At 35.5% G+C, this 53,996-nt stretch carries 48 protein-coding genes and 1 pseudogene; 23 read left to right on the forward strand and 26 right to left on the reverse strand.

Annotated features, from left to right (window positions below; all coding sequences use genetic code 11):
• The first annotated feature begins 251 nt into the window (after positions 1–251).
• Positions 252–494: a hypothetical protein gene (locus tag F6K15_RS14650; protein WP_293061851.1), complete on the forward strand. Its 243-nt coding sequence runs from the start codon at positions 252–254 to the stop codon at positions 492–494.
• A 436-nt stretch (positions 495–930) separates the two neighbouring features.
• Here F6K15_RS14650 and F6K15_RS14655 read toward each other — a convergent pair whose 3' ends face one another.
• The gene (locus F6K15_RS14655; RefSeq protein WP_293061853.1) at positions 931–1,953 is read right to left on the reverse strand and encodes a tetratricopeptide repeat protein; all 1,023 of its coding nucleotides are present in this window, start codon (positions 1,951–1,953) and stop codon (positions 931–933) included.
• Positions 1,954–2,349: 396 nt separating this feature from the next.
• On the opposite strand from F6K15_RS14655, the gene F6K15_RS14660 reads away from it, so the two are divergent.
• Together F6K15_RS14660 and F6K15_RS14665 are read left to right on the forward strand one after the other, a co-directional pair.
• Positions 2,350–2,790 (forward strand): helix-turn-helix domain-containing protein, encoded by a 441-nt coding sequence (locus F6K15_RS14660; protein ID WP_293061855.1) that lies wholly within the window; start codon positions 2,350–2,352, stop codon positions 2,788–2,790.
• A gap of 2 nt (positions 2,791–2,792) precedes the next feature.
• Positions 2,793–2,930 carry a hypothetical protein gene (locus tag F6K15_RS14665; RefSeq protein ID WP_293061857.1) on the forward strand — a complete coding sequence of 46 codons (138 nt, stop codon included), beginning with the start codon at positions 2,793–2,795 and terminating at the stop codon, positions 2,928–2,930.
• A gap of 234 nt (positions 2,931–3,164) precedes the next feature.
• Here the strand turns inward: F6K15_RS14665 and F6K15_RS14670 are convergent, their stop codons facing one another.
• Complete coding sequence (locus F6K15_RS14670) at positions 3,165–4,892, reverse strand: alpha/beta hydrolase (protein WP_293061859.1); 1,728 nt, start codon at positions 4,890–4,892, stop codon at positions 3,165–3,167.
• An 805-nt stretch (positions 4,893–5,697) separates the two neighbouring features.
• On the opposite strand from F6K15_RS14670, the gene F6K15_RS14675 reads away from it, so the two are divergent.
• Complete coding sequence (locus F6K15_RS14675) at positions 5,698–5,853, forward strand: hypothetical protein (RefSeq protein ID WP_293061860.1); 156 nt, start codon at positions 5,698–5,700, stop codon at positions 5,851–5,853.
• Between the two features lie 1,259 nt (positions 5,854–7,112).
• Here the strand turns inward: F6K15_RS14675 and F6K15_RS14680 are convergent.
• A complete protein-coding gene (locus F6K15_RS14680) occupies positions 7,113–7,883 on the reverse strand; it encodes a class I SAM-dependent methyltransferase (RefSeq protein ID WP_293061862.1) in 771 nt (256 codons plus the stop codon).
• Positions 7,884–8,468: 585 nt separating this feature from the next.
• Between F6K15_RS14680 and F6K15_RS14685 the strand changes: the two genes are divergently transcribed.
• Positions 8,469–9,944 carry an alpha-amylase gene (locus F6K15_RS14685; RefSeq protein WP_293061864.1) on the forward strand — a complete coding sequence of 492 codons (1,476 nt, stop codon included), beginning with the start codon at positions 8,469–8,471 and terminating at the stop codon, positions 9,942–9,944.
• A gap of 987 nt (positions 9,945–10,931) precedes the next feature.
• Here F6K15_RS14685 and F6K15_RS14690 read toward each other — a convergent pair.
• Positions 10,932–12,293, reverse strand: a complete 1,362-nt coding sequence (locus F6K15_RS14690; protein WP_293061866.1) for an ArsB/NhaD family transporter — start codon at positions 12,291–12,293, stop codon at positions 10,932–10,934.
• A 1,551-nt stretch (positions 12,294–13,844) separates the two neighbouring features.
• Positions 13,845–14,750 (reverse strand): phosphodiester glycosidase family protein, encoded by a 906-nt coding sequence (locus F6K15_RS14695; protein ID WP_293061868.1) that lies wholly within the window; start codon positions 14,748–14,750, stop codon positions 13,845–13,847.
• A gap of 1,613 nt (positions 14,751–16,363) precedes the next feature.
• Between F6K15_RS14695 and F6K15_RS14700 the strand changes: the two genes are divergently transcribed.
• From F6K15_RS14700 to F6K15_RS14715, 4 genes are all read left to right on the forward strand, one after another.
• On the forward strand, positions 16,364–17,266 hold the full coding sequence (locus F6K15_RS14700; RefSeq protein WP_293061870.1) for an MBL fold metallo-hydrolase: 903 nt from the start codon (positions 16,364–16,366) through the stop codon (positions 17,264–17,266).
• A 102-nt stretch (positions 17,267–17,368) separates the two neighbouring features.
• Positions 17,369–18,454 (forward strand): bifunctional riboflavin kinase/FAD synthetase, encoded by a 1,086-nt coding sequence (locus F6K15_RS14705; protein WP_293061872.1) that lies wholly within the window; start codon positions 17,369–17,371, stop codon positions 18,452–18,454.
• A gap of 421 nt (positions 18,455–18,875) precedes the next feature.
• The gene (locus F6K15_RS14710; RefSeq protein WP_293061874.1) at positions 18,876–19,175 is read left to right on the forward strand and encodes an RNA-binding protein; all 300 of its coding nucleotides are present in this window, start codon (positions 18,876–18,878) and stop codon (positions 19,173–19,175) included.
• A 702-nt stretch (positions 19,176–19,877) separates the two neighbouring features.
• Complete coding sequence (locus F6K15_RS14715) at positions 19,878–20,786, forward strand: MoxR family ATPase (RefSeq protein WP_293061876.1); 909 nt, start codon at positions 19,878–19,880, stop codon at positions 20,784–20,786.
• A 556-nt stretch (positions 20,787–21,342) separates the two neighbouring features.
• On the opposite strand, the pseudogene F6K15_RS14720 reads toward F6K15_RS14715, so the two are convergent.
• From F6K15_RS14720 to F6K15_RS14730, 3 genes and pseudogenes are all read right to left on the reverse strand, one after another.
• Positions 21,343–22,435 (reverse strand): annotated as a pseudogene (locus tag F6K15_RS14720) (RNA-guided endonuclease InsQ/TnpB family protein).
• Positions 22,436–22,539: 104 nt separating this feature from the next.
• Complete coding sequence (locus tag F6K15_RS14725) at positions 22,540–22,890, reverse strand: hypothetical protein (RefSeq protein ID WP_293061878.1); 351 nt, start codon at positions 22,888–22,890, stop codon at positions 22,540–22,542.
• Positions 22,891–23,194: 304 nt separating this feature from the next.
• Entirely contained in the window at positions 23,195–23,626 is a 432-nt protein-coding gene (locus F6K15_RS14730; RefSeq protein ID WP_293061880.1) for an AbrB family transcriptional regulator, read from the reverse strand.
• 312 nt (positions 23,627–23,938) lie between these two features.
• On the opposite strand from F6K15_RS14730, the gene F6K15_RS14735 reads away from it, so the two are divergent.
• The 4 genes from F6K15_RS14735 to F6K15_RS14750 all read left to right on the forward strand — a co-directional run bounded on the left by F6K15_RS14735 (position 23,939) and on the right by F6K15_RS14750 (position 26,723).
• Positions 23,939–24,382, forward strand: a complete 444-nt coding sequence (locus F6K15_RS14735) for an RrF2 family transcriptional regulator (protein ID WP_293061882.1) — start codon at positions 23,939–23,941, stop codon at positions 24,380–24,382.
• A gap of 97 nt (positions 24,383–24,479) precedes the next feature.
• Complete coding sequence (gene cbiB / locus F6K15_RS14740; protein ID WP_293061884.1) at positions 24,480–25,493, forward strand: adenosylcobinamide-phosphate synthase CbiB; 1,014 nt, start codon at positions 24,480–24,482, stop codon at positions 25,491–25,493.
• Between the two features lie 506 nt (positions 25,494–25,999).
• Positions 26,000–26,530, forward strand: a complete 531-nt coding sequence (pyrR, locus tag F6K15_RS14745) for a bifunctional pyr operon transcriptional regulator/uracil phosphoribosyltransferase PyrR (RefSeq protein ID WP_287527194.1) — start codon at positions 26,000–26,002, stop codon at positions 26,528–26,530.
• The gene (locus F6K15_RS14750) at positions 26,508–26,723 is read left to right on the forward strand and encodes a hypothetical protein (RefSeq protein ID WP_293061890.1); all 216 of its coding nucleotides are present in this window, start codon (positions 26,508–26,510) and stop codon (positions 26,721–26,723) included. The genes pyrR and F6K15_RS14750 overlap by 23 nt, the downstream gene beginning before the upstream one ends.
• Positions 26,724–26,896: 173 nt before the next feature.
• Here F6K15_RS14750 and opcA read toward each other — a convergent pair whose 3' ends face one another.
• The 7 genes from opcA to F6K15_RS14785 all read right to left on the reverse strand — a co-directional run bounded on the left by opcA (position 26,897) and on the right by F6K15_RS14785 (position 34,285).
• Entirely contained in the window at positions 26,897–28,219 is a 1,323-nt protein-coding gene (gene opcA / locus F6K15_RS14755) for a glucose-6-phosphate dehydrogenase assembly protein OpcA (RefSeq protein ID WP_293061892.1), read from the reverse strand.
• Positions 28,220–28,672: 453 nt separating this feature from the next.
• On the reverse strand, positions 28,673–30,202 hold the full coding sequence (gene zwf, locus F6K15_RS14760) for a glucose-6-phosphate dehydrogenase (protein WP_293061894.1): 1,530 nt from the start codon (positions 30,200–30,202) through the stop codon (positions 28,673–28,675).
• Between the two features lie 136 nt (positions 30,203–30,338).
• Positions 30,339–30,482, reverse strand: a complete 144-nt coding sequence (locus tag F6K15_RS14765; protein WP_293061896.1) for a hypothetical protein — start codon at positions 30,480–30,482, stop codon at positions 30,339–30,341.
• A gap of 55 nt (positions 30,483–30,537) precedes the next feature.
• On the reverse strand, positions 30,538–31,680 hold the full coding sequence (tal, locus tag F6K15_RS14770) for a transaldolase (protein WP_293061898.1): 1,143 nt from the start codon (positions 31,678–31,680) through the stop codon (positions 30,538–30,540).
• A 357-nt stretch (positions 31,681–32,037) separates the two neighbouring features.
• On the reverse strand, positions 32,038–33,096 hold the full coding sequence (fbp, locus tag F6K15_RS14775; RefSeq protein ID WP_293061900.1) for a class 1 fructose-bisphosphatase: 1,059 nt from the start codon (positions 33,094–33,096) through the stop codon (positions 32,038–32,040).
• A 464-nt stretch (positions 33,097–33,560) separates the two neighbouring features.
• Positions 33,561–33,962, reverse strand: a complete 402-nt coding sequence (locus tag F6K15_RS14780) for a hypothetical protein (protein WP_293061902.1) — start codon at positions 33,960–33,962, stop codon at positions 33,561–33,563.
• Between the two features lie 83 nt (positions 33,963–34,045).
• Positions 34,046–34,285, reverse strand: a complete 240-nt coding sequence (locus F6K15_RS14785; RefSeq protein ID WP_293061904.1) for a CopG family transcriptional regulator — start codon at positions 34,283–34,285, stop codon at positions 34,046–34,048.
• Between the two features lie 750 nt (positions 34,286–35,035).
• On the opposite strand from F6K15_RS14785, the gene F6K15_RS14790 reads away from it, so the two are divergent.
• Positions 35,036–35,740, forward strand: coding sequence for a slipin family protein (locus tag F6K15_RS14790; protein WP_293061906.1), 705 nt, complete (start codon positions 35,036–35,038; stop codon positions 35,738–35,740).
• Between the two features lie 666 nt (positions 35,741–36,406).
• Here F6K15_RS14790 and F6K15_RS14795 read toward each other — a convergent pair.
• The 3 genes from F6K15_RS14795 to F6K15_RS14805 all read right to left on the reverse strand — a co-directional run bounded on the left by F6K15_RS14795 (position 36,407) and on the right by F6K15_RS14805 (position 38,047).
• Positions 36,407–36,625 carry a hypothetical protein gene (locus tag F6K15_RS14795; protein WP_124142780.1) on the reverse strand — a complete coding sequence of 73 codons (219 nt, stop codon included), beginning with the start codon at positions 36,623–36,625 and terminating at the stop codon, positions 36,407–36,409.
• A gap of 201 nt (positions 36,626–36,826) precedes the next feature.
• Complete coding sequence (nblB, locus tag F6K15_RS14800) at positions 36,827–37,489, reverse strand: phycobilisome degradation protein NblB (RefSeq protein WP_293061911.1); 663 nt, start codon at positions 37,487–37,489, stop codon at positions 36,827–36,829.
• A 99-nt stretch (positions 37,490–37,588) separates the two neighbouring features.
• A complete protein-coding gene (locus F6K15_RS14805) occupies positions 37,589–38,047 on the reverse strand; it encodes a CBS domain-containing protein (RefSeq protein WP_293061913.1) in 459 nt (152 codons plus the stop codon).
• 179 nt (positions 38,048–38,226) lie between these two features.
• On the opposite strand from F6K15_RS14805, the gene F6K15_RS14810 reads away from it, so the two are divergent.
• Positions 38,227–38,556, forward strand: coding sequence for a ferredoxin (locus F6K15_RS14810; RefSeq protein ID WP_293061915.1), 330 nt, complete (start codon positions 38,227–38,229; stop codon positions 38,554–38,556).
• Positions 38,557–38,719: 163 nt separating this feature from the next.
• Here the strand turns inward: F6K15_RS14810 and F6K15_RS14815 are convergent, their stop codons facing one another.
• Entirely contained in the window at positions 38,720–39,607 is an 888-nt protein-coding gene (locus F6K15_RS14815; protein ID WP_293061917.1) for an alpha/beta fold hydrolase, read from the reverse strand.
• 320 nt (positions 39,608–39,927) lie between these two features.
• On the opposite strand from F6K15_RS14815, the gene F6K15_RS14820 reads away from it, so the two are divergent.
• A complete protein-coding gene (locus F6K15_RS14820) occupies positions 39,928–40,404 on the forward strand; it encodes an anti-sigma regulatory factor (RefSeq protein ID WP_293061919.1) in 477 nt (158 codons plus the stop codon).
• A gap of 24 nt (positions 40,405–40,428) precedes the next feature.
• On the opposite strand, the gene F6K15_RS14825 is transcribed toward F6K15_RS14820, so the two are convergent.
• The gene (locus F6K15_RS14825) at positions 40,429–40,725 is read right to left on the reverse strand and encodes a DUF6439 family protein (RefSeq protein ID WP_293061921.1); all 297 of its coding nucleotides are present in this window, start codon (positions 40,723–40,725) and stop codon (positions 40,429–40,431) included.
• 475 nt (positions 40,726–41,200) lie between these two features.
• Between F6K15_RS14825 and F6K15_RS14830 the strand changes: the two genes are divergently transcribed.
• Together F6K15_RS14830 and asnS are read left to right on the forward strand one after the other, a co-directional pair.
• Positions 41,201–41,614, forward strand: coding sequence for a DUF2203 domain-containing protein (locus tag F6K15_RS14830; protein WP_293061923.1), 414 nt, complete (start codon positions 41,201–41,203; stop codon positions 41,612–41,614).
• Between the two features lie 411 nt (positions 41,615–42,025).
• Positions 42,026–43,417: an asparagine--tRNA ligase gene (gene asnS / locus F6K15_RS14835; protein ID WP_293061924.1), complete on the forward strand. Its 1,392-nt coding sequence runs from the start codon at positions 42,026–42,028 to the stop codon at positions 43,415–43,417.
• A gap of 566 nt (positions 43,418–43,983) precedes the next feature.
• Here the strand turns inward: asnS and F6K15_RS14840 are convergent.
• Positions 43,984–44,895 (reverse strand): tetratricopeptide repeat protein, encoded by a 912-nt coding sequence (locus tag F6K15_RS14840; RefSeq protein WP_293061925.1) that lies wholly within the window; start codon positions 44,893–44,895, stop codon positions 43,984–43,986.
• A gap of 563 nt (positions 44,896–45,458) precedes the next feature.
• Between F6K15_RS14840 and F6K15_RS14845 the strand changes: the two genes are divergently transcribed.
• Positions 45,459–45,593, forward strand: coding sequence for a hypothetical protein (locus tag F6K15_RS14845; RefSeq protein WP_293061926.1), 135 nt, complete (start codon positions 45,459–45,461; stop codon positions 45,591–45,593).
• A gap of 152 nt (positions 45,594–45,745) precedes the next feature.
• Here F6K15_RS14845 and F6K15_RS14850 read toward each other — a convergent pair whose 3' ends face one another.
• Positions 45,746–46,657: a tetratricopeptide repeat protein gene (locus tag F6K15_RS14850; protein WP_293061927.1), complete on the reverse strand. Its 912-nt coding sequence runs from the start codon at positions 46,655–46,657 to the stop codon at positions 45,746–45,748.
• An 805-nt stretch (positions 46,658–47,462) separates the two neighbouring features.
• The gene (locus F6K15_RS14855) at positions 47,463–48,776 is read right to left on the reverse strand and encodes a GUN4 domain-containing protein (protein WP_293061928.1); all 1,314 of its coding nucleotides are present in this window, start codon (positions 48,774–48,776) and stop codon (positions 47,463–47,465) included.
• Positions 48,777–49,140: 364 nt separating this feature from the next.
• On the opposite strand from F6K15_RS14855, the gene F6K15_RS14860 reads away from it, so the two are divergent.
• The 4 genes from F6K15_RS14860 to F6K15_RS14875 all read left to right on the forward strand — a co-directional run bounded on the left by F6K15_RS14860 (position 49,141) and on the right by F6K15_RS14875 (position 52,324).
• The gene (locus F6K15_RS14860) at positions 49,141–50,151 is read left to right on the forward strand and encodes a dimethylarginine dimethylaminohydrolase family protein (protein ID WP_293061929.1); all 1,011 of its coding nucleotides are present in this window, start codon (positions 49,141–49,143) and stop codon (positions 50,149–50,151) included.
• 143 nt (positions 50,152–50,294) lie between these two features.
• Positions 50,295–51,629, forward strand: coding sequence for a DNA methylase (locus F6K15_RS14865; RefSeq protein WP_293061930.1), 1,335 nt, complete (start codon positions 50,295–50,297; stop codon positions 51,627–51,629).
• A gap of 137 nt (positions 51,630–51,766) precedes the next feature.
• On the forward strand, positions 51,767–51,970 hold the full coding sequence (locus F6K15_RS14870; protein ID WP_293061931.1) for a hypothetical protein: 204 nt from the start codon (positions 51,767–51,769) through the stop codon (positions 51,968–51,970).
• A 78-nt stretch (positions 51,971–52,048) separates the two neighbouring features.
• Positions 52,049–52,324 (forward strand): hypothetical protein, encoded by a 276-nt coding sequence (locus F6K15_RS14875; RefSeq protein ID WP_293061932.1) that lies wholly within the window; start codon positions 52,049–52,051, stop codon positions 52,322–52,324.
• Positions 52,325–52,343: 19 nt separating this feature from the next.
• Here F6K15_RS14875 and F6K15_RS14880 read toward each other — a convergent pair whose 3' ends face one another.
• The 3 genes from F6K15_RS14880 to F6K15_RS14890 all read right to left on the reverse strand — a co-directional run.
• Positions 52,344–52,907: a Uma2 family endonuclease gene (locus F6K15_RS14880; protein ID WP_293061933.1), complete on the reverse strand. Its 564-nt coding sequence runs from the start codon at positions 52,905–52,907 to the stop codon at positions 52,344–52,346.
• A 126-nt stretch (positions 52,908–53,033) separates the two neighbouring features.
• Positions 53,034–53,597: a Uma2 family endonuclease gene (locus tag F6K15_RS14885; protein WP_293061935.1), complete on the reverse strand. Its 564-nt coding sequence runs from the start codon at positions 53,595–53,597 to the stop codon at positions 53,034–53,036.
• A 126-nt stretch (positions 53,598–53,723) separates the two neighbouring features.
• Positions 53,724–53,996, reverse strand: a 273-nt coding sequence (locus tag F6K15_RS14890) for a Uma2 family endonuclease (RefSeq protein WP_293061937.1), incomplete at its 5' end; no start/stop codon positions are given.

The raw sequence follows: 53,996 nt of genomic DNA on the forward strand, positions 1-53,996 counted from the left end.
CGTGTCTCCGCGTCCCCGTGTCTATCGAGAATGAAACAGCCCTACCTCCTGGGAGGGGTTAGGGGTGAGTCCCCTACTCCTTAAAAAAGACTTTTTCAGCAAGCCCTAATTACGCGGTGCGACCCCTCGTCGGCGTAAGACACAAGCGGTCAGACCCCGCGACGACGACAGCTCGCTTGCGGAATGCTGACCAAGAGAGGGAACGCGCACCAACAGAGACGTTTTATATCGGTTTTATGAAGCATTTAGATATGAACTATCCTATACCCACAAGCGATCTAGAAGTAATTGCTTTGCGACAACAACCAGTTAACGATGAACTTGTAGCTCTAGCTATAGCTGGCGTAGTTAATGTTGCTCGTTCCCAAGGAAAGTCTATAGAGGAACTTAAGGAGGAGGTTCTAGCAGACGATCATTTATTAAATATGGCCCAAAGACAACTGCTAAGTCAGATTCTTAATGAAGCTTGGGAGTATTTAAGCGCTATGCGCTAGGGAACAGGGAATAGAGCGTTGCTGAATACTGGGATGATTTCGGCTGACACGAGGACACGAGGACACGGAGACACGGGGATTATTTTCTGCTCTCTGACAAAATCATCCCGCAATTATGCAATGCTGAATAGGAATATATTGAGAAAAGGGAAGTGTGGGGAGTGTGGGGGGCGTTGCATATTTGCACATTGGTATTATAGTTTTAGAGAAACAGAAAGATGAGATTTACCTTTTCTGCAAAGATTCATCTTTTGGTTCAGCAACGCCGAAGGAAAAATATTACTTTGTCTGAGTTTTAAGCTTTTGATCTGTCCTAACCTTTCCTTAGACTGCTATACCGCGCATTGGTTGTGACAATTTTTATAATAGTTAATTTGAACTGAAAACCTTTAAAATTCTGACTCCTGACTCCTGACTCCTTTTCCTGCAATTAAATCTAATTTTGTTGAAATTTATCTAACATATCTACTGCAATTCTTTGATTATCAGAATCACCATCTAACCCAAAGAAAAAAGCCGCCTGCTGAAAATTTTCCATCGCCTCACTTCGATTTCCAATTAAGTAATAAATTATGCCTCTATTAAAGTATGACTTAGGATTATTAGCATCAATCTTGATAGATTTATTTAAGTCTTGAAGAGCCTTTTTCTGCTCTCCTATTTGTAGATATTCATCCCCTCGATAATAATAAGCTTCGGCATTTTCAGAATTAATTTCTATTGCCTGATTAAAATTAGCGATCGCTGCTGTTCTTCTTCCCAGTTGAGAATAAGCAACTCCCCTACTTAAGTAAGATTCACTTTGACCAGGATTAAGACTTATAGCTTTATTTAAATCCTTAATAGCACCTTGATAATTTCCTGCTTCCATCTTTTGTTTAGCCTGATTATTTAGATTAATTGCCTGTTTGGCAAAATTAAATCTTTTAGTTATTACTTGATAATTTTCTCGATAAAGCTTGAGTTTTTTTCTAGCTTCTGGATATGAAAAACTTTCTTCAGGAATTTCTTCTAATAAATTAATTGCGTATTGCCATTTTTGTTGTGCTTGATACCAAGTATCAACAGGATGAGGAGGATTTTGTACTAATAAAGCTGCTGACATTGCAGATTGTTTTGCTAACCTTAAATAGATTAATCCGTGTTCTGCTAAATATAGTTTTCGCTTGACTGCAATGAGTTGATAATTTAGTTTAGTTATTTCTCTAGATACAGGTTGTAAGGGTACACCAGGCAGTTGAATAACTTGTTCTAAAATATTTATTGCTTCTGGCAATTGAGTTAGAGCAGCTCTAAGTTTATTAACATCAGAATCTTGATTAATATCTCCTAAATTAGCTATCTTTGCTTGAGCTAGAGCTATGGATTTTTTTTGTACATTATTTAGCCAAAAAATTGAAATGCCGTAACCTAAAGCTAGGATAAGTATAATAACTTTGACTGGGTTTCTCTGACCCATAGTTGCTCCTTTCAATTTCATCATTAAAGCAATTAGCACATCATATATTAGCCGTTAGCTTTTTTTTATTTACCATATCTTATACCAATTTTATCGCAATAGTAAAATGAAGAGAGAAGAAGATATAAAGAGAAAAAATGATGTAAGCATTTCCTGCGGAATGCTTACAAAATGATAGAAATAGGTCGGAAAAAGAATTGGGTCTGATTCTTCTAAATATAGATTTTCTATTTCATTTTTGTAGCATTATTTTTGATAAATTGTATTACCTTATATTTTTTGCTCTTAAGTCTTAGTTAAAAAAATATCAGAATAATTTACTTTTTTGTATGCTACAGATATGATAGAAAAGATTTTTATATCAGAACAGCAGTATGGACTTGAGAGGAAACAAATATGGCCGGGGTATGTAAAATAGAAATTACAGAAACAGTCCCAGAACTCAAAACATTGCTAAATGGCCAAAAAACTGCTAGTGGCTTTCAGAAAATTCAGGCACTATATCTATTTAAAATTGGTCAAGTGGCAACTGTCAAAGAATTGGCAGTTACTTTAGGAGTAAATCGAATTACAGTACAAAGGTGGTTGAGACAATATCGCAAGGAAGGATTATCGGGGTTATTACAGGTCAAACAAAGTGGGGGGCGCAAACCAGCAATCCCACCAGAAGCACGAGATGGGTTACAAAAACGACTTAACGACCCTGATAATGGTTTTCAGAGTTATGGAGAAATTCAAAAATGGTTGAAAGAAGAATATAATATCAATGCTTCCTACAAAGCAGTTTATTCCACAGTCAGATATCAGTTAAAAGGTAAACTCACAAAAAATAAGTAGTTATGGTGTCTTTATATCATGCCCGATGGAATACTTATAAATTAACGATGAAGGAGTCAGGAGTCATAGGGGGCGAATGGCCATTCGCCTGTACAGAAGTAAGTAGTGAAAAAGAAGCAAGAGGAGAAGAAAATTTTTGATCGTGTTTGCGTAGCATTCTGTAGGAAAGCGGAACAGAATTCTATTGCACTATTAAACGAACATGATATTACTCAGGCAACAGGTAATCAAAAAACTGATTGCAAATTCATGTACAGCAGGACAAAATTTTTTGACCATCTGTCTGAATGATAATTTGGGGAATGATTTAGGTTTGCTAATATTATTTCCCATAGCTCACACCCCACTCTTTAGATACCCAACCGGAGATAATCTCAATTAGTTTTTCTTGCCTGTTTCAATGTTTTACTTAACTGAATTTCTGATAAAGACCGTACAAAACTCAGATTAAAAGGTTGTTCACCAATGGTCTGAGCATAAGATGCTTGCAAATATGAACTATATTCAGGGCGATCGGCGACATGAGTTTGGAAGAATGCTAAACCAAAAGCATTAGCATAACCATTGACTACGTCTGGATCTGGTTGAATCAACTCTGCTAGAGAAGTGAAACTATTTTCTCTAATTGCCCCAAAATCAATATTGATATGATCTGCTCCCTCTGTTAAGACCAAATATTTATCAGGAGTTGTCAACCAAGTAAAAGAGTTTGCTTGTTCTAAAACAATAGGAGTAATTTTATCTTCACTTGCGCTTCCCCACAACACAGGTAATTTAATCTGACTCAAACCAGCTTTTCCAAATAAACTACTATTGACTGGATCGAGTACAAATATTCCTCCAATTCTATCATCTTTCAAGTTATATTTTTGAGGCTTTAATTCCAAAGCACGACACTGTAGTAGCAGGGACATATTTAAAACTTCCATTTGTGGGCCACAGTCTTGTTTTAGTTGCTGAAAGTTAATTTCTGCACCTGCTAAAGCAAAAGCAGTATAAGCACCAAAGGAATGACCAAATATACCTACTTTTTTCAGGTTTAATTGATTGTGGAATTGATATTGATTTAACTGTTCTAATTCATTTAATAAGAAAGAAATATCTAAGGGGCGGTCAATAAATTCATTGCCGTGGAACATATCCTTAGTTTTACCTGCTAAAAATTTCTGGATATATTCATAATCACTACCTGGATGTTGGGGTAGAGCAACAGCAAATCCATAAGAAGCTAAATGTTTAGCTAAACTTTTAAAGTTAACTCCATTGGAACCTAAACCATGAGAAATTACAACTACAGGAATTGATATTTCTTTTGAAGAGATATTAGGTAAATAAAGTTCTACTGAAAAATGGCGATCGCGTCCTTCATCTTGTAGGATAATTTTTTGCTTTTCAAAGCTATATTGTCCTTTTTTCCTAATGTCTGGTAACTGAGAAAAATCTACTTTTTCTTCTTTGTAAGCTTCTGTTCGTGTGATATTTGCTACAGTTTCTATAAAAGTTTTTGTGTCTTTTTGTACAGCAGTGATTTTTTCAGTTACAGCCAAAATTTCTTTTGTATCGAACCATATAGTATCACTGGGAAAATGACGGATAAAATTTATGATAGTTAAGCCTTCAGCATCATTTGCCGCCTTTAATAAAGCAGTTCTAATTTCCTCAGCACCATTTTCATTTTCAACAGTAGTTAAATTCTCATTCTCAGAATTTGATGAAGTTTTGATTACTTGTCCTAAATTTCTGAGGAATAATTCTCCCATGGGCGAGTTAATAAATTGAGAGACTATCTGAGGAGGAAAATTATAGCGATTTTGTAATAGTTCCCGATATTTATCTTCTTTTTCAGCTTCTAACATTAGCATATAGCTAGCTAGTTCATAGCTGATTTCTCCACTTTTGGCATAATTTTCTAATGCTGATACAGGAATAAAAATATTCAGACCTTTGTGACCAACAGAAACCTGCTTGGCTGCATTCACTGGTAAAGCGGTTAAAAGAGCAGGAATTATACTTAGGGTTAGAGATTTAAACCAACGACTTAAAGTAGAAGAATTGCTTTTGCTCTTGTTTATTTGTTGTGCTGGAAATGCTTTATTTTTCACTCTTATGTTACTCCTAATTACTCCTAAGATTAATTAATAACTTTTCAGTCGCCTCTTCTGCTTTTCGAGAAAGCATACTAACCCTACAATTATTAATGCTAGACAAATAAGTACACTATCCCCTAATAAATTATTGCTTTATCAGAGGGATAATTCGTATATAAATAATTGAGATTAATTCAGGTTTGCAGAAAAAAAATGTTTATCGTTTCTTCTAAGTTTTATTTGTGAATTACCGAAAAATTGTGGTTTAAAACCTCCCTTTTTAAGGGGATAAAAGCGGTCGATATTCGGAGCTTCCCGTAGGGTGGGATGGCGTTTTGCTCCGCAACATATAAAGCGGAGCGGGTCTGCAAGAACGGGTTTCCTCACCATATCCAATCAACCAAGAGAAGACAAATTTTCATAATTAGTCAATCCTATCCGTTTTAAAGGAGAGGTAATTATTAATTATTCATTATTCATTATTCATTATTAATTATTAATTGTTGAAAGTGCCTTTGGAGATACTATAATTCAGTATGTCAGAGTGTTAAATTAGTTTTTGCATCGTTTTATACTGATTTTTTTCGTCAATTTATAATATTATTTGCCGACAAATCAATCAAAATATTAAATCAGTAATTGAACATTTAATTTGCATATATTGCTAAAGGCGCATCAGAAAAATAGAAGGATTGATAACACTTTTGAGGAGGCGAGAGGTACAGTTTAATACTAATCTCTATTCCCTATTTCCTAAACTCGTAAAACTTTGTAAATCATCAACTCCAAAACTTTTGTAGTAAATTTTCTACTCTTAACAGTGACTAAAAATAATATGAAATACGTTAATGTTTGCGACCAAAGATTGATAGGGAGATGGGGAGATGGGGAGATGGGGAGATGGGGAGATGGGGAGATGGGGAGATGGGGAGATGGGGAGATGGGGAGATGGGGAGATAGGGAGATGGGGAGATAGGGAGATGGGGAGATTCCTATATTTGCACAATTTTTTGTATCAGGACTTACGCAAAGGCACTATTTATAGAGTTCAATAACTATTGTCCAATAGTTGTGAGCGCTATATATAGCGTATATGCGTAAGTCCTATGTATTTCATATAAGAAGCAAACTAAATGTATAGTTTATTTGCAACTTTTGTATTGATAGTCAAAACACATCATATTAATATTTCTGAACTGAGATAACCCATTAGTGTTTCTACTAGCTCTTGAAAAGGTAGCTAGAGGAATAATGATTATTATCTCAGAACTTATACCAATTTGATAAATGTTTGTTATAAATAGTAGAAGTAAGAAAGAAGGAAGAAACAAGAAGGAAGAATGAGTAAATTTTGAAAAAAATGGAAAAAAAATAGAGATAACTATCTAAAATAAATTGGAAAGCTATTCTTAAGCATATCCGACCGAGATGCACTTTTTATAGCATTCTTTTTTTGAACTGGTATTACGCATGAGGTACTTCAACAATTAATAATGAATAATGAATAATTAATAATTAATAATTACCTCTCCTTGAAAAGAAAAGGATTGACTAATCATAAAAATTTTTATTTATTATCCCTTTAAAAGGGCAGGCTTTAAACCACAATTTTTCGGTAAGTCCTAATTTCATATTAAATCTATTTAATTAGACGGACATAAATAATTAGTAAAATGGAAATTCCAGAAGTAATTGAGATTGCTTCCTTCAACTCAGTTCCAGTCACGATGACATTTTACATTTAATTATACCTACCTACTTAATTAATTAGAGTCTGCTGAAAAAGTCTTATGGGTGAGGGTAGGAGACAACCCACCCGCGGTTCCCGACCGTGGAGGGGAAAGACCGAGACAGGAGAAATGGGAATGAACGAGGAGGTAGGAGCGGGCGTTTTGTAAGAATGATTTATCTGCCCAACTCAGGCCTAAAATACGCTCCTTTTTGAACGTGAAGAGCTGACTCCCAGGCACTTTTTAAATGCCCCAAAAAGGCACTTACCTTGATCTGTAAATACTTTTAGATTTAACCAGCAAGCCCTAATTACAACAGAACTTCTTAAGATTCTTTTGTTAGAGCTGATTTTTCAACAATTAATAATGAATAATGAATAATGAATAATTACCTCTCCTTGAAAAGAAGAGGATTGACTAATAATGAAAATTTTTTTATTATCCCCTTAAAAGGGGAGGCTTTAAACCACAATTTTTCGGTAAAGTAAATCAACTCTAAATTATGTCAAAACTGATTTGGAGTAATTATTAACTTGGGTTCAGCAATATATATTTCTGTACGATATATTAAATAAACTAAACCTTTTTTATCTACCCATCGCTCATATAATGCTTTCAAACTTGCCGTAATTTGTTCTCGTTCATAACCTTGATTTGGCACTGATGAAGAACTCATAATACGACCTATTAATCCTGGTAAATCTAACTCTTGTCTGTGAGCAAATGTTGAATGTTGAAAATTGACAAAATAGGAACTTTTTTCTATAGAAGCAATTGAAACATGTCGCTTTTTTTTAGTGTTGGGATGATGTTTAGATATCTGCTTCATTAAGTTACTATTTTCTTTAGTAAATCCATCTTCTCTATTCCAGTTATTCCATAAAAGTGCTAATTTGCCAGATGGTTTTAAAATCCTGTGAAATTCCTGTAGAGTAGGTTCGAGATTAAACCAATGAAAAGCGTGAAAACAAGTTACTAAATCAACTGATTCATTAGGAAGATTAGTTGCTTCTGCCGTTGCTTCTTTAAACTCTATTAAAGGGTGAGATTTAGCAGCATTTTTCATTTGAATATTTGGTTCAATAGCTATTACATTAATACCTTGTTCAGCTAACATTCTAGAACCAATTCCTGTACCAGCTCCAATATCTGCTGCTACTAATTCTGAAGGATTTTCAAATCCAGAAATTATTAAAGCGACCGCTTCTTTTGGATAATTGGGTCTATACTGAGCATAATCTTTGGATCGATCGGAAAACCGACTTAGTGGGTTCATTGGATCTCAGCATACCTTAACTAATATTACTTTGGATAACTTTAACTCATTTATCAAGTCATGGCATATAGAACCCCCGATCATATCTTCATAAATATGCGCGTTTTTTTAGCTAGGAGTCAGGAGACAGGAGACAGGAGACAGGAGACAGGAGACAGGAGATAGGAGACAGGAGATAGGAGATAGGAGATAGGAGACAGGAGACAGGAGACAAGAGACAGGAGTCAGGAGATAGGAGTCAGGAGACAGGAGACAACCCACCCCTCGCCCCTCCCCCTCCCAGGAGGGGAGAAATAAGAATGAGCGAAGAGGTAGGGGCTAAGTTTTGTAAGAATGATTTATCTGCCCAACTATGAGCCTAAAATACGCTCCTTTTTGAGCGTGAAGAGCTGAAAACCAGCTACTGCAATTCGACCCATAAAAGGCTAAAGTCTTTATATGTCAATGCTTTTAGATTTAATCCGCAAGCCCTAATTACCTCGGGTTTTAACCGTTACGCAATTGTACTATCTCCAACAATGCCACTATTGCTTCACCCCCACTAAACAGCCATAATCAAATTAGTAACTATGAGGATGTCCTAAGATGGCAGAAATTAACGGCGTAATGATGCAATATTTCCACTGGTATATTGACCCAAATCTAATCCTGTGGAATCAAGTGGCAAGTAATGCCCAAGAATTAGCAGATGCAGGCTTTACTGCAATGTGGTTACCACCAGCTTATAAAGGTATAGGCGGCACTTATGATGTAGGATATGGGGTTTACGATATGTATGACCTGGGAGAATTTGACCAACAAGGTACTGTTAGGACAAAATATGGCGATCGCCAACAATATCTAGATGCTATTCAAGCTTTACATAATGTTGGTATCCAGGTCTATGCTGATGGAGTTCTCAATCACCGCATGGGTGCTGATAGAACTGAAATTGTCAAAGCAACTCCTTTTGCCAAAAATAACCGTATTTATCCAAAGGGAGGAATGCGTGAAGTTAAAGTTTATACTCATTTCGCGTTTCCCGGTCGGCAAAAAAAGTATTCTGACTTCGAGTGGCATTGGTGGCATTTTGATGCGGTTGATTATGATGACTACAGCAAAGAGCAAAATACAATTTATTTATTTGACAGGAAAAGCTTTGATGATTATGTAGCGTTGGAAAATGGCAACTACGCTTATCTAATGGGATGTGATATTGATTTCCAGAGTAAAGAAGTTCGCGATGAAGTGATACGTTGGGGTAAATGGTATCTGGAAACTACGGGGGTTGATGGCTTTCGACTTGATGCCATTAAACATATTTCTTCTTGGTTTTTTCCCCTTTGGATTGATATATTAGAGGATTATTTTCAGAAAGATTTATTTATGGTGGGTGAATATTGGTTCAACGATATTAATACCCTGCACTGGTATATCAATTCAGTTCGTGGCAAAATGTCTGTGTTTGATGTTCCCCTACATTACAACTTTTACTATGCGAGTAAGTCAGGTGGGCATTATGATATGCGCTATATTCTCAACGGTACTTTAATGCAGGAACGTCCGATTAATACTGTGACTTTTGTGGAAAACCATGACTCACAACCTTTACAAGCATTGGAAGCTCCTGTTGAATCTTGGTTCAAGCCTTTAGCTTATGCCATTATTTTGTTACGTCGTGAAGGATACCCTTGTATTTTTTATGCTGACTATTATGGTACAGAGTATGAAGACTATGGGAAAGATGGTAACCGTTACAAGATTTTCTTACCATCCCACCGTTGGATAATTGATAAGTTGCTTTTTGCCCGCAAATACTTTGCTTATGGCGAGCAATATGATTATTTCGATCATTATAATACTGTTGGTTGGACCCGTTTGGGTAATGAGGAACATCCGAAAGCAATGGCTGTAATTATGAGTGATAGCTATCCAGGTTACAAGTGGATGGAAGTGGGTCAGGCAAATGCTAAGTTTTATGACCTCACGGAACATATTCAGGAACCCATTTATTCTAACGAGTCTGGTTGGGCTAAGTTTCGGTGTAATGGCGGGTCAGTTTCTGTTTGGTTACAAGAATAAAGAGGGAGTAGGGGAGTGAGGGAATGAGGTAGTGGGGGAGAAGTCTAATCGAGTAGTTAGTAGTAGAGTGGCACACCTAAAACTGTGCAATAGATGTTTGTTTCTAGGTGTCTTTTTCGCCCCATCCCCCTATCTCCCCATCTCTATTCTTAAATAGATTTCATAAGGGTTCTATATGATTAGTATATTCACATTTAATTATTGCTCTGCTGAATAAATCTCAAAGCATTTACAGGTAAAGGTTTTAGATTTTTTAGGTCTAGAAATTGTACCTGGTTTTCACTTCTTCATGCTCAAAGAAAGAGCGTATTTTGGGCGATAGTTGGGCAAAAAAAATCTCCCCTACTCCCCTACTCCTTAAAAAAGACTAGTGAAGCGCAAACCCTAATTAGGGCTTGCTGATTAAATTTCAAAGCATTTATAGATAAAGGTTTTAGCCTTTTTAGCTCTGGAAAAAGTACCTATTTTTTAGCTCTTTATGTGGCTTTGTTGCATGAAAGTATATAGCTGCCGCACTTGCTCCGGATATGTACTTCATAACGCGCGGAAACAGCTTTAACTATTGGACAATAGATAAATGAACATCAATAATTGCCAAACATAGCGATATAGCTGCCGCACTTGCTCCGCCAACGCTTTCTGTACAGAACAATAACTATTGGACAATAGATAAATGAATATCAATAATTGCCAAACATAGCGATATAGCTGCCGCACTTGCTCCGCCAACGCTTTCTGTACAGAACAATAACTATTGGACAATAGATAAATGAACATCAATAATTGCCAAACATAGCGATATAGCTGCGGAATGGATATTAAGAACGCTACTTTCATGCAACAAAGCCTCTTTATGCTCAAAAAGTCAGCATTTTGGGCAGGAGAGTAGCCCAAAAATTACTCCCCTACTCCCCTTTTCCCCTCCTGGGAGGGGGAGGGGCGAGGGGTGGGTCCCCTACTCCTTAAAAAAGACTTTTTCAGCAAACCCTAATTAATTTGCATTCCTGGCAGCCAAATAATTAAACTCAAAAGACTAATAAATAAAATAGGCAAAATGATAGCTAAACTAATACCACAGTAATTTTTCCAACTAATTTGAAAACCATGTCGCTTCATCATATAAAACCAACATAGAGTAGACAGACTACCAATAGGAGTAATTTTAGCACCCACTGCACAGCCGATAATAGTAGCATAAACCATTGCTTCTGAAATATTAGAATCTATTATTGGTGCAGCTTCAATTGTCAATATATTAATCAAAGAAGATGGTAAATTATTACAGACTGCGCTCATAAATGCAGATAAAAAACCAGTAGTAATAATAGCTAGAGAAAATCCCCATCCAGAGATTTGAACTAACAAATATTTAATTACATCTGTTAAACCATAGTTACTCAGACCAAAAACTATTATGTACATTCCCCAGATAAATAAAATAACTGGTAGGAAAGGATCAAATATCAATTTAAAGAGAGAAAAACACCGATTTATTAAAAATTTAGTTTGAGAAATAAAATATTGGAATCGATAATTATTCTGCCAACTATTAACTGAAATTTTGTGAATCTCTTCACTCTCAAGTAACTCTTCTGATTGTAGGTATAAATTATGTTTATTTTGATTTTCCTCAGCAAGTTTCAGTCTAATTTTTGCTTCTATACTGGCTGCTGGTAATGCTCTTTCTAGATAATTTTTTCTGAATCTAAAGTTTTTATATTTCCTAGGAAGATCAGACCAAAAGTAAAACAACAAAACAATAATACTGATAGTAATTGTCACGAAACTAACAGGTAGCATTACCATTATATAACTACCAAAAGAAATATTATATGTACTAGCAGCAATATAATTGACTGAGTTACTGATAGAAAATGGTAGACTACTTATGTCAGTAACTAAGCCACAAGCTATCAGAAATGGGAGGATTTCTGTAGAGGTAAACTTGAGTAAAATTAGAGTTTCAATTACTATTGGTAGAAATAATAAGGTACTACCGTAGTTAGTGAAAATAGCACTGACTAGAGCTACTAATATTAGCAGTGTGACAAATAAAAGTTTACCGCTACCCAGATTCCAATTAGCAATATGAAAACCGAACCAACGAAAAACTCCCTTTTGCTGCAATATCCAACTAATAGTTATTAAAGCTAGTAATGTAAAGGTAGTATTTACTAAAATTGCCCAAATCAATGTAGGCAGATTTGCTAGAGAAACTAGGCCAGTTGTCAGTGTTAGACAAGCTCCTATCATTGTACTGAAACCTATATCTAAACCTTTTTGATGCCATAAAATAAGAATTAGAGTACCTAAAAAAATCAATGAACTTAACACTATTTGCCAACCCATAATATTATTTCCGGTTGAATACTTACACTTTGGAAGAAGTAGGGCAGAAGGCAGAAGGAAAGAAAAGGTGAGAAGGGAGAAAGTTTCTTGATGAGTGATTATCCAGATATGATATAATACAGGCGATTATTATTTGTTTTTGTGAATTTTTTTCTAAAATTACTATAACATTATTCATATCGTATCCAGATTTATACAAGTTTCAAAAATATTAATAGACTAATTTTTAGTGATACCATGGCTGGATGATTAAGTATAATAAAAGCGCTCTTGAAGGAATATTTCAAACTTATGCTCCGTTTCCAATTTTATCTCTTGAATTGACACCTACGACCTACCACCTCAAAAATTTATTATAACTAATTAAATAGACATAATATAAGTGGTAGTCAGGGCTTAGTTAAGGAAAAAAATTGAATAATACCAATTACCAACAGTGATCCTCTATTTAGGTAGAACTTCAATTATTCAGTAATTAATATCATGTCCGGATAATTAGGGTTTGCGTATGGAAAGTCTTTTGGTAGGGGTAGGAGACAGGAGACAGGAGACAGGAGACAACCCACCCCTAACCCCTCCCAGGAGGGGAGAAATGGAAATTATAGACGAGGTAGTCGTAAAAATTGTCCCTTGATTTTTTTGCCATAATTATCCCAAAATACTAGCTTTATGCAGCTATTTAGACCGAAAAGCTTGCATTTTTTCGACCAAAAAAGGCAGCAAACCAATATCAGTCAATGCTTTGATATTTAATCAGCAAGCCCTAATTAGTGATGAAAAAACTTTCTCCTTTTTTTTCCTTCTTCTTCCCTCTTTTTTTTTCTCCTGACTCCTGACTCCTGACTCCTGACTCCTCCGTCGTTTATTTATAACTGTTCAACCGGACATGATATAACACTAGCCTTATCACTTCTTTGATAATTGTTATACTAATTTCCTCAGGTCAAACTACACATAAATTGACATCTTGTTTTTCAAGCTTGATAGATTACTTTTAGCGAATAATTAAGGTTTAAAGCCTCTCCTTTAAAGGAAAAACAAGAAAAAATTTTCATTATTAGTCAATCCTCTTCTTTTCAAGGAGAGGTAATTATTAATTCTTAATTCTTAATTCTTAAAAAGTGTTGTTTAAGTATATGAAATTGGTATTAGCTATTTAACATTAATTATTCTTATTTTTACCGAAAAATCCAGGTATAAGGTTTAAAGCCTCTCCTTTAAAGGAAAAACAAGAAAAAATTTTCATTATTAGTCAATCCTCTTCTTTTCAAGGAGAGGTAATTATTAATTCTTAATTCTTAATTCTTAAAAAGTGTTGTTTAAGTATATGAAATTGGTATTAGCTATTTAACATTAATTATTCTTATTTTTACCGAAAAATCCAGGTATAAAGCCTCTCCATTCATGGAGAAAAAAGAAAAAAAATCCTTTTCACCAATCCTCTTATTTATCAGAAGAAGTAATTCTAAATTATAAATTATCAATTATAAATTCTTGAATTCTCCCCCACTCCCCCACTGAATAAATGGTATAATTTTACCTATTTCCGGTCTAAGGTAAAGCATAAAATCCTAAATGGTTAGCAATTGAACGTTCGCGCATAGGTACAAGAGTATGAGTTGGTGAATTTAATAATTTAGTTTGGGAATTAGAACTTACTACTAAAGTTGTTGAACCACCACCATCTAAATTTAATGCTTTATCAGCACCTAAATTAATAATAAATTCAGTTAATTCTACCAAAGTAAGACCATCACTATAAAAAGGCTGTTTACCATCAACTAAAATTAACCATAATTTATCTCCTCTTTGATTAATTGCTACTGCTGTCCGTGGATAGGGTTTCTCATTCAAAGGTGAATTTTTTGGCAGAGTAACTGCTTGACCATTAGCAACTAAAATTAAATTACCAGAAATAGCTTGAATAGTTTGAGCCGAACAAATAGAATTATTTGATATTTGAGCATAATTATTAATACTTAAACATAAAGTCGGCCAGTTTCTATCAATTATAGAGTAGTCATCACCATTAGATATTGCCCGACCAACTACATTAACTAAATCACCACTTTTAGGGTAAAAATCCCAAGGAGTTTTTTCATAAAAGGGGGAGAAAAAATTGGCATTTATTGCTAGTTGTAAATCAAATTCATTGACAAATTCAGAAGTGGTGCGGGCGCGAATTTTCATATCTGGAGAAGTAGAAATTCTTGGTGTGACTAATGCTTTTACTCCAGGGGTGTTCAGGTCAATTGTAACAACATGAATCATGACTGGGCGGGGTTGAGAAAAGGCAAATCTTTGATAAATAATACCTGGAAATAGTAATAAATTAGTGTTAGTTCGAGGTGGACGAATAACAGCAAGTATAGTAGTAATTGTTAGTAGTAAAACCAAGCAGAAAACTATACTAATAATCAACAGCGATCGCCATGTAAAAATTCTAGAGCGAGACATTAAATCAAGTCCTCATAACTATAGCAGAACAAAGAATCTGTTATATTTTAGCTTTAGTGTGTTATGTAGTGTTTTGATTTGAGATGTAAATATAGATTGAGTTTTTTTATAAGAAAAAAAGCGCGCTGATTGAGTGCCTTATATACTTGTGTTTGCTACTATTTAATGTTAATGCTGTTTTCCCTGCTTTACCATTCCTTCCATGCCTGTTTCATAGCACTTGGTCTCCACATCCCAGATAAAAACGCTATACCATTTATCAAAAAGAATGCTTTTTTATACAATACTTCAATGATTAAATAATTAACAGGATTCAATCACGTTTTGAGCCATTATTAGACAGTGAGTGTATTATTCTTATGTTTACTACTCCCCCCCCCTCACCCCAGGGCTAATTCATTGCCTGGGGAGAATATTAATATGAAGTACATTTAATTGTGCAAATATACAAATATCTCCATCTCCCATCTCCCCATCCCCCCAAATTCCCCTCCTGGGGGGGGGAGGGGCTAGGGGTGGGTCCCCATCTCCCCATCCCCCTATCAATTTTTCGCTCGCGTGACAATAAATAGACCCTGCCCCCTCACCCACTCCCTAACTCCCCCGCTCCCCCGCTCAAGGAAACAATATTACTTGATATTAATACTTATTTGACAAACAGTCTCTCAAAAGCGATCTGATTACCTGCAAAAAAAACTGACGGCTAGCCAGAAGTAGATTAATAAAAATGAACATAGTTCAGGACAAAGTTAACAAAAATAGATAAGAAAAATCTAATTTATGTAGAAGAAGCTGGGTTTAATAAATACAGACTGTTTTCGCCAGCTTTTATAGTTCAGTATAAATTCTGCCTCAATTAGTAAAGCTTTTATCTAAAACTAAAAGCAATAGCTGACTGCCGAATGCTTACCTCCCCATTACAAAGATACATAGCAAATTTTTGAGATTTAGTGTTACGTAACCCACACCTCCCACAACACGCGGTGCGCAAGGTGTAAAACCGACAATTATTTCAGAAATGGTAAGTGTGCCCTCACACACCCTACTTAATCCTTTGTTTACAAACAGCCTATTATTATAGGCAATTATACCAATTTAATAAAATATTGTTACAGCACTTTGGTCTGTTAATGGAAATCTAGAGATTAATACTGTATTTACTTGCAATCTGCTTTAAAACATGAATGAAATAAAAACTAAAAAAATTTGAAACAATTAGAACCTGTGTAGATACCACGTTCAAAAATTAATTCTCAGGAGCATAAAAGTTAAACTATTAATACAGAAGTTAGGTTTAAAAGCGTTGAGTAGATCAAAAAAATTTTACTGTCAAAATTCATTTACTAAGTTATTACAATAGTATAATTCTACATCTACATATTATGTAGAAAATGGCCGATAAAAATTCCACGAGTCATTTAATCTCAGCAGAACTAAAAACCCTAGCTCTCATCTTCCACTCAAATTTTGCTAGATTAATTCAGGATGACAGTTAAAATATATTAAAGTATATTATTAAACTTAAAAATTAAGCCATTTTATTATGGCAAAAATTTGACTCATAAGTAAAATCTCCTCAATGGACTTACTCAAGAAATTTTGCGATAAAACTCATGTCGGTTAAACAAAATCAATTCACAATTCAATTTTGGGGCGTAAGAGGTAGTATTGCTTCTCCCGGAGCAGAAACAGTAAGATATGGAGGTAACACCCCTTGCTTAGAAATGCGAGTTGGTGGACATCGCCTGATTTTTGATGGTGGAACTGGCCTAAGAGTGTTGGGTCAATCCCTGATGTCTCAAATGCCCGTAGAAGCCCATATGTTCTTTACCCATACCCACTGGGATCATATTCAAGGCTTTCCTTTTTTTGCACCTGCTTTTGTAAAAAATAATCGTTTCTATATATATGGAGCGGTTGCTCCCAATGGAGCTACTATTCAACAGAGGCTTAATGACCAGATGCTCAACCCTAATTTTCCTGTACCTTTACAAATTATGGGGGCTGAACTTAAGTTTTTCGATCTGGAAATAAGTCAGCCAGTTAAAATTGGTGATATGGTTGTTGAAAATGCTTTGCTCAATCACCCTGGAGAAGCAGTAGGATATCGTGTCAGCTGGCAAGGATACACCGCAGCTTATGTTACTGATACAGAACATTTTCCTGATCGTTTCGATGAAAATGTTTTATTTTTGGCTCGTCAAGCAGATGTATTAATCTACGACGCTACTTATACAGATGAAGAATATTACTCCGACAAGTCTAGTAAAATAGGTTGGGGACATTCAACTTGGCAGGAAGCTGTAAAAATTGCTAAAGCTGCTCAAGTTAAAAAATTAGTGATTTTTCACCATGACCCTATACATAATGATGATTTCTTAGATAAAGTAGGAGAGCAAGTAGCAGAAAAATTTCCTAATAGTTTGATGGCAAGAGAAGGTTTGTCAATTCAATTAATTCCCCCAAGTAATACTGAGGACAATAATTCAGCAGTCAAACACTCCAAAAAAATCTAAAGTTTCACCTTAATATTAATTTTGTTAGTAAGCTGACAAAAAATCTAGATGAACAAAGATTAAATGTAGTAGAAAATAATTCAATCAATAAAAGTATAAGGTGTGTGGGTAACTTCTTCTTTAGCTACAGTATTAACTCCAACTACCGTTGCCTTGGGAAACTTTGATGGTTTACATCGAGGACATAGGCAAGTAGTCCAACCAACTTTAAAATTAGATATTAGAAAAAATTCACTCTATGTTTATCCATCACAAACAGATACAGAAGTAGACAAAAACACAAAACTTCAATTATTAAATTCATCATGGTATTGCCAAAGTGAATTGGACAAAAATGATGATTGTCAAGAGCCAAAAATTTATTCAACTGTTGTAACTTTTAATCCTCATCCCCAAGAGTTTTTTAGTGGAAAACCAAAAAAATTGTTAGCTCCACTAGATGAAAAATTAGCTCTTTTTCAACAGATGGGAGTAGAACAAGTAGTCTTACTGCAATTTGACCAAGAATTGGCAAATTTAACTCCTACTCAATTTGTAGAAAAAATTTTGGTAAAACACTTAAAAGCAAGTAAAGTAAGTGTAGGATGGGACTTCCGCTTTGGACGAAACAGAGCAGGAAAAGCAACAGATTTACAGACTATTGCAGCTAACTATAATATAGAAGCTAATATTGTACCTCTATACACTTGTGAAAATGGAGAACGTATCAGCAGTTCTATAATTCGCCAAGCTCTTGAGCAAGGAGACCTAAAAAAATCCAATCGTTTATTAGGTCGTCCCTACAGTTTAGTCGGTCAGGTAGTGGAAGGACAAAAATTAGGTAGAACTTTAGGATTTCCTACAGCTAATCTACAGCTACCGCCACAAAAATTTTTGCCTCGTTTTGGAGTTTATGCTGTGGAAGTCTATGTCTTTGAGCAGAAGCAACTTCAGGAAAATTCTTCTGGCGATCGCCCCTACTTCGGAGTAATGAATGTTGGTTGTCGTCCCACACTAAATGGTCTACACCCGACGACAGAAATTCACTTGTTAAATTGGTCTGGAGATTTATATGGTCAGACTCTAAGAGTAAATTTGATTGAGTTTTTAAGACCTGAACAAAAATTTGCTTCCTTAGATTTATTAAAAGCAAAGATTCAAGAAGACTGTGCAGTTGCTAGAAGTATACTCGTAAGTAATACTAAATAAATTTAATGTAAAAGAGTGTGGTTGTTTCAATGGAAAATAGTTTAGTGATGGGTAAGTATTGTATCACTTTCATTGCTTTGAAATTCATTATTGGTCAAACATATCAACAATAAATTATGCAAAGCTAAAAAAAATATAGCATTCCTGTTTAATTTATAAAATTTGATGAATAATTTAGCCTAGACATTTGATCAAACTTCTATGTAGCTAAAATCTAAAAAGTTTTACTGCTAGTTTTAATTTGGACTAAAGTTTTAATCTGTATAATTTTTAGCCAAAACTGTCTATGATATAATCTAGTTCGAGAATAGGTATAGGTTACAGTTTTTGCTTTCAGTGGTGAGCTTTTTTGTGATGTTTCATCTGGCATTGCTGGCCTTCCGAAATCTCTCTAGATTGCATTTAATTTTGGAGGTCAATTATGTCGGTTTACGTTGGAAACCTTTCCTACGAGGCAAAGGAAGAAGATATAAGAGATGTCTTCGCCGATTATGGTACGGTTAAACGAGTTCAAATTCCTACAGACCGTGATACTGGTCGCCCCAGGGGGTTTGCTTTTGTAGAAATGGAGACAGAAGATCAAGAGACAGCAGCCATTGAAGTACTTGATGGTGCTGAATGGATGGGACGTACTCTCAAGGTCAATAAGGCCAGGCCACGAGAAGGTCGGGGGTCATCTGGTGGTGGCGGTAGAAGAGAAAGATCCCCTCGTGACTACTAAACTCTCATATTTAAATTAGATTCAATTCAAGGGATAGGAATTAATCCTGTTCCTTTCATATTCTTGTATTAATAACAATTTTATCGATCATTTTTCTGATGCAAATAGCGCAACTGCACTAATATTTTAAGTATTAAACTTCAATAAATTGTCAAAATCAATTTTTTTGCCTTAATTTTTATGATGTTTCTCTTTGTTGTTTATTGTGCCAGACTTTTTGCACAAGTCTGTTAAATTTTTCCATCAATGAAAGAGTCTTAATTTAGGAGTTAGAAGCCAGGATATTTAAGACTTTCAGTCAATATTTACTGTAACAAAATTAATTCAATTAACAAACGTTACTCAATATTAAATTAATTATTATAGTAGTGCCATCACAAAGATATTAAGATTATTTGATAATTCCAAGAGTGTTTGGTCAAAAATATTAGAGCGGGCAGTACTGTAAATTCAGACAAAAATGTTTTGTTAATTTGCTCAGAATAAATAACAGCTTTAATACTCCTCCAGCACATCTGAAACCTCCATCTCCCAATTAACTTAAGGTAGATATCAATTTGAGATATTATTAAATTTGGAGTTAGTAATCTAAGAATAGCATAAAAAATATCCCCAATATCAAATATTTAGATTTGCTAAATTAACCTACTTATATCTCAAACTAATAAAAGTGATTGTTTATAGATAGCAAATCATAATTTTATGAAAGAAAGTATTGAAAAGCTCAAACAAAATCTTAGTCAGACTATTGTTGGTAAAGAGGATGCCATTAACTTAGTATTAGTGGCACTGCTTTCGGAAGGTCATGTTCTTTTAGAAGATGTTCCCGGTGTGGGTAAGACCTTATTAGCTAAATCTCTAGCTTATTCGATCGCTGGAAAATTTCAGCGAATTCAATGTACCCCTGATTTACTACCTACCGATATTACTGGTACTAATATTTGGAACCCTCGCAGTGGAGAATTTGAATTTCTACCAGGTCCGGTGTTTGCCAATGTACTATTGACAGATGAAATTAATCGTGCAACCCCCCGTACTCAGTCTGCTCTATTAGAAGTGATGGAGGAAAAACAGGTTACTATAGATGGGGTTTCGCGTTCTGTTCCTAAGCCATTTTTTGTCATTGCAACTCAGAACCCTATTGAATATCAGGGGACATTTCCACTGCCAGAAGCACAAATGGATCGTTTTAGTTTATCTCTGACATTAGGCTATCCTACAGAGTCTGAAGAGTTAGAGATGCTACAAAGAATTTCTGAGGGAGTAGGAGTAAGTACACTAAAAGCTTGTATTACTTTAGAAGAAGTCGAAGAGTTGCGTCGTTTGTGCAGTCTAGTGAAAGTAGATGAGTCTTTACAAAAATATATTCTGCGATTAGTAAGAGCAACGCGGGAAGATGAAGAAATTACACTGGGCGTTAGTCCTCGTGGAACAGTTGCTTTGTATCGAGCAGCTCAAACTTTAGGGTTTCTTGCTGGAAGAGATTACGCTATTCCTGATGATGTGAAATTTCTTGCTCCCTATGTCCTTTCCCATCGTTTGATACCAGCAGGAGGAAGACGTGCTCAAACAATTGTGGAAAGATTACTGACTTCTGTAATGGTTTCCTAAGTTTGAGTTTTTGATCGCTAGAAATGCGGTTAGCTATTTGATAGTTAACTAGATTTGGTCAAATTAATTAGAACATACAGGTAATACTAAGTTCGGTTTATAGAACCCATTTGAGATTTATTTAGGGTTTGCTGAATAAAATTGTAATCAATACCTGTAAAGACTTCCAGGGTTTTTTATGATGAAAAAGTGCAAGGTTTTTGGCTCAATTTGTCTCAAAATGCTAATATTTTTCCCCTGACAATGCCGAAAATTTGGCCGTAGCAGATAGTCTAAACTGTTGCCTTTCGGAGCTGTTGCCTGTTGCCTATCATCACCATTAGACTAGTGAAGCGCAAACCCTATTTAAAAAGAGATGGGGAGGTGAGGAGTATTTTTCAACCTGCTTGGTGCGTGTTCCCTCACAGGAGTCAGCATTCCCTTGCGGGTTCCCCGACAGTCACGTAACTGCGGTACGCAAAGCGTCTCTGTTAGCGTAGCTCTGCTCTATAAAACTGATACAAAGCGTCACATAACGTGACGAATTGATAGCGTAGCTCCTCCGATAGGAGGCTGTTTACTTCCTGCTTCCACCGGAACTGTCAGCAGCACTCCGTCCACAGGCATCAACGGTCAAGCCGACCGCATTTCTTAAATTTATACTTGCGTTTAAATCGCGGTCTATTGACAAGCCACATTCTGGACAGTCATAAGTTCTTAGATTTAACGGCATATCCTGTACATGACCACAACTAGAGCAAGTCGAGCGAAGATGGAAAAAATCTGTCTACTACTACTAATGAAAAGCCGTACCATTGACACTTGTATTCAAGCTGTCTTCTAAACTCATAAAAGCCTTGGTCGGCTATAGATTTAGCTAGCTTGTGGTTAGCTAACATTCCACTGACATTCAAATCTTCAATTACTACACTGCCGTGGTTCAAGGCTTGCGTATGTTGTTAATTTATGAACTGCATCTTTGCGGATGTTAGCTACTCGCCTATGTAGCCTAGCTATCTTCATTTGTGCTGCCCGACCGTTAGCTGAACCAATATTTTTATTGCGGTTCAGGTATTGTAGTCTGGATAGTTTAGCTTCAAATCTCTGAAGTGGTTTTACGCTTTCAAATACTTTCCCATCACTTAAAGTTGCTAATGTTTTTACTCCTAAATCTACACCTACGACATTAGTTTTTTTGGGTGTGGCAGTAGGAGTAAATTCAAAAGCTAAACTTAAGTACCAATCACCAGCTTGTCTGCTAATAGTTATTTTTTGAGTTGTAGCTTCACTCTTGTTCATAAGTTTTGACCCAACCAATAAAAGGTAATTTATGATTCCATCCATTTAATTCTATTGGTTTTCCACTGGTTTTCTATTGTGTTTGCGTAGCATTCCGTAGGAAAAGAATCAGACTTACCTTTCTTCTTAAATCGTGGGCGTTTGCCCAATCCTTGAAAAAACCTCTTAAATGCTTCACCCAAGTTAATAAAAGCATATTGATAAACTTTAGATGACAAGTTTTTCATCCAAGGATAAAGAGGTTTTGTATGATTGGTAAAAACCTCTCTAAGCTTACGGGAGTTTGGCTTATAACCATCAATATATGCAGCATTCCACAGACTTAAACCCCAGTTATAACACCAGCGTGAATAGCCAGCGTGTTGAGCCATCAGAGTTTTCTGTTTATGATTAAGTTTCAGCTTTGTTAATCATGGATTTCATATATGGGTGAGTGCAACCTGTCTAAAAGTATGCTTAAATACTTATTATATCGTTATTCTCTGATTAAGTCAATGCTCCTCAGCATAGTTCTCGCAGCTAATTCCGCTGGGTTGTTATGCAATGGCAATTCTGGATGCTTTAACACCAACAGCAACTCCAAGATTTTAGTCGCAGTTAATCGTTTTCGTTCATCCAACTGCTGATAACCACTCTCAGTAGTGAATGCCCTTAAAAATTCAGAGCGTAGTCTTTGTTCAGTTGAAAGTGTGGGAGCATCTCTATAAGCAAGTAACTCTCGGGAAGTCACCCAAAAATCATCCAAGAATTGTTCCAGGAGTTTTTGATGATCATTAACTTTGGAAGTTAACTTTTTATAATGTCGTTCCTCATGTACCCAACACAAAGCCAGCTCATCAGTTAGTAACTTGAAGGTCGGTGCATCATCACTTATGAGAGTTTGTATGACTGGCCAATCCCTTTGCTGATGATCAAAAGCGATTGCTGCTGCTTCTAAAATACGTTTACGTTGGAGTTACCCTAATAATGGTAAATGTCTATCTAGTAGCCCATTAAACTCTGTGGAATTCAATGAGAAGAAGTATTTACAAAAAAGTGATGGTACAGCTATTGGTGCAACAAGCATCAATAGCTATAGTTCTTGATGCTTAAAGTGAAGAGAATTTGTTAAGTAAGTATGTAGTCTTAACTTAAAATGTTGCTGCTGATACTTCTTCTTCTTCTTCTTCCTCTTCTTCCACAACTTCACCTGCTTCTACTTGACGCAGGTGAATGTGTTTACGTCCCAAAGAAATCTCAAACTCATCTCCTGGTTTTAATTCCATTATTTTAGTATAAGCCGCACCAATTAGTAAATTACCGTTGGATTGTACACTAATTCTATAGCTAGCAGAGCGTCCTCCACGGCCATTACCATTCTGTTTACTATCTAATTGAATACCCTCAGCATCAATCAAAGCATTCAAAAACTTCATCATGTTAACTCGTTCAACACCTTTTTTAGTAACAGTGTAGTAGCCACATTCTCTCGCCTTCTTTTCCTTACTTTGATTACCTAAGTCTTTGACTTTTTTCAGTAAATCTTCCCCAGATAAGGGTTCAATATTTTTCTTTTTAGCCATATTTTCAGTCCTAACATTTTACTACAGTTATCATTTTTTATCTTGGTTTGTTTAAATTCCAAGAAACGATAAACAAATATTTGCTCGTAAAACTATATTACACTAATTATCTAATTATTTCACATATTCGATAGAATTTTTCACACAATATTCTGAGAAGAGGTATTGATTATAGTCAGCAATCATATCTATAGTATGTAATATTAAGCATTGCGCTATCAACTATCAACTATTCACCTATTTAGTTGAAGGGCCTATTGATATAGTTATAGCTATAAATTCCTGAAGTCCTTTTAAATTAAACACAAGACAATGAAGTTAACTACTCGTGGACATTACAGTGTTAAGGCACTTTTAGATTTGAGTTTACAACAAAGTAATACTCCCATATCTGTCAAAGAAATTGCACTACGTCAAGACATACCTATAGCCTATCTTGAAAAGTTATTAATAGAGATGCGTCGTGCTGGTTTAGTTAAATCAGTTCGTGGTGCCCAAGGAGGATATCAATTAGCTAAATTACCTGCTCAAATATCTCTAGGACAAATACTAGAATCTGTGGGTGAAACAATCAAACCCTTACCTAGATATGTTCCTGATAATAACCAGGCAGAAGACTGGGTTACTTATTGTATCTGGCATAGATTAGATAAAAAACTTTCTGAAGCACTTTACAATATTTCCCTAGAAGACTTATACTATGATGTCCGTAGTTGGCAAGCTGTAGTAGGAGAAGAAACGAGTTTTGTTGTTTAATTTTTGATAGCTTGACTGTCAAGTTGTAAGACTTAATCAGTAGTATATGATTCACAATGATTACTTATTAAAACAAATTTATAACTATTGAATTCCTGTGAATGCCAACTATACTTTAATTATTCTTTTCATAGCTGCTTGCCTAGATTATTTGATTGGCGATCCTTGGAGTTGGCCACATCCTGTAAATATCTTAGGTTGGATAATTACTCATTACACTAAACAAATATTTAAACTCACTAAACCCGATCGAGATAACTCTGGCGTATTTATACTTAGATTGGCAGGAATACTACTAGCGATCGCTCTTGTTTTTGGCAATGGAATTATCAGTTGGTTAATTATTCAAGCTTTACGAATAAACTTTGTCCAATTTCCTTTATTAACAGTAATAACAGAGAGTATTTTATTAGCTAGCTGTTTTGCCGGAAAAAGTTTAAGTATGGCAGCTAAAGAGGTACTTCAACTGGTAAGAAGTGACAATTTAATTCAAGCACGTCAAAAATTAAGTATGTATGTAGGTAGAGATACAGAAAATTTATCAAGACCGGAAATATTTCGAGCAATTTTTGAAACAGTAACAGAAAATGCAACAGATGGAGTAATTGCACCTTTATTTTACGCTTTATTAGGAGCCATAATACCAGGTTTAGGTAGCGTACCTTTGGCATTTGCTTACAAAGCTGCTAGTACATTAGATTCAATGGTTGGGTATAAAGAAGCGCCCTATACAGATATAGGATGGTTTAGTGCCAAACTAGAGGACGTTTTAACCTGGCTACCCTGTCGCTTAAATGTGCTGACTATAGCTTTGCTCTCTGGCAAACCTTTATATGTTTGGAGAATATGCCAAAGGGATGCGGTGAAAGACCCTAGTCCTAATGCTGGTTGGAGTGAATGTGCCTATGCTGCAACCTTGGGAGTGCAGGTAGGTGGTACAAACTTGTATCATGGAGTGGTTAAACATAAACCACTATTGGGAGACCCTATCTATCCAATTACACCAGAAATTATAGATCGAGCATTGCAGTTAACTCGATATTGCTTTCTAATTTGGTTAGGGTTATTTTTTATCTGTTATATCGTGTCTGGTAGCATGGGTATTGTATAGTGAAGGTAAGGAAGAAGGAAGAGGGAAGAGGGAAGAGGGAAGAAGGCTTAAAAGTATGAAAAAACGTAAATTCCCTGTAGATATTCACCCTTGGTTTTACACAAACGCGCCCCAAGGGACATGATATTATTTATCAAAATAATTGGGTCTAATACCCCGCCTTGATTGGCGAAATGTTTTTGGAGGGGAGCTTATAGCGTTTTTCAAGGCTTTCAAATAGATAGAATACAGTGGTCAAAGCATTTTTCTACTCCCTACTCCCTACTCCCTAAGCAAAAACAGGACTTACGCAAAGACACTGTGTATAGAGTCCAGTAACTATTGGACAATAGTTATGAGTACTATATATAGCGTATCTGCGTAAGTCCTAAAAAATTCTTTTTTAGTCTACTTAATAATGAAAACTGCTGTAAATCACCATTACAAAAACAACTTCTGACTTCTGACTTCTGACTTCTGACTTCGTTTGACTTCTGACTTCTGACTTCGTTAATGTGGTGGAATACATGAACAATACTGTAGAAATTTTATCAGCACAGGAGTTACGGCGTACTGTTACTCGTCTTGCATCCCAAGTAATTGAAAATGCGGGAGATTTGTCTCAACTAGTGTTGTTAGGCATTTATACTAGAGGAGTACCCCTAGCAAAAATATTAGCAAATCAAATTGAATTGCTAGAGCAAGTTAAAATACCTGTGGGAGCATTGGATATTACTTTTTATCGGGATGATTTGAATATAACGGGAATGCGAACTCCAGCTAAAACTGAAATTCCTGGTGATATTACTGGTAAAATTGTGGTTTTAGTTGACGATGTAATCTATAAAGGTCGAACAGTGCGAGCTGCTTTGAACGCAGTTCTTGAATATGGTCGCCCAGAAGCAATTAAATTAGTTGTGTTGGTTGATAGAGGTCATCGGGAACTACCAATTCATCCAGATTTCACAGGTAAGAAGCTACCCACTTCTAGAGAAGAGAAGGTGAAAGTTTATGTGCAAGATATTGATGGGAGAGATGGCGTGGAGTTATTTCGCTAGTGCCGCTACGCGAAAGTCAAAAGTCAAAAGTCGTAGGGGCGAATGGCATTCGCCCTCAAAAGTATTGATTGGTAAGGCTTTTAGGATTTTGCGATTGGTTAGTTATTTCTGCCATCCTGCACTAGAAAGTGTGAGGAGTGTGGGGAGTGTGGGAAGATGGGGAGATGGGAACCCACCCCTAACCCCTCACTGAAGGGGAACGTGGGGAAAAGGAGAAAGAGTTGGCAATGCCGCTCTGATTGTTGATTTCAAACAGTTTGTAGGGGCGAACAGCAGTTTGCCCCTACGGTTTCTTCAAGCTCAAAAGTCTGCCGATAGCTGTTTGTGTAGCATTCCGCAGGAAAAGCTGACCGCTGAGGTGCTTCTTTAACGTAACTTGAGAATGTCAGCAGTTATAGCCAAACTCTCTTCATATAAAACTTCCCGACCCCAACGTTGTAACTGTTGAGCCATCAAATATTCTGCTTTCTGGTCGCTCAAAGCACTAACTTGCTCTGTACGACAAGACTGAGCACTACCACCTGCTTCTAATCGCATACAACCAGTATCTTCAGAACATAAAATCGTGCAACAGTCAGCATTAGGATTACTAGACCCCAAACGCACGCCTACTAAATCTCCAGGAATTTCACCATAGTCAGCGGTAGGAATTGCTGCTAACTCAGCTAAAATCTCCTTATCCGTAGGACTGGTAAACTTGACATGAACGATATCATAATCACCACCAGTCTCAGTATAAGTTGTGGGTTGCCAATCAAGACGACTAGCAAACCAACCCAAAAACATTAGTGCTTGAGCAGCATTCCCTTTTTCATAGTCAAGAGTAATTTTATCAATTTCACCCAAAGCAGCACGACGTTCTGGTGGGTCGAAAGTCGCAGCAGCTAATTCTTGCCATGCAGAGAGACGATGCCAATTTAAGTCAGCAATATATGTTTGATTTTCGATTAGCTCTTGCATTTTGAGAAATTCTGAATCTGCATCGCTAAAATAAGATGAATCCAGAATAATGCAATTGCTATTTTCACACAGCTTTCGGAATAATTCTTGTTCTGGGTTGGGAGTAGCTTTCCACCAAACAAATTTTGGCAGGTCAGGAATCATCAATGATGTCACGACATGACTCACCCTTTCCAGTGCTTCTTTAGTTCCGCGTAGGGTAATATATTCACAGCAAGTTAATGAAGACTGCTTTTTCTTTACTGGGCAATAAGCAGAAACTTGTGCTGTTACCCCTGTATCTTCCCCAAAAGTAGGACATAGTGTGATGACTCGACAAGGGTTTTGATTTGCAATTACTTCACTAATGCTAAATCCTCTAGCATCCATGTTGGGGAACTGCCGAGTTTCTGGAGATTTTGCAGCCCATTCTGAGCGTAACTTGGCGAGAGTCTCGGAGTCTATCCTACCTGTTATTGGTAACTGATAAGCTTTTTGAGCCTCTTTGATGGCATCACGGGCCTCAGTGCCGTTAATACCATCTATTTCACCTTTGTAAAATCCCAAACCAGCTAAAAGTTGCTGAAATTCTTCGGGTTCATATATTACCATACTGAAAGTAGCTGCTCTAGTGGCGATCGCAGCTGATTTACCTCCACTTTGACCGAGCCAGATTTTACTAAGCTCTGCTTCAATTTCGCCGAGAGAAATATCTTTTGGTTGTTGTAAGGCAACAAGTGTTGTACTCATTTTTCTTGTTTGTAAATGCTTTACTGATGGTTATTTGTAGCGCTATGCGCTAGGGAACTTTCATTAATTGATAATGGATAATTACCTCTTTAACAATGGATAATGGATAATGAAAAGTATCTCTAACTTATCAATTATCAATTATCAATTATTCATTGGTAATGAGAGGCTTTAAAGCAAATTGATTAATTATCAATTATCCATTATCCATTGGGTAAAAGTAGCGGGCATGATATTACCGAAAAATCCTAGTCTAAAGCCTCCCATTTTAAGGGTATCAGAACTTACGCAGAGACTCTACTTATGGTTAGGGCGAATGCCATTCGCCCCTACTGATGGTGGTTTAACAGTCAATTTACGTAAGTCCTGGGTATAAAAAAAAGATAATAGTTCAGATTTCAATCCCAACGCCTCAGCTAGAGGTACTGATAACTGATAACTGATAACTGAAACTTACAGTCGGCGCCAACGACGACCATCGCGGTTGAGTAACAGTTCAGATTCAACTGGTCCCCATGTACCTGCTTCATACAAAGGTATTGCCTCTGGTGGTGCTGGAGCATCCCAGATACCTAGTATTGGTGTTAATGCTCGCCAAGATGCTTCTACTTCATCGCCATGAGTAAATAGTGTTTGGTCTCCTAACATACAATCAATCAACAATCGACTGTAAGCATCTGTACTGGGTTTACCAAAAGCAGTATCGTAACGGAAATCCATATCTACTGAACGAGTCCGCAGGGAACTGCCTGGAGTTTTTACCTCGAAACGCATAGAAATTCCTTCATTTGGCTGAATTCGCAAAGCCAACACGTTAGGATTTGCTTGTTTAGCTGCTGACTGGAACATTAAATATGGTACTTCTTTGAACTGAATCGCGATTTCTGATACTTTTTTCGGCATTCGCTTTCCAGTCCTTAGATAAAATGGAACTCCTTTCCAACGCCAGTTATCAATGTAGAGTTTCAGTGCTGCATAAGTAGGTGTGGTGGAGTTGGGGTCTGCTCCTCCTTCTTCACGATAAGCTGGTACATCTTTGCCTTTCATCCAGCCGTTTGTATACTGGCCGCGAATTGCAGAAAGCTCCAAGCGCTCTAAGTCTGCTAGATGGGTTGCTTGAACTACTTTTACTTTTTCGTTACGAATACTATCAGCATCAAGGGAATTAGGGGGTTCCATTGCTGTGAGGGAGAATAGTTGCATCAGATGGTTTTGTACCATGTCCCGCAGGGCACCTGATGTTTCATAATATCCCGCACGTCCTTCTAGTCCTACTGTTTCTGCAACAGTAATTTGAACGTTATCGACAAATTGACGATTCCATAGGGGCTCAAAAATGGCATTAGCAAATCGAAATACCATTAAGTTTTGAACTGTTTCTTTTCCTAGATAGTGGTCAATACGATATATTTGCTCTTCTGGGCAAACTTGACGCACAACTTTATTTAGTACCTGAGCGGAGCTGAGGTCTCTACCAAAAGGCTTTTCAATTACTAATCTGTGTTTTTTGGGGTCTTCCAACATTCCTGCTGCCCCTAACTGTTGAGCAGCTTCTCCAAAAAAGCGTGGTGCTACAGATAAGTAAAATACGCGATTACCTCGCGTACCTCTTTCTTCGTCAAGTTGGCTCAAAAATTCTTTTAGTTTTTGGTAATCTTCTGGTTTGTCGATATTACCGGGAGAGTAAAAAATTCCTTTGGCAAAGTCATTCCAGAGTTCTTCAGATTGTAATCCACCACCAAATTCTTCTACGCCAGTCCGCATTTGTTCGCGGAAGTAATCATGGCTCCATTCTCTGCGTGCTACTCCGACTATTGTTAGTTCGGGGGGAAGTCTCCGTTCTAGCTTCATTTGATAGAGTGCTGGAACGAGTTTTCTTTGGGTTAAGTCCCCTGAAGCACCGAAAATAATTAAAATCTGGGGTTCTGGGATTCGGTCTTGTTGTAACCCAACCCGCAGGGGATTTTCTAATAATGCTACCATCTATGTTGACTCCTTCTAATTTATTTACTTATAGAAGCTTGTTTGTTTTTGCCGAGGTGTGCTATTTTAGCATTTCACTATAATTAGTTATGTTGATTGTTTTATAATAAATAATTAAATAATTCAGCGTCTTTAGCTACATTAATTTTAATTTTTGGTCATCAGTCAAACCATTTTTTTCACGTTTCGGCTGTCGCCGACATGAAAATGACTGATGACATATACAGGAATTATGCAGAGACTCTATATTATAGAGAGATATAGAGAGGGCGAATGCCATTCGCCCCTACAGATGTTCCCTGTTCCCTGTTCCCTGCTATAAGATTTTTCTAACCTTAAACAGGTGCTAATTTCTTGACTTTTTCTTCTAGGGAGTTGATTAAAGAACTAAAGGGTTTGATAAATTTGTCAATCCCTTCTGCTAGCAGTTCGTCCATAACTTGGTCGATATTGATATTAATATCGGGGTCTTTAAGACTTTCTATAAGTTTGATCGCTTCTTCTATATTGGTCTCTACTCTGTTATCAACATGACAGTGGTCAGCACAAGCATCTATGGTTTGGGGTGGCAAAGTATTTACTGTGTCAGGCCCAATTAATTCATCAACATACATCACATCACTGTAGGTGGGATTTTTGGTGCTAGTACTTGCCCATAATAGCCTTTGCATTGTTGCACCTTTTGCAGATAGAGCTTTCCAGCGGTCGCTCTGAATTATTTTTTTGTATTCTTGATAGGCTATTTTGGCATTAGCGATCGCTACTTTTCCTTTAACTGTTTCTAGTTTTGCCTTGACAGTTTCATCAGTTGTATTCTTGATTTTACTATCAATGGTAGCGTCAATATTACTATCAATGCGACTCAAAAAGAAACTTGCCACGGAAGCTATCTTACTGACATCTTCTCCTTTAGCTGCTCTTGCTTCTAGACCTTCAATATAGGCCCAAGCGGTGTTTACATAGCTTTCTACAGAAAATAGCAAAGTGACATTGACATTAATCCCTTCACTAATAACTTTTGTTACTGCTGGTAAACCTTCGGGTGTACCTGGAATTTTAATCATTAGGTTTTCGCGACCGATAGCAGTGTAATAACGAATTGCTTCGGTGATGGTACTTTCTGTATCTTTAGCTATAGTAGGTGGGACCTCAATACTAATATAACCATCTAAGCCATTGGTTTGTTCATACACTGGCATAAATATATCGCAAGCATCACGAATATCCTTAAAAACAAGAGATTCGTAAGTTTCCATCACTGACTTACCAGCGCTGATACCTGCTTCAATATCTGCATCATAGATGGCATTACCAGCGATCGCTTTCTCAAAGATAGCGGGATTAGAAGTTATACCACGAATCCCTTTTTGGGCAATCATATTTTTGAGTTCCCCAGACTCAATTATATTACGACTGAGATTATCCATCCAGATACTCTGACCAAAGTCTTTGATTTCAAGCAAATGATTAGTTGTCATAGCTGTCTTACCTTAATTGTTACTATTTTCCTTGGAGTTTTTTGTGTTCTTATATACTGCGAAAAAATAACTAAGCTGTTAGTCTTTCAAAGACAGTATTCAAAATTTCTTTACTATTGCGATCGGCAGTCAGAAAGTTGAAATAAAATCTGCGTTCTGATTACAAACTTTTACATACCGATGTTAAGTTCTATTAACTAGCTATTAGCTATTAGCTTTTAGCATTCACCTATCAGCTTTTATCGCTCTTGGTATACACATCCCAGGTTTCTATAAACCGGAAGGTGCGCGGAGGGGTATTAGTCCCCTTCTAAACGTCTACTGCTGAGTGCTGAGTGCTGAGTGCTGACAGCTTTTTTAACTTTGATGAGAAATGCGTGCTTGTTCCTTAATAAAAGACTCTACAAGTGCCACATCTTCTTTACTACCAATCACCAATGGTGTACGTTGATGTAGCTCATTTGCTACAACATCCAATATTTCTTCAGTACCTGTACTAGCTCTACCACCAGCTTGTTCTATTAAATAAGCCATAGGTGCTGATTCATATAGCAGGCGTAATTTTCCTTCTGGCTTTTTCACTGTACCTGGGTATAAAAATACGCCACCTTGGTATAAAATTCGATGGAAGTCTCCAACTAATGCACCACCATAACGGGCAGTATAACCTTCATGGCGATGAACATAGCGGATATAATCCCGCATAGAATCATCCCACTGCCAAAAGTTACCTTCGTTGACACTATATATTGGGCCATGTTCGGGGATTTTGATATTCTCATTGGCCAGAATAAACTCACCCAAACTAGGGTCAAGAGTAAATGCGTGAACCCCAGTGCCAATTGAATATACTAGCATTGTGCTAGGGCCATATAGAATATAACCAGCAGCAATTTGTTTACGTCCACTTTGGAGTAAATCTTGAGCGGAACCATCTTCATCGTTGCCTTCTTGTTGGCGAACCGAGAATATAGACCCCACATTTAGATTTGTATCTAGATTAGAGGAGCCATCTAGGGGATCGTAAAGTAATGTATAGCGACCTATTGGACAGTTTTCTGGAATATAATAGGGTTTTTCCATTTCCTCGGATGCCAAGCGACAGACAAGGCCACTTTGCTTAAATACCGAGATAAATACATCATTGGCATAGATATCCATCTTTTTGACGGATTCTCCCTGGACATTAACTGTGCCAGTAAACCCTAAAGCATTTTCTACTAATCCAGCACGAGTTAGGCGACGAGCTATTAACTTGCCGGCCAACCCTATTCTATTCATTAGGGCGCTGATATCTTGAGCATCTGGTGAGAACTGAAGTTGCTGTAGAACATGACGTGATAAGGTTGTACAATCACGATCTAATGCCTGTGTTTCCTCCAGACGAATGTGGAGGTTTTCCTGGGTATTGACCATAAGTATTTAGTTCCTCCATATTAATTAGCTCCAGTGGTGGATAGATGATTTGTAAAGGCTTTACCTTTACTTGGACCTCTATGACTGGATATGTCTAACGTTTATCTATCTTATTTAGGCTTGAGCAAGAGGAGGCTAAATTTTATATGAACTTTAGATAGTTACTCGCTTTGTGAAGAGTAAAAAGCAAATTTTAAAAGTCAAAAGTTAAAAAGTTCTAAACGCTTCTATTTTTACACCTATATCATTTCAGTTATCAGTTATCAGTACCTCTGCAATAAGGAGGCTACGAAAATACGGAATTCTATTTTTTTATTCCCTTAAAAGGGGAGGCTTTAGACCGGATTTTTTGGTAAAAAAAGTTTGTGTTACTACTATATTTTTTTTAGTAGATAACACAAGTTTTGTATTATTTAGGAATAAGAATGAAATAGTAATGTAATATCTTGTTCCTTAAAGATATCTTAACCCTGGTCTTTAAAATAAAAGCCCAATGCAACACCTAGTAATGTTGTTTGTGGGGTGATAATAATTGGTATCATTTCTCTAATAAAATGCTTATCTGATTGTGGAGAAATAGATGCCAAACCAATCAGAAGATAAGTAATTCCTAACGATGCACCAAAAAATACTAAAAGTTTTTCAGCTATATTTTTTCTAGTCTTTTCCTGTTCAACTTTTACCCATTTATATATGTTTTTTTTATTTTCAGGGCTTAAGTTTTTATCAGAGATATAATTCTGGATATAGCTTTCAACATCTAGTGTTTCTAGATTTTTTGTTTCTAGATTCTCTGGTATTCCTAGATACAAAACATTTTCTTGAATTTCATTTTTTTCTGGATTGAATTCTTGATTAGTTGCCATGAATAAATGAGGTTGGTAATTGCTAAAGTTGACAATTTTTACCCGTCCCCAATATAAATATCAAGCAACTAACTACTAAGCTATTATCTGAAAACTACTTCTTTTACTGATTTATCAGAGTTCATAATTAGCACCGTAGAACCTTGCTTTATTTCCTTCTGAAAATAGGCTTCAGTTGCAATAGCTTTCCGAAGTGCCTCATTTTGAGTAATGCCTTGAGACTTAGCAAGAAATTCTAACATTTCAGCTACATCTGTTGGCAAAGTTACAGACATACGCTTTGCAAGAGGACGGGATGCTTGAGTTGTTTTGTTGATCTTCATATTGGAAATACAGGAAATACTTTTCGGGGCATATAACCTCGTATTACTAAGGAACTTAAATACAATATACACTAAATTTTTGTTTTTTTGGTGTTTTTTTTGCACCATTTTGGTGTTTTTTAAAATAAATTTTTGATAATTGAAATTTTTTTTAAGATTACTATGTAGAGTCAAGCGAGTATGCTTTTAATTGAGAGTGTCTACCTACTTAATCAGGGTTTCAGAGGTTGTCTGAGAAGTCCCATTTGTTACATCCAAGCCCCCGCGCATCCCCCAAAATTGGGGGACTTAAAGATAGCAAATTGACTCTTGTTCCCCCCAAAGTTGGCTTGCTCGGGGGGCAAAATTCAGTATCAAAAAACTTTTCAGATATCCTTTCAAGGATTCTCACAGCAGCTCAAACCGTCTTAAGTTGTTGGCAATATTAAAGTCTTCCTTTGATCAATGAATTAAAATCTTGATTAATACCAATTTGAAAAAAGAATGTTACAAATAATCAGGAGAATTAAAATAATTTAATCGGATTTATCTTTAATTAAAAAGGGATATTCAAGCCAATAAATTGTATTTAAACTATTTATTATGACTTCTGAACTCCTGTCTCCTGATTCCTGAACTGAAAGGTTTTGAAATTCTAACTCTTAACTCCTGACTCCTGACTCCTGACTCCTGACTCCTAAAAATATGTTAACCATCTTACCTTTACTAATTTTATTAATTTTAATAGCATTATTATCTGCTAGCCTAAAAATGAATTTTGAATACCAGAAATCGGTAATTTTTAGACTAGGAAGATTTAGTCATGTGAGAGGTCCTGGCGTATATTTAACAATTCCAATAATCGACCAAATAAAGCAAGTAGACCGAAGAACTATTACTGTTGATATTGAATCCCAAGATACAGTAACAAAAGATAGTGTTACTGTTGGTGTTAATGCTGTTCTTTATTATCGAATTCGGGAACCGGAGAAAGCCATAATTAGAGTCAAAGATTATAACTTTGCCACATCTCAAGCTGCCTTAACAACTTTGCGTAATATTATTGGGCAACATAAACTAGATGAACTACTTCAGGAAAGAGATAAAATTAACTCTAGAATTTGTGAAATTGTTGACCAAATTACAAATCCTTGGGGTATAGAAATTGAACGTATCGAAATAAAAAATCTGGAAATTCCTAAACCAATGCAGCGTGCAATGGCAAAAGAAGCTGAAGCCGCAAGAGAAAAAAGAGCGCGTATGATTAAGGCGGAATCTGAGTATGAATCTACGATTAAATTAACACAAGCTGCACAGGAAATTGCCAAATCTCCAGTAGCATTAGAACTACGTCGAATTCAGATGATTGCTGAGATTGGAACTGAACAAAACACTACTACCATTTTGATGATTCCATCTGATATTTTATCTTTAGCAAAAGATGTTTCTCAGTCTATTTCATCTTCATCAGAATAAATTTCATGTAATATCTGCTTGAGTAGTCACTTAAGTGTTAAGTAGTCAGTAGTCAAGAAAGAGTAAAGATTAATAGGGGTGCATCTCAATGCATGAATAAAGCCAAAAACTTATCGCTTTTAGGCAACAGGCAACAGGCAACAGGCAACAGGGAATATATAGGAAAAAAGTATTTTTACAAATATGAGATGCACCCGATTAATAGGAAATAGAAACAGGATTATAACATTTATCAAACACTTTTCTACATTTTCTTTAACCGGGGAGTAGGGGAGTGGGAGCATCTTGCTCCCATGTTTGGTATTCCTTTTTGCTGTATACTATTATCAGAGCAGGACTACCAAAAAATCTTATTTGTCAATCCTATCCATTTTGAGGAAAGGTAATTATTTAATTGTTAATTATTCATTGTTAAAAATATTATAGCAATCCTAAATCATTTGTGATAATTTTATTGCTTCAGTGTTTCTCATTCCCTGTTCTTTGTTCCCTAAAATCAACAATATCTCTCAACTCAAATAAGATTGCTATATTAGACTTAATACAATTTAGTTCAGCAATTTATTAATTATAAATAAATAAAACTTACTTCAACCCCTGAGCAATCGGTTTTTATTTCAGAGGTTGAAAAAGCTTTCAAGTAAAGTAAATATGAATATTAGAATATTATTCTATAGTGATTGATTGAGGACCTTCACTTTTGTCACTATTTACTTCTGTATTAGAGTTAGTAGTGGCAGTATAACCATTCTGTTTTTCAAGCCAACTTTTGACTGGATCGTCATTAAGATTTAGTCGGAACATACCAGAGAAAAAACCTCCAAAAAAGGCAACTGGTTGTTCAATTAGTTCTTTTACAACTGGGGTTAATTCATCTAAAAACATAGAGTATTTCCTCTCGCTAAAGAATATCCTTATTAATCAAACTAAATTATTCACTGGTATTCTAACGTACTTAATATGCAACTATCGTAGCGATCGCCTTAATCAACTTAATTAGCTTTTAATCGCAGTATCTACAAAGGTTGTGGACTTATGGAATAACTCAGCTTAAGAAAGTAATCCACTTTCTACCTTCTGCTACAATTAACTATTCTGGGCTAGCTTGGCCTCCTGAGCAACCTGCTCAAACCGATCATTGACTAACTGTGCGATAACTTGCTGCGCTTGTGGCCCTCCTAATTTATGCAAAGCTTGTACGAGTCTATAACGTATTTGCCAATCACTATGGGTGGCAAAAGGTGTTAAGAAAGGAACAGCTTCTGGATTTCCTAGTTCCCCTAAAGCACTAATAGCTATAGTCTGTATCAATTCATTATCTGACTTGAGAGCATCTTCTAGTAAAGATAATGCTCTTGGTTCTCCCATTCCTCCTACTACTGCAACTATGCTCATTTTTACTAGCCATTCTGGAGTATTCTGATATACCTGTTGTAAGTCGTCAAAAGTTTCGGTAAGTTTTAACGCCCCTAAAGCATCTGCTGCAGCTGCTTGAACATCTGGTTCGGGATCGTTGAGCAAACAGTCTCGCAATATTTCTTGGGATATTGTTAAATTTTGTGTTCCTAAACTTGACATTTGGCTCACTGCAGCGTATCTAACACGAGTATCTTGGTCTTTGATTGAAGTTTGAATTAATTCAAAAGCGGTAGCTAAATCTATTTGACGTAATTGATTAACTCCACGCAAGCGATCGCCTAGATCCTCTGATATTAGTAGTTGCTGAATTGAATCTGGGGTAAAACTCATTGCTATAAATTTTATTTTTTATTTTCCTGGATTATCTGAACTATAAACTAGGGTAGATTTTCGATCCCCTGCCATAAGTTATTTTTAATTAAATCAAACTTAATCAGTTGCCATCGCTCTAATAATATCCCCACGAGTTATTATACCAATCACTTCGTCATTTTCATCTAGCACTGGTAACCGATGAATATCACGATCGTGCATGAGTTTAGCTGCTACCGAAAGTGATTTTTCTGGTGTAGTAGTTAGGGGGTCTTTAGTCATTACTTCTCCCACAGTTTCTCCTAAAGCTTTATGAATTTGTTTTTCATAACGAGAAGGATTTTCTAGAAAAATTACACTATCTAGCAACATAATATAAGGTGGAGGAGTGACTCCGCTTTCTTGCCACATCAAATCTGTTTCTGATATAATTCCAACTAATTTTCCCTCTTCATTCACTACAGGAAGACCACTAATGCGTTGTTCTGCCAAGATTTTAATTGCCTCTTTTAAAGGCATTTCTGGTTTAACAGAAATTGGATTATTACTCATCACATCTGCTACAGTTTTAGTCATATTTACCTCAGATTTTGTTCTAGTTGGAGTAACTATGAAAGCGTAAAAAAGTAAAAATTTTCCTTTTTAGTTTTGGCTTCAATAGTAATCATAAAAGAATATACAACATATCATAATTGCACCTTTCTCAAATCAAAGCCTAAAATATAGCATAAAGCTATATTAAGAATTTTTGACTAATGTCAACATCTGAAGGCCAAAAATTAGAATTTTCTGCTCGCGATCGCTGTGTATTTGTCTGCCAAAATACGTCTTGTCTGCGCCACAATTCTCAAGAAGTCCTCAAAACCTTCATAGCTGAGACAGAAAATTTAGTTGGTATTAATATCAAGGCCAGCGGTTGTCTAGGTCAATGTAGCACAGGTCCCACAGTAAGAGTTTCCCCTGATGAAATTTGGTATTACCGAGTCCAACCTAATAATGTCCCAAAAATAGTTACAGAACATTTTCAGGGTAATAAACCTGTAGATGATATGCTTAATCCTAGGATTCATCCTCGTTTCTACTGATTGACATCCCCCTATTGCTCAAGTACAGAGGATTCCTATCTATATTATGGTAGGGGTTGACGGCAGTTAACCCGTACAAACCTTAAGCCTTAGAAATAGTGTATAAATTTGTCTTTAGCGTAAATAAGCCTACGCTGAAAGTTAACGTCAGCGTAGGAGTGCATCACGACAGCCATTCTTTAATTAATTTGTTAACTTGTTCTGGTACTTCATCATGGGGGCAATGACCTGCCTCTAAAAAGTATTCTGTTAACTGAGGATAATACTTACGAAACTGGGCACTTCTACTTTGAGTATTTATCCAAGGATCTGCTTTTCCCCATAGCATGAGCAAGGAACAGTTTAACTTACCTAACAACACATCAACTTTTTCCCCAGATGGAGTTTTGAATATAGAAGCAAAGACTTTAGCTGCACCAGGATCGCAAGAAGGCCGATATATATCTTCTATTAGTTGGTCTGTAACAGCACTTTGATCTAAATAAACTTTCTGTAGTGTTTTTCTGATAGTGCTACGTCGTCGCGTCCATTGAAATAATAAAAAGCTAGGCCAATCTTGTAAAAGTAACCACTTTATACTTTGAGAAATAACTTTTCTCCACAAGGGAGGTTTGGTAGTAGGCTGAGATTCACTAAAAGGTCCAGCACTGTTCAGTAATATTAAACCTGCTGTAGAATTTGGATATTGAGCTGCCACACACAATGCTGCATAACCTCCCAGAGAATTTCCTGCTAAGACCACAGGTTTACCAACTACTTCAGTAATAAAGTCATTTAGTTGTTCTCTCCATAGCTGACCACTATATTGCCAGTTTGCTTTTGTCGAACGTCCAAATCCTAGCAAATCGATCGCCCAAACCTGAAAAAACTGGCTCAGATATCCAATATTTTTGCGCCAATGGTCTGTTGATGCTCCAAAACCATGTATTAATAATATGGGTGGAGTTGTGGGATCGGACTTACCTGCACATACATAGTAGATGGACTGATCCCGCCATTGCCAATAACTGCCAGGAAGTGAAGCTGTGATAGAGGCTGATGTAGTTAACATATATAAAGTTTTGTTAAATTACATTAAATATTGTATCAAAATCAAGGCGGGATCAAATTATTTCTAAAATATTTCTCGTCAGCAATAAAAATGTTTAAAAAAAAATCTAGGCCAAAAAAAAAGAAACCTAGTAGATATTAGATATTTTAAGTAGAAAATATATAAAGAATTTGCACTAATTTTGCTTAGGTACTTTATTTTTCTTAAGAGTTTTGATACTATAAAAATATGAAAGCAGGAATGCGTAAATCAAGAAAAGATTTTTAACTGTACGAGGAGATTGACACAGGTTTACTAAGAAAAGCTAGGGAGTTTTTTCAGTGATTGCTATCTCATCACGTCCACGTCTAATAAGTCAAAACTGGGTGACAATTAGCTTTGCTTCTACCCTCTATTTGTATCCGATTCTCGATCTTTTACTGGCAGATGTTCCTAAACATTGGCATCCAGAACTACGACTAGGATTACAAGAAGCATTGGTAAATTCTGCAAAGCATGGAAATAAATTAGACCCCAGTAAGAAAGTTTTCGTCCGTTTTTCAATTGTACAAGACCAGTATTGGTGGGTGATTTCAGATCAAGGTCCGGGTTTTAAACCACCTTGTAAATCAAACCAAAATTATAGGCAAAATGCTACCTATCCTCCAGAAAATTATTGTGATGATGAAAAAGAATGTGGTCGAGGGATATATATTATCTACCAAGTTTTTGATTATGTTGAGTGGAATTCCAAGGGTACAGAGTTAATGCTATGCAAAAGAGTAAGAAATAACTCCAGATTACCCCTGGTTATATGAAGAATTTAAGTTAACTTCAACTAATTAATCCTTCTTGACTCCATGAGTTGGACATGGGGGAGCTGAAATAGATCGATCTAACCAGCTAATAGCTTGTTTGAGACGTTCGATCGCTTCAGTGGGTTGCGCCTTAATCAGAAAAACTAGGGCAGCTACAGTTAGCTCTAATGCACGGGCTTGGCGATTAGACTTAAGTCGATGCCAGTCTCTTTCTGAGATAGCAAGTCTTTGGGCTAAAGCTTGAGCTAGTTCTAATGTACTATACTCCTGTAAATCTCTTCTGTTAGTTGCAGTAGTAAAAGTTGAGTTAGAGTTAAGCATATTTTCCTAGATTAATGTTTTCAGGTAGAACTTACTATAGTTCATAAAAATATAGTCACATAAGACATATCCTTATTTCGTAGGTGTTACTCTGACTGGATGAACTACAACACCACGCCAGTTGCTTCAAGTCGGGGGACCCGCCCAACGCACTGGCTTCTCTATCCCATAGTCAAAGACATTTGGGACTGCTTTTTCTTTTCCTCTTTTTTGATGATCTCCCTGATTCAATTTCTGCTTAGTCATAATACAGAGGCTTGGACGTAGGTTCTTATGTGTCTAGAGGTAGCGTGTCAGTCCAGGAATTTCACCCTATTGAACTCAGATCGCTGACTCTTGAGGATATTTAATTTTCTATTATCGCACAAAGTTAAATAATCTCAATATTTGCCCAAATTTATGGAGACAAAAGACTATATTTGAGTACATAAGACTAAATATATGTACAACGTTTATTATACTTAAGTATGCCAGCATGAATCCTCCTCCAGAACATTCTGAGACAAAAATAAATGATGGGTATTTAAACTCTGCACCAACTGGTGGGGAGTCAGAAGTTTCAGAGACTGACTTTGCACAAGCACTAGCAGAGGTAGAGCGTTCCTTTGCTGCTCTGAAAGAACGTTATTCTCAAGTTCAGTATTATCAGAGGCGAAAAGCAGAATTAAAGCATCGCTTAGAAGAGGTGCGACCGGAAGTACGTCGCCAAAAAACTAATAAGTTACGAGAAGAGTTACAACAGATACAGACAGAATTAGAAACTATAGAATTAAACCTAGAGAGTAGTTTATTTGGTTGGAATAGCATAAAAGAACCATTTTGGCAAGCTGTGAGATTTGGCGGCTTAGGAATTGCGATCGGTTGGCTATTAAAATCTTGTGCTGGATGATGTCATATCATGTCCGGTTGAGTAATTAGATTTTGGTGGCATGAAGGCAGCAGCCAGAGGCCATAAGGCAAAATTTTTTTTTTCTACCATTTTATCACGCTCCGATGCTACCGTAGATGATATCAATCAACTTTATTTGGTTAGGACTTACGCAAAACCACTACATATAGTAGGGGTTAACGGTCGTTAAACCTTACAATTGGTGTATGATTTCACTTTTTTTATAATAGCTGATAATATTATATCCGTATAATCAGTGATCAAAAAACTTTCTCCCTTTTACCTTTCCTTTCCTTCTGCCTTCTGCCTTACTTCCTCCACAGTGTAAGTATTTAACCAGACATGGTATAATAGCAAAAATCAATCAAAATAGCAAGTCCGATCGACAGAATTAAAGGCGGAATTAAATCAATGACAAAGCAACGAATTGCTGAAATATTAAGAAGCGGTAAACCTGATGAAAAAGTGACAATTCAAGGGTGGGTACGCACTAAGCGAGAGTTGAAAGAATTTGCTTTTGTAGAGGTTAATGACGGTTCATGTTTAGCTAACCTACAGGTAGTATTAAATCCCGATCTACCAAATTATCAAGAAGGTTTGCAGCAAATGAATACTGGTGCATCGGTGGAAGTAACGGGTATTTTGGTAGAGTCACCAGCAAAGGGACAAAGAATTGAACTTAAGGCAGAAAGTGCGATCGCTTATGGTGATGCTGACCCTCAAACTTATCCTTTGCAGAAAAAACGTCATTCTTTTGAGTTTCTCCGCACTATTGCACATTTGCGAGGACGAACTAATACTTATGGATCGGTTTTTCGAGTGAGAAATGCTTGTGCTAATGCTGTACATCAATTTTTTCAAGAACGAGGTTTTTTGTGGGTTCATACTCCTATTATTACTGCTAGTGACTGTGAGGGTGCGGGGGAAATGTTTACTGTTACTAATTTGGATTTAAAGAAAGTTCCTTTAACTGAAAAACAAGATATTGATTTTAGTCAAGACTTTTTTGGAAAGCCTGCTTTTCTAACAGTAAGTGGGCAGTTAGAAGCAGAAATTATGGCAACTGCTTTTAGTAATGTTTATACGTTTGGTCCGACTTTTAGAGCGGAAAATTCTAATACTTCTCGACATTTAGCTGAGTTTTGGATGATTGAACCAGAGATGGCTTTTTGTGATTTGGTAGGGAATATGGATTTGGCTGAGGAATTTTTGAAACATATTTTTAAGTCTGTTTTGGAAAGTTGTCCGGAGGATATGGAATTTTTCAATAAACGGATTGATAAAACAGTTTTTGAAACGGCGGATACGATTATTAATAATAGTTTTGAAAGGATTACTTATACTGAGGCTGTTTCTTTGTTGGAAAAGACAGATAAAAAGTTTGAATATCCGGTAGAGTGGGGTTTAGATTTACAGTCGGAACATGAGCGTTATTTGTGTGAGGAGTTGTTTGAAAAACCTGTAATTGTGACTGATTATCCAGCAAAAATTAAGGCTTTTTATATGCGTTTAAGTGATGATGGTAAGACGGTTAGGGCAATGGATGTTTTGGTGCCGAAAGTAGGAGAAATTATTGGGGGTTCTCAGAGGGAAGAACGTTTGGATATTTTGGAAAAAAGGATAGATGAACAGGAGATGAATAAGGAGGAATTATGGTGGTATTTGGATTTGCGTAGGTATGGTACTGTGCCTCATGCGGGGTTTGGTTTGGGATTTGAAAGAGTGGTGCAGTTTATGACAGGAATGGGGAATATTCGAGATGTGATTCCTTTTCCGAGAGCGCCTTTAACTGTGGATTTTTAAAGTTAAGAATAGTTGGAAAAATGGGGGCGGTTGCTGGGAGATAATTATCATAATTTTTGGCGGTGAAATTGTGTTGATGATTATGGATAATTTTGGCGATCGCTTCTCTTTATGTATAATTAAAAATCGAGCATAGAGCAAAACTACTTTCTTTTACTAGAGCAATTTTCTTGGGAAGTGCCAAGGATTTTGAGCAAATTTTTATAACTAAAAATAAGCAATTTTTTTAATAAGTCAGGACTTACGCAAATTGACTTTTAAAGCATCATTTGTAGGGGCGAATGGTATTCGCCCTCCCTATATGTAGAGTCTGTGCGTAAGTCCTGTAAGTAATACATATAATTTCCCGATGATGGATATTATTTTTTTGACCAGATAAATTATCTATATTTATTTTGTTATGTATACAAATTTTTGATTTTAGGCAATAGGCAAGAGCGAATAGAGAATATAGTTTTTTTCGGTGAAATTATGTTGATGATTATAGATTATTTGGGCGATCGCTCCTTTATTTCAAATGTTTAATTAGTAATGATAATTTATCGCCCAATCAAATATAAATTATATTAGAGATATGGAGAGATTATAGTTATATTTCTCTGTCTATTTTTTAATTCTTTGCTCACTTCATCAGCTTTAATGTCATAGCCTTGATTGGGGTTTTGTTCGTGCAGTTTAATTAATAAATCTATGTAAAATTGATAGTAATTTTTAACTGTCGCGAAATAGGATTTAGAGAGGTTCGTAGTAATAATTTGTGTCTCAAGTTCTTCAATAATTTTGATAGCTGATTCGATTTTTGTTAATGCTTCATTTAAGTTACCTTGCTTGTATTTTAGAACTGCTAAATTATAGAGAGTATTGGCAATACTCTCTCGATCTTGGATTTTTTTCGATAAGTCTAAGGATTGGTTGAAGTAATCTAGTGCAGTTTGTTTTTTTCCTAAAGCATCGTAGACAAGACCAATATTATTCAGAGTCATAGCTTCTCCTAAAACACTTTTCATTTTTTTGAACAAGTTTAGGCATTGGTTGAAGTAATCTAGTGCAGTTTGTTTTTCTTCTAGAGCATTGTAGACAACACCAATATTATTAATAGTTATCGCTGCCCATATTTGGTAGTTTGTTTTTTGATAAAGTAGTAGTGCTTGCTCAAAAATGCTGATTGTTTGTATTTTCGATGTCACTGTTTCTTGTTTGAATAGTTCGTTCCCTTGTCGATATAATTTATTTGCTTTAAAGCTGAGTTTGATCTCTATAAAAATTATGATTCCACTCACAATTACAGAGAATGCTAATAGATAAAGAATGATATTAGCTGCCGTCAGATTATTCCTATCATGCAAAATAACTGATAAGATGAATAAGACAAATAAAGAAGCAATAACATTAACAAGTGTAGAAGCATTAATAAGTAAGACAAACAAATAACGAACTGGAAAATGTTTTGCTCCTAAAATGGAATTAATGAACGACATAATTTTTGGTATTTTCCTAACCGCAAATCTTGATAAATAATTAACTAAGCGGAATAATCTTGAATCTTGATCATTAATTGTAATAATAGCTATATTGATTAGAGTTATTATTATTAGCATGATTGAAAAATAAAGAATCGACCATCTTGTATAATTATCAACAAAGACAAACAAACCAATTATTAATGACAAAGGAAAAACTACAGGAAATAGCATCAGACTTATAACCAGGAAAATAAATCCTATTCTGGTTATAAAATTATTTGATTCAAAAATAGAATATTTCTGTGAAATTACTTTTGTTTGATATACAATAAGCTGTAACCAGTGTAGGCAAGCAACGAACAAGAAGAGTCTTTGAACCTCAACAATCATATTAAAAAAGTACAATATAAATAGACAAATAAACATATTAATAATTATATGAATGTCTAAACTGGAAAAAGATAACCGTCGAGTCTGATGAATAGTCATAGATTTACACCTTTTTTGATAACTAAAATTTTGAGGAAATTATATTTCTAGTTTCTAGAACATATATGGAATTTTGAGCAAATATAAAAATGCTAAAGCTTTTATATATCAATGGTTTTAAATTTAATCATCAAGCTCTAAATTATCATAATTTTTTTTTCGGTGAAATTGTGCTGATGATTATAGATAATTATGGCGATCGCTCCTGTATTTCCAATTTTTAATCAGCAATGATAATTTATCGCTAAATCAGAAACAAATTATAGCAATTCCCAAAAAGCGTGAGGTACATAATTTTAGGTTTTAGGCAAAACTTCACTGGGAAAAGAAAAGAAGAAAAACAACTGTACCTCATAACTTTGGTAATTGCTATGGTTTAGGGATCTCCAGATATTATAGTTAGATTTCTCTCTAGATTTTTTAGCTTTTCGATTACTTCACTAGCTTTAATATCATAACCTTGATTTGGGTTTTGTTGGTGAAGTGTAACTAATAAGTCTATGTAAAATTGATAGTAATTTTTAACTGTCGCGAAATAGGATTTAGAGAGGTTAGTAATAATAATTGCTGTATCAAATTCTTCGATAATGTTGATAGCTGATTCGATTTTTGTTAATGCTTCGTTTAAGTTACCTTGGTTGTATTTTAGAACTGCTAAATTATAGAAAGTCTTGGCAATAGTCTCTCGGTCTTGAATTGTTCGCGATAAGTCTAAAGATTGATTGAAGTAATCTAATGCGATTCGTTTTTCTTCTAAAGCATCGTAGACAAGACCAATATTATTAAGACTCATAGCTTCCCCTAAAAAATTTTTCATTTCTTGGAACAAGTTTAGGGATTTGTTGAAGTAATCTAGTGCAGTTTGTTTTTCTTCTAGAGCATTGTAGACAAGACCAATATTATTCAGAGTTATGGCTGCCCATATTTGGTAGTTTGTTTTTTGATAAAGTAGTAGTGCTTGCTCAAAAATGCTGATTGTTTGTATTTTCGATGTCACTGTTTCTTGTTTGAATAGTTCATTCCCTTGTCGATATAATTTATTTGCTTTGAGGCTGAGTTTTGTCTCTATAAAAATTCTTATTACACTTACAATTACAGAGAATAGTAATATATAAAGCATAATATTACCTAACGTCAGATTATTCGGATCATGCCAAATAACTGATAATATTAGTAAGACAAATAAAGAAGCAATAACATTAACAAGCATAGAAGTGTGAATAAGTAATACAAACAAAGAACGAACTGGAAAATATTTTGCTCCTAAAATGGAATTAATGAATGACACAATTTTTGGTATTTTCCTAACCGCAAATCTTGATAAGTAATTAACTAATTGAAATAACTTTAAATCCTTATTAATAAATATACTGATTTGGCATATTACTACTAGGATTATAGAATAAATAATCGGCAATATTATATAGTCACCAACAAAAACAAATAAGCCAATTATTAATAACCAAGGAAAAATAACACCAAACACCATCAGAGTTATCACCAGGCAAATAAATACTATTCTGGTTATAAAATTATTTGATTCAAAAATTGGATATTTCTGTAAAATTATTTTTATTGTATATACAATAAGCTGTAATAAGTGTAGATAATAAACGAACAAGTTTAGTCTTTGATCGTCCAAGTCAAAACCAAGATTAAAAAAGCTCGTTATCAACAAACAAAGAAGCAGATTAATAATTATATGAATGTCTACACTGGAAAGAGATAACCGTCGATTTGGAGTTGAAAAAGTCATAGATTTACACCTTTTTTAATCACTAAAATTTTGAGGAAATTATATTTCCAGTCTTTAGGAATATATGGAATTTTAGGTAAGCAGATTACTTGATGATTAAGTAGTCAGTAGTTACTAAGTAGGTAGGCACAAATAAACGTCACAATGTGACAAAATTTTTATGCAGTCGAAACTATTGAGATTGCTTCCTTCCACGCAGTGACCGTCGTAATGACGTAGTTGTGAATTTTCCCTTCTACATACTTATTAAGAATCAGAAATTTATCATGGAAATTTTTACTGTTATTTCCTACAATATTTCAAAATTTTGGTAAATAATTGCTGAAGTGTTTATATGTTAAAGTCTACAAGCATCTACACGAAAAAATAACAACTTTACCCGTTCAAAAGGTGACGCCCACTCTCTTGCAGCCGCAATATCTCCCCACCCAGGTCCCTGCTCACCAGCGCCCACAACCGCTCCCCACGGTAAATGTCCTACATAAGGAGTATTCCGATTAACAGACTCCCAAACCCGTTTCCATTTACCTGCTTCGCGCCAACCCACTTTCTGTCCAAAGGCAGTTTCATATCTTTTGTAATATTCCTTTGTTGCGCCACCCAGTTGATAAGCTTTCCAAACGTACCAACCACCACTGACACTATCATAAATTTTCTCCTGAACAGAAAAACCAAACTGACCATTACTATGTTTTAGCCAAAGTTGGTCTATTGTACTCAAATTCTTACAGGATAAATTACGCAAGTCTTCTCTCCTTAGCCATTTTTCCGACCCTCGACCTGCAACTTTTAGAATTAATTTGGCTGTCTCCTTATCTGCTTCTTCCCAGTTTCCTGCTGCTAACAAGTCACGCAGTTTTGTGTAATCAACTCCCACTTCTGAAACTAGAGATACATAATGAGGAATTGCTTCACCCCGATACTCCTGAAACAAATTAATAGGTATACCCCAGTGAAAAGTATTAAGTTGATCATATGTTTCTATCCTTTCAACAATTTGCTGAAAAGTTGACTTTTGTGCGTCATACAAACTTGTTTTTTCTGATTTCAAACTTTGGATTATTTCTAGATCGCTCATCCCATGAACTGCTACAACCTCACCCCTAACATCTACAACTGGAGCGCCACTCATTCCATCTATATTCAAAACTTGATAATAAACTCCATAACCGTCTGCTAACTGAGCTAAACTCGAAACAGTACCAGAAACAAATTTAGGCACCAACTCCTCACTCTCCATTGGGAAACCAGAAATATAGATGGAACTACCTATTTTCAGATTTTCATAATTACCTATTTTCAAAGCTGGATAATTGCATTTTTTTCCCTCTGGTTGAAACGTGACTAAAGCTAAATCAATATTGCTAGGAAATATTTTTACACTGGTAATATCCCAGACTTTTTCATCATTAGTTTCTAATATTGTCTCCCCCTCTTTTTTAAGAAAATGAGCTGTAGTTAGCACAGTACAAACATCAGTTTCTCCAGATACAAAAAAACCCGTTATATGTTCAGATTGACTTCTAGAAGATATTTTGACAATACTCAGTTCTAGTCGAGAGGCAATTTTTTCTGATGATAATTCTCCAGAACAATTTGTCAGAGTTAGTGCTAGGAATGTTAAACCAACGATTCTTGGTAAAAATTTCATCTTTTTCAGCAGTTGAGAAATCTTATTCTTACTATTATACTGACAACTAAAAAATAGGTGATTCCTTAATACGACCAGGACTTACGCAAAAAATGGAATTATACACCATCTGTAAGGGCGAATGCCATTCGCCCCTACTACATGCAGAAAAATCACTCTTACTATTCTTTAGGCCACTTACTCTGTAATATCATGTTCGGTTGAATACTTATAATATCTGTGGACCGAAGGCAGCTATGTTGATGGCAGCTATGCTGAAGGGAAAGAGCAAGGTTAGAAGGCAGAAGGTTTTTTATAACTGATTATCCAAACATGATATTAAGTCCTGTATCATTTTAGGTGTACTATTGCCAAAGTTACATACATGACTGCTGAATTGAATAGTAAGAATTTGGGAGAATTTTCCTTAAAGCCTAAAGCTGTTCTTGTCCACGATCCGACTCCGTTTGGTGTCTTTAATCAGTTTATACATATTCAGAAAGAAGAAATTCAAGAATACTATCTTTTTCGGGAATCACCTCAACCAGAACTCTATCCATCCCATCATCAAGAGTTTGTAAATGCACTCAAAGCTGAGATAGGATATGTCTTTTATCTATCAGATATTTTATCCTCATCGACTAATCAATTACTAAGTAAATGGCAAAATTACCTATCAAAAAACCCGAATTTAGTTTTTACTCGTGATGCTTTTATTACCCTTCCTTGGATGCCAGATAGCTATTTACCCGGTAAAATGGGAAAAAAAATTAGGCAGCTAGAGCCTAAACTCATGTCAGATATTGGTGAAATTTTAGGCTTGAAGGAAATTCTCAAAATTCCCGACCCATTGGTTTTAGAAGGAGGAGATGTGATTCCTTTTTGCCATCAAAATCAGCGATACTTGCTAATTGGATATGGTAGAAGAACAACTAAAGAGACCTTATATTTCTTACAAGAACAACTCATTGGCAGGGGAATAATTGATGGTATTGTTGGGATCGAACTAGCCCAATGGCGCATTAATCTTGATGGAGGTATGTTGCCAGTGACTGATGATGTTATTATCACTCATCCCGAAAGCCTAATTAATGGTATTCTTTTGAACCGAACAGAGACACAAATTAATCCGATTCATTTTTTCAAAGATTTAGGATTTCAATTTATAGAAGTCACTCAAGAGGAATCTCTTTATCGACTAGCTTGTAACTGTTTCTGCTTGGGAGAACGCAAGATAATCGCTTACGACCTCTCAGAACGAGTCTACAACTTATTAAGACAGCATCATGTAAATGTCATTCGAGTCCAAGGAAAAGAGCTAGTTAAAGGAATAGGAGGACCAAGATGTATGACTAGACCTATTTATAAAGAGATTACAACCGAGTTTTTTGCCTAAAAAATAACCAATATTAATGGATAATGGATAATTGATAATTACCTCTGCATTATAGTTACAAAATAGAATAAATTTATATAATATTGGGTAATTAATGTTGACAATTTTATTTCTATCTCCCATCCTTGAAAATAATTAATTATATGATAAATAAACTCGAACCAAAGCCAAATTTATATTTACATATAGACGGAGATATACCTGAAGATTTAAACAAAGGTACTTTAATTTCACTACAGAGAAGTACCCCAATGAAAATTTATAATTTAGGGTTTCAACCAGCAAAATCAATACCAGAAATACCCCGGTGGTTTCTGCAAAAATATGCCTCTTTTCCTTTCAAAATTTTAGAACCATTTGCCGGAGGTGGTACTACAATAATAGAATCAATTAAATGTGGAATATCTATTGATTGGTTAGATTATCATCCACTTAGTCGTTTAATTTGCCAAGTCAAAACAAGTATATTTTCAGTAACGGAGGTTGAGGAAGAAATAACTAAAATTCTTCAGAGTGCTTATAGTCATCAAAAATCACCAGAAACTATTGACTTTGCCAATAAAGATTTTTGGTTTCAACAGGGAGTACAAGAAGGTTTAGAAATCCTCAGATATTATATTTTAAAATCTCCCAAAACTATACAACCTATTATGTGGTTAGCATTTGCTTCTACTGTCAGAAAAACATCAAATATGAACGATGGAATGATATTAGCAGCTAGGCGATCGCATATAAAAGAGATACCAAAGTTATCTCGTTCAGATGTGTTTAAATACTTTCAAATCTATGGTAATAAAACAATAGATGCAGTTATTGAATGGCAGCCTTTGATCGAGACAAATATTCATCTGGTTAAACAGTTAGCATTGGCGGATGCTAGAACAATTTCAGGGGATATAAAATATAATGCTGTAGTTAGTTCTCCACCTTATATAAATGCCATAGATTATGTGTGGGCTTCAAAATTTGAACTTCACTGGTTAGGTATGGTAAAAAGTAATCAAGAGAGACTTAATTTATACTCTCAAGAAATAGGCACAGAAAGAATACCTAAACAAGAATGTAAGGAGCTTAGTAAAACTGGTTATCAACTTCTTGATAAGTTAATAGAAGATATCTATTTAGGTAAAAAATATCAAGCATCTACAGGTCAAAATCAACTTAGAGCAAGAGTTGTATACAAGTATTTTATGGATATGCAGGAACATTTTCAAAGTTGTTTTTCCTGTTTAAAAACCGGAGGATATTATTGTTTTTCTATAGGCGATCTTAGTAAAATTTGTGGTGTTGATATTCCAGTTGCAAGTATTTTAACAGAAATCGCTTGTGATATTGGTTTCCAGGAAGAATTTCATTTTCATCTATTGTTGAAAAATCGTAAATTGAATATTCCTAGAAATGTAAATTGGGCAAGTACAATCAAACACGATACGGTAGTTGTTTTGGAAAAGCCTTTTTCATTAATGGATAATGGATAATTGATAATTGATAAAAATAATATAGACTTTAAAGCCTGCTTTTGTAGTAGGATTTAATTTTGACTTAATTAATAAAGCCTTTATCTAAAACTAAAATAAATAGCTGATGGCTGATAGCTTACTGCTGAATGCTTACAATGAATAATAATCAACTAAATAATTCTTTAGATATAATTTTACAGAAATACAGCCAATCTTTCGCTTCAAAAATATTTATTCAAGAGTCTTTAGAAGCAGATGATTTAATGCTTGTCTTTGGACTAAATCAAGAAATTAAAGCGAGGAATAAACAATATTGGGGAAGAGAATTAGGAATGTGTTGGGAACGGATAGTTAAATAAATTTGTAGACAAACTTGCGATAATTTTAATGAAGCTATTCGAGATGGTAATGATAAATTATGCGACTTTGTAGTTGGGTTGGATGCAATTGATACAAAATATAGAATTGGTTCGGGAGATTCAGGAACTCTAAAGAAATTCAGGCAGTATGCAGTTAGACTAAATAATATAGGATACAACCCCGTTTTACTAATACTCAGAAATGATAATTTGCCTCAAGCTATAAATGCTTGCTCTATGGGAGGTTGGCAAGTAATTTCAGGAAACGAAACCTTTAATTATATAAATCAAACTACAGGATTTGATTTGAAATTATGGTTAAACAATAGAATAAATTTATATAGTATTGGGTAATTAATGTTGAAAATTTGTGTCAATCTCCCAATATTTCATCCACAGTAAAAGTGAAATTAGGCAAACCTTGAATTGTCACTGTTTCACCACTCTTAAAAGTCTGTACAATTTCATAACCATTCGCAGTAGGTTGTCGATAAACTTCCAGACATTTTTGAGGAAGATTTACCAACCAAACTTCAACAATATTATTCTCAGCATATAAGGGAATTTTTACTTCTTGGTCATATTTAACTGTTGTATCTGACACTTCTATAAGGAGAAATACATCTTCTGGTTGAGGATGTTGAGTCCGATAAAAATCTGGTCGTTGTTGCAGCAAAGCGATATCTGGTTCTGGTTCAGAATTATCATTCAATCTTACAGGGTCTTGAATTCCCACAGTAACAGTCTTTGCTAAACGTAAAAAGAAAAGTTCGTTCAGACGTTTCACACAAGCTGAGTGATGAATACCAATAGGGGACATTTTGACAATTTCTCCTCGGATTAGTTCTACTCGTTCATTTTCAGTTAATACTCCTGCTTCCAGCATTTTATAGTACTGGTCTACAGTAAATAGTCGTCGCAATAATTTTACAGACATTACTAACTCCTTGAGAATAATTGTAAGCTATCAGCTATTTTTTATTTTAGATAAAGGCTTTTTTTACTAATACTCAGAACCGAAGAAATTTATATAGTATTGAGTAATTAATATCGAAAATTTCTGTTAATCTCCCAATATTTCATCAACAGTAAAAGTGAAATTAGGCAAACCTTGAATTGTCACAGTTTCACCACTCTTAAAAGTCTGTACAATTTCATAACCATTCGCAGTAGGTTGTCGATAAACTTCCAGACATTTTTGAGGAAGATTTACCAACCAAACTTCAACAATATTATTCTCAGCATATAAAGGAATTTTTACTTCTTGGTCATATTTAACTGTTGTATCTGACACTTCTATAAGGAGAAATACATCTTCTGGTTGAGGATGTTGAGTATCATAAAAATCTGGCTTTCGTTGCAGCAAACTTATATCTGGTTCAGGTTCAGAATTATCATTCAATCTTACAGGGTCTTGAATTCCCACAGTAACAGTCTTTGCTAAACGTAAAAAGAAAAGTTCGTTCAGACGTTTCACACAAGCTGAGTGATGAATACCAATAGGGGACATTTTGACAATTTCTCCTCGGATTAGTTCTACTCGTTCATTTTCAGTTAATACTCCTGCTTCCAGCATTTTATAGTACTGGTCTACAGTAAATAGTCGTCGCAATAATTTTACAGACATTACTAACTCCTTGAGAATAATTGTAAGCTATCAGCTATTTTTTATTTTAGATAAAGGCTTTTTTTACTAATACTCAGAACCGAAGAAATTTATATAGTATTGAGTAATTAATATCGAAAATTTCTGTTAATCTCCCAATATTTCATCAACAGTAAAAGTGAAATTAGGCAAACCTTGAATTGTCACAGTTTCACCACTCTTAAAAGTCTGTACAATTTCATAACCATTCGCAGTAGGTTGTCGATAAACTTCCAGACATTTTTGAGGAAGATTTACCAACCAAACTTCAACAATATTATTCTCAGCATATAAAGGAATTTTTACTTCTTGGTCATATTTAACTGTTGTATCTGACACTTCTATAAGGAGAAATACATCTTCTGGTTGAGGATGTTGAGT

It is taken from the genome of Okeania sp. SIO2B3, from assembly GCF_010672525.1.
GTDB lineage: Bacteria > Cyanobacteriota > Cyanobacteriia > Cyanobacteriales > Microcoleaceae > Okeania.

What these genes read in the sequence shown, in the direction of transcription:
- F6K15_RS14665 (WP_293061857.1), top strand. Translation starts at nt 2,793, where the DNA reads ATGGTGTCTTTATATCATGCCCGATGGAATACTTATAAATTAACGATG.
- F6K15_RS14660 (WP_293061855.1), top strand. Translation starts at nt 2,350, where the DNA reads ATGGCCGGGGTATGTAAAATAGAAATTACAGAAACAGTCCCAGAACTC.
- F6K15_RS14825 (WP_293061921.1), bottom strand. Translation starts at nt 40,725, where the DNA reads ATGCTTAACTCTAACTCAACTTTTACTACTGCAACTAACAGAAGAGAT.
- opcA (WP_293061892.1), bottom strand. Translation starts at nt 28,219, where the DNA reads ATGAGTACAACACTTGTTGCCTTACAACAACCAAAAGATATTTCTCTC.
- F6K15_RS14655 (WP_293061853.1), bottom strand. Translation starts at nt 1,953, where the DNA reads ATGGGTCAGAGAAACCCAGTCAAAGTTATTATACTTATCCTAGCTTTA.
- F6K15_RS14805 (WP_293061913.1), bottom strand. Translation starts at nt 38,047, where the DNA reads ATGACTAAAACTGTAGCAGATGTGATGAGTAATAATCCAATTTCTGTT.
- F6K15_RS14715 (WP_293061876.1), top strand. Translation starts at nt 19,878, where the DNA reads ATGAAAGAAAGTATTGAAAAGCTCAAACAAAATCTTAGTCAGACTATT.
- F6K15_RS14810 (WP_293061915.1), top strand. Translation starts at nt 38,227, where the DNA reads ATGTCAACATCTGAAGGCCAAAAATTAGAATTTTCTGCTCGCGATCGC.
- asnS (WP_293061924.1), top strand. Translation starts at nt 42,026, where the DNA reads ATGACAAAGCAACGAATTGCTGAAATATTAAGAAGCGGTAAACCTGAT.
- F6K15_RS14795 (WP_124142780.1), bottom strand. Translation starts at nt 36,625, where the DNA reads ATGTTTTTAGATGAATTAACCCCAGTTGTAAAAGAACTAATTGAACAA.
- F6K15_RS14765 (WP_293061896.1), bottom strand. Translation starts at nt 30,482, where the DNA reads ATGGCATTCGCCCTCTCTATATCTCTCTATAATATAGAGTCTCTGCAT.
- zwf (WP_293061894.1), bottom strand. Translation starts at nt 30,202, where the DNA reads ATGGTAGCATTATTAGAAAATCCCCTGCGGGTTGGGTTACAACAAGAC.
- F6K15_RS14845 (WP_293061926.1), top strand. Translation starts at nt 45,459, where the DNA reads ATGCTAAAGCTTTTATATATCAATGGTTTTAAATTTAATCATCAAGCT.
- F6K15_RS14750 (WP_293061890.1), top strand. Translation starts at nt 26,508, where the DNA reads ATGGCGTGGAGTTATTTCGCTAGTGCCGCTACGCGAAAGTCAAAAGTC.
- F6K15_RS14735 (WP_293061882.1), top strand. Translation starts at nt 23,939, where the DNA reads ATGAAGTTAACTACTCGTGGACATTACAGTGTTAAGGCACTTTTAGAT.
- pyrR (WP_287527194.1), top strand. Translation starts at nt 26,000, where the DNA reads ATGAACAATACTGTAGAAATTTTATCAGCACAGGAGTTACGGCGTACT.
- F6K15_RS14690 (WP_293061866.1), bottom strand. Translation starts at nt 12,293, where the DNA reads ATGGGTTGGCAAATAGTGTTAAGTTCATTGATTTTTTTAGGTACTCTA.
- F6K15_RS14880 (WP_293061933.1), bottom strand. Translation starts at nt 52,907, where the DNA reads ATGTCTGTAAAATTATTGCGACGACTATTTACTGTAGACCAGTACTAT.
- F6K15_RS14885 (WP_293061935.1), bottom strand. Translation starts at nt 53,597, where the DNA reads ATGTCTGTAAAATTATTGCGACGACTATTTACTGTAGACCAGTACTAT.
- F6K15_RS14785 (WP_293061904.1), bottom strand. Translation starts at nt 34,285, where the DNA reads ATGAAGATCAACAAAACAACTCAAGCATCCCGTCCTCTTGCAAAGCGT.
- F6K15_RS14860 (WP_293061929.1), top strand. Translation starts at nt 49,141, where the DNA reads ATGACTGCTGAATTGAATAGTAAGAATTTGGGAGAATTTTCCTTAAAG.
- F6K15_RS14685 (WP_293061864.1), top strand. Translation starts at nt 8,469, where the DNA reads ATGGCAGAAATTAACGGCGTAATGATGCAATATTTCCACTGGTATATT.
- F6K15_RS14700 (WP_293061870.1), top strand. Translation starts at nt 16,364, where the DNA reads ATGTCGGTTAAACAAAATCAATTCACAATTCAATTTTGGGGCGTAAGA.
- tal (WP_293061898.1), bottom strand. Translation starts at nt 31,680, where the DNA reads ATGACAACTAATCATTTGCTTGAAATCAAAGACTTTGGTCAGAGTATC.
- F6K15_RS14790 (WP_293061906.1), top strand. Translation starts at nt 35,036, where the DNA reads ATGAATTTTGAATACCAGAAATCGGTAATTTTTAGACTAGGAAGATTT.
- F6K15_RS14680 (WP_293061862.1), bottom strand. Translation starts at nt 7,883, where the DNA reads ATGAACCCACTAAGTCGGTTTTCCGATCGATCCAAAGATTATGCTCAG.
- fbp (WP_293061900.1), bottom strand. Translation starts at nt 33,096, where the DNA reads ATGGTCAATACCCAGGAAAACCTCCACATTCGTCTGGAGGAAACACAG.
- F6K15_RS14730 (WP_293061880.1), bottom strand. Translation starts at nt 23,626, where the DNA reads ATGGCTAAAAAGAAAAATATTGAACCCTTATCTGGGGAAGATTTACTG.
- F6K15_RS14780 (WP_293061902.1), bottom strand. Translation starts at nt 33,962, where the DNA reads ATGGCAACTAATCAAGAATTCAATCCAGAAAAAAATGAAATTCAAGAA.
- F6K15_RS14870 (WP_293061931.1), top strand. Translation starts at nt 51,767, where the DNA reads ATGAATAATAATCAACTAAATAATTCTTTAGATATAATTTTACAGAAA.
- nblB (WP_293061911.1), bottom strand. Translation starts at nt 37,489, where the DNA reads ATGAGTTTTACCCCAGATTCAATTCAGCAACTACTAATATCAGAGGAT.
- F6K15_RS14855 (WP_293061928.1), bottom strand. Translation starts at nt 48,776, where the DNA reads ATGAAATTTTTACCAAGAATCGTTGGTTTAACATTCCTAGCACTAACT.
- F6K15_RS14830 (WP_293061923.1), top strand. Translation starts at nt 41,201, where the DNA reads ATGAATCCTCCTCCAGAACATTCTGAGACAAAAATAAATGATGGGTAT.
- F6K15_RS14695 (WP_293061868.1), bottom strand. Translation starts at nt 14,750, where the DNA reads ATGTCTCGCTCTAGAATTTTTACATGGCGATCGCTGTTGATTATTAGT.
- F6K15_RS14650 (WP_293061851.1), top strand. Translation starts at nt 252, where the DNA reads ATGAACTATCCTATACCCACAAGCGATCTAGAAGTAATTGCTTTGCGA.
- F6K15_RS14815 (WP_293061917.1), bottom strand. Translation starts at nt 39,607, where the DNA reads ATGTTAACTACATCAGCCTCTATCACAGCTTCACTTCCTGGCAGTTAT.
- F6K15_RS14865 (WP_293061930.1), top strand. Translation starts at nt 50,295, where the DNA reads ATGATAAATAAACTCGAACCAAAGCCAAATTTATATTTACATATAGAC.
- F6K15_RS14710 (WP_293061874.1), top strand. Translation starts at nt 18,876, where the DNA reads ATGTCGGTTTACGTTGGAAACCTTTCCTACGAGGCAAAGGAAGAAGAT.
- F6K15_RS14840 (WP_293061925.1), bottom strand. Translation starts at nt 44,895, where the DNA reads ATGTCGTTCATTAATTCCATTTTAGGAGCAAAACATTTTCCAGTTCGT.